Source organism: Streptomyces sp. NPDC045021, assembly GCF_056432645.1.
This window is the reverse complement of sequence record NZ_JBWKIQ010000003.1, coordinates 115,344-169,352: the sequence shown is the minus strand read 5'-3', so window position 1 is coordinate 169,352 and position 54,009 is coordinate 115,344. Positions and strand designations below refer to the sequence as shown.

At 70.9% G+C, this 54,009-nt stretch carries 59 protein-coding genes, 2 tRNA genes and 1 riboswitch (2 of these 62 running past the window's edge); of the genes, 24 read left to right on the top strand and 37 right to left on the bottom strand.

Going from position 1 to position 54,009, the window contains the following annotated elements:
* Both AC07DC_RS12130 and AC07DC_RS12125 read left to right on the top strand, forming a co-directional pair.
* Window positions 1–239, top strand: partial view of a S8 family peptidase gene (locus tag AC07DC_RS12130; protein WP_478914280.1) — the 3' end only. Its footprint begins 3,514 nt before the window's first position; 239 of the gene's 3,753 nt are visible here — the last part of the coding sequence; the start codon falls outside the window, past its left edge; the stop codon is at window positions 237–239.
* A 95-nt stretch (window positions 240–334) separates the two neighbouring features.
* Window positions 335–408: transfer RNA gene (locus AC07DC_RS12125), tRNA-Lys, on the top strand.
* 83 nt (window positions 409–491) lie between these two features.
* On the opposite strand, the gene AC07DC_RS12120 is transcribed toward AC07DC_RS12125, so the two are convergent.
* Window positions 492–1,331 carry a metallophosphoesterase family protein gene (locus AC07DC_RS12120; RefSeq protein WP_478914279.1) on the bottom strand — a complete coding sequence of 280 codons (840 nt, stop codon included), beginning with the start codon at window positions 1,329–1,331 and terminating at the stop codon, window positions 492–494.
* A gap of 114 nt (window positions 1,332–1,445) precedes the next feature.
* Between AC07DC_RS12120 and AC07DC_RS12115 the strand changes: the two genes are divergently transcribed.
* Genes AC07DC_RS12115 through AC07DC_RS12105 form a run of 3 tightly spaced genes read left to right on the top strand, consistent with a single transcriptional unit; the run spans window position 1,446 to window position 6,441 of the window.
* Window positions 1,446–4,334: a Na+/H+ antiporter subunit A gene (locus tag AC07DC_RS12115; RefSeq protein WP_478914619.1), complete on the top strand. Its 2,889-nt coding sequence runs from the start codon at window positions 1,446–1,448 to the stop codon at window positions 4,332–4,334.
* Entirely contained in the window at window positions 4,331–4,816 is a 486-nt protein-coding gene (locus AC07DC_RS12110; protein ID WP_478914278.1) for a Na(+)/H(+) antiporter subunit C, read from the top strand. The genes AC07DC_RS12115 and AC07DC_RS12110 overlap by 4 nt, the downstream gene beginning before the upstream one ends.
* A complete protein-coding gene (locus AC07DC_RS12105; RefSeq protein ID WP_478914277.1) occupies window positions 4,813–6,441 on the top strand; it encodes a Na+/H+ antiporter subunit D in 1,629 nt (542 codons plus the stop codon). Before AC07DC_RS12110 ends, AC07DC_RS12105 begins: the two co-directional genes overlap by 4 nt.
* A gap of 27 nt (window positions 6,442–6,468) precedes the next feature.
* Here the strand turns inward: AC07DC_RS12105 and AC07DC_RS12100 are convergent, their stop codons facing one another.
* Both AC07DC_RS12100 and AC07DC_RS12095 read right to left on the bottom strand, forming a co-directional pair.
* On the bottom strand, window positions 6,469–7,968 hold the full coding sequence (locus AC07DC_RS12100) for a M1 family metallopeptidase (RefSeq protein WP_478914276.1): 1,500 nt from the start codon (window positions 7,966–7,968) through the stop codon (window positions 6,469–6,471).
* Between the two features lie 157 nt (window positions 7,969–8,125).
* Entirely contained in the window at window positions 8,126–9,583 is a 1,458-nt protein-coding gene (locus AC07DC_RS12095) for a peptidoglycan D,D-transpeptidase FtsI family protein (protein ID WP_478914275.1), read from the bottom strand.
* A gap of 110 nt (window positions 9,584–9,693) precedes the next feature.
* Here AC07DC_RS12095 and AC07DC_RS12090 point away from each other — a divergent pair, with 110 nt between their 5' ends.
* The 5 genes from AC07DC_RS12090 to AC07DC_RS12070 all read left to right on the top strand — a co-directional run bounded on the left by AC07DC_RS12090 (window position 9,694) and on the right by AC07DC_RS12070 (window position 12,818).
* Entirely contained in the window at window positions 9,694–10,215 is a 522-nt protein-coding gene (locus AC07DC_RS12090) for a Na+/H+ antiporter subunit E (protein WP_478914274.1), read from the top strand.
* A gap of 63 nt (window positions 10,216–10,278) precedes the next feature.
* A complete protein-coding gene (locus AC07DC_RS12085) occupies window positions 10,279–10,548 on the top strand; it encodes an MrpF/PhaF family protein (protein WP_283514756.1) in 270 nt (89 codons plus the stop codon).
* Complete coding sequence (gene mnhG, locus AC07DC_RS12080; protein ID WP_478914273.1) at window positions 10,545–10,910, top strand: monovalent cation/H(+) antiporter subunit G; 366 nt, start codon at window positions 10,545–10,547, stop codon at window positions 10,908–10,910. Before AC07DC_RS12085 ends, mnhG begins: the two co-directional genes overlap by 4 nt.
* Before the next feature lie 58 nt (window positions 10,911–10,968).
* Window positions 10,969–12,057: a PP2C family protein-serine/threonine phosphatase gene (locus AC07DC_RS12075; RefSeq protein ID WP_478914272.1), complete on the top strand. Its 1,089-nt coding sequence runs from the start codon at window positions 10,969–10,971 to the stop codon at window positions 12,055–12,057.
* 200 nt (window positions 12,058–12,257) lie between these two features.
* Window positions 12,258–12,818 carry a hypothetical protein gene (locus AC07DC_RS12070; RefSeq protein WP_478914271.1) on the top strand — a complete coding sequence of 187 codons (561 nt, stop codon included), beginning with the start codon at window positions 12,258–12,260 and terminating at the stop codon, window positions 12,816–12,818.
* A gap of 69 nt (window positions 12,819–12,887) precedes the next feature.
* Here the strand turns inward: AC07DC_RS12070 and AC07DC_RS12065 are convergent, their stop codons facing one another.
* The 7 genes from AC07DC_RS12065 to AC07DC_RS12035 all read right to left on the bottom strand — a co-directional run bounded on the left by AC07DC_RS12065 (window position 12,888) and on the right by AC07DC_RS12035 (window position 19,110).
* On the bottom strand, window positions 12,888–13,538 hold the full coding sequence (locus AC07DC_RS12065) for a class F sortase (RefSeq protein ID WP_478914270.1): 651 nt from the start codon (window positions 13,536–13,538) through the stop codon (window positions 12,888–12,890).
* 6 nt (window positions 13,539–13,544) lie between these two features.
* Window positions 13,545–14,123, bottom strand: coding sequence for a hypothetical protein (locus tag AC07DC_RS12060; protein ID WP_478914269.1), 579 nt, complete (start codon window positions 14,121–14,123; stop codon window positions 13,545–13,547).
* Window positions 14,124–14,259: 136 nt separating this feature from the next.
* The gene (locus AC07DC_RS12055; protein ID WP_138358361.1) at window positions 14,260–15,039 is read right to left on the bottom strand and encodes an HAD-IIA family hydrolase; all 780 of its coding nucleotides are present in this window, start codon (window positions 15,037–15,039) and stop codon (window positions 14,260–14,262) included.
* Window positions 15,040–15,202: 163 nt separating this feature from the next.
* Window positions 15,203–15,967, bottom strand: a complete 765-nt coding sequence (locus tag AC07DC_RS12050) for a phosphonatase-like hydrolase (protein ID WP_478914268.1) — start codon at window positions 15,965–15,967, stop codon at window positions 15,203–15,205.
* Window positions 15,968–15,975: 8 nt separating this feature from the next.
* On the bottom strand, window positions 15,976–17,094 hold the full coding sequence (locus AC07DC_RS12045) for a TIGR03364 family FAD-dependent oxidoreductase (protein WP_478914267.1): 1,119 nt from the start codon (window positions 17,092–17,094) through the stop codon (window positions 15,976–15,978).
* Window positions 17,095–17,232: 138 nt separating this feature from the next.
* Window positions 17,233–17,979, bottom strand: a complete 747-nt coding sequence (locus AC07DC_RS12040; RefSeq protein WP_478914266.1) for a GntR family transcriptional regulator — start codon at window positions 17,977–17,979, stop codon at window positions 17,233–17,235.
* A 39-nt stretch (window positions 17,980–18,018) separates the two neighbouring features.
* Window positions 18,019–19,110, bottom strand: a complete 1,092-nt coding sequence (locus AC07DC_RS12035; protein WP_478914265.1) for an ROK family transcriptional regulator — start codon at window positions 19,108–19,110, stop codon at window positions 18,019–18,021.
* A gap of 56 nt (window positions 19,111–19,166) precedes the next feature.
* Here AC07DC_RS12035 and AC07DC_RS12030 point away from each other — a divergent pair, with 56 nt between their 5' ends.
* Together AC07DC_RS12030 and AC07DC_RS12025 are read left to right on the top strand one after the other, a co-directional pair.
* Window positions 19,167–20,237 (top strand): Gfo/Idh/MocA family oxidoreductase, encoded by a 1,071-nt coding sequence (locus tag AC07DC_RS12030; protein ID WP_478914264.1) that lies wholly within the window; start codon window positions 19,167–19,169, stop codon window positions 20,235–20,237.
* Complete coding sequence (locus AC07DC_RS12025) at window positions 20,234–20,704, top strand: heme-degrading domain-containing protein (protein ID WP_478914263.1); 471 nt, start codon at window positions 20,234–20,236, stop codon at window positions 20,702–20,704. Before AC07DC_RS12030 ends, AC07DC_RS12025 begins: the two co-directional genes overlap by 4 nt.
* Window positions 20,705–21,088: 384 nt before the next feature.
* Here AC07DC_RS12025 and AC07DC_RS12020 read toward each other — a convergent pair whose 3' ends face one another.
* From AC07DC_RS12020 to AC07DC_RS12000, 5 genes are all read right to left on the bottom strand, one after another.
* The gene (locus tag AC07DC_RS12020; RefSeq protein ID WP_478914262.1) at window positions 21,089–21,946 is read right to left on the bottom strand and encodes a fumarylacetoacetate hydrolase family protein; all 858 of its coding nucleotides are present in this window, start codon (window positions 21,944–21,946) and stop codon (window positions 21,089–21,091) included.
* Window positions 21,947–22,029: 83 nt separating this feature from the next.
* Window positions 22,030–22,770: a YidC/Oxa1 family membrane protein insertase gene (locus AC07DC_RS12015; protein ID WP_478914261.1), complete on the bottom strand. Its 741-nt coding sequence runs from the start codon at window positions 22,768–22,770 to the stop codon at window positions 22,030–22,032.
* 99 nt (window positions 22,771–22,869) lie between these two features.
* Window positions 22,870–23,178, bottom strand: a complete 309-nt coding sequence (locus AC07DC_RS12010; protein ID WP_478914260.1) for a DUF6412 domain-containing protein — start codon at window positions 23,176–23,178, stop codon at window positions 22,870–22,872.
* Between the two features lie 115 nt (window positions 23,179–23,293).
* Window positions 23,294–24,112 carry a class E sortase gene (locus AC07DC_RS12005; protein WP_478914259.1) on the bottom strand — a complete coding sequence of 273 codons (819 nt, stop codon included), beginning with the start codon at window positions 24,110–24,112 and terminating at the stop codon, window positions 23,294–23,296.
* A 96-nt stretch (window positions 24,113–24,208) separates the two neighbouring features.
* On the bottom strand, window positions 24,209–25,528 hold the full coding sequence (locus AC07DC_RS12000) for a DUF445 domain-containing protein (protein WP_478914258.1): 1,320 nt from the start codon (window positions 25,526–25,528) through the stop codon (window positions 24,209–24,211).
* A 155-nt stretch (window positions 25,529–25,683) separates the two neighbouring features.
* On the opposite strand from AC07DC_RS12000, the gene AC07DC_RS11995 reads away from it, so the two are divergent.
* Complete coding sequence (locus AC07DC_RS11995) at window positions 25,684–26,835, top strand: aminotransferase class V-fold PLP-dependent enzyme (RefSeq protein WP_478914257.1); 1,152 nt, start codon at window positions 25,684–25,686, stop codon at window positions 26,833–26,835.
* Here AC07DC_RS11995 and AC07DC_RS11990 read toward each other — a convergent pair.
* The 3 genes from AC07DC_RS11990 to AC07DC_RS11980 all read right to left on the bottom strand — a co-directional run bounded on the left by AC07DC_RS11990 (window position 26,824) and on the right by AC07DC_RS11980 (window position 29,574).
* Window positions 26,824–27,861 (bottom strand): ABC transporter ATP-binding protein, encoded by a 1,038-nt coding sequence (locus AC07DC_RS11990; protein ID WP_478914256.1) that lies wholly within the window; start codon window positions 27,859–27,861, stop codon window positions 26,824–26,826. The two genes, AC07DC_RS11995 and AC07DC_RS11990, sit on opposite strands and share 12 nt — an antisense overlap.
* Window positions 27,862–27,872: 11 nt before the next feature.
* Window positions 27,873–28,706 carry an ABC transporter permease gene (locus AC07DC_RS11985; protein WP_478914618.1) on the bottom strand — a complete coding sequence of 278 codons (834 nt, stop codon included), beginning with the start codon at window positions 28,704–28,706 and terminating at the stop codon, window positions 27,873–27,875.
* Window positions 28,707–28,773: 67 nt separating this feature from the next.
* Window positions 28,774–29,574, bottom strand: coding sequence for an ABC transporter permease (locus AC07DC_RS11980; RefSeq protein ID WP_478914617.1), 801 nt, complete (start codon window positions 29,572–29,574; stop codon window positions 28,774–28,776).
* A 286-nt stretch (window positions 29,575–29,860) separates the two neighbouring features.
* Between AC07DC_RS11980 and AC07DC_RS11975 the strand changes: the two genes are divergently transcribed.
* Complete coding sequence (locus tag AC07DC_RS11975) at window positions 29,861–32,128, top strand: transglycosylase domain-containing protein (protein WP_478914255.1); 2,268 nt, start codon at window positions 29,861–29,863, stop codon at window positions 32,126–32,128.
* Window positions 32,129–32,180: 52 nt separating this feature from the next.
* Here AC07DC_RS11975 and AC07DC_RS11970 read toward each other — a convergent pair whose 3' ends face one another.
* From AC07DC_RS11970 to AC07DC_RS11960, 3 genes are all read right to left on the bottom strand, one after another.
* On the bottom strand, window positions 32,181–32,501 hold the full coding sequence (locus AC07DC_RS11970) for a DMT family transporter (protein ID WP_138356615.1): 321 nt from the start codon (window positions 32,499–32,501) through the stop codon (window positions 32,181–32,183).
* 23 nt (window positions 32,502–32,524) lie between these two features.
* Window positions 32,525–32,591: riboswitch (guanidine-III (ykkC-III) riboswitch) on the bottom strand.
* Complete coding sequence (locus AC07DC_RS11965; RefSeq protein WP_250980180.1) at window positions 32,591–32,893, bottom strand: GroES family chaperonin; 303 nt, start codon at window positions 32,891–32,893, stop codon at window positions 32,591–32,593. Its footprint overlaps the riboswitch before it by 1 nt.
* Window positions 32,894–32,942: 49 nt before the next feature.
* Entirely contained in the window at window positions 32,943–33,266 is a 324-nt protein-coding gene (locus AC07DC_RS11960; protein ID WP_478914254.1) for a DUF3618 domain-containing protein, read from the bottom strand.
* A 131-nt stretch (window positions 33,267–33,397) separates the two neighbouring features.
* On the opposite strand from AC07DC_RS11960, the gene bcp reads away from it, so the two are divergent.
* The 4 genes from bcp to AC07DC_RS11940 all read left to right on the top strand — a co-directional run bounded on the left by bcp (window position 33,398) and on the right by AC07DC_RS11940 (window position 35,506).
* A complete protein-coding gene (bcp, locus tag AC07DC_RS11955; RefSeq protein ID WP_269269972.1) occupies window positions 33,398–33,865 on the top strand; it encodes a thioredoxin-dependent thiol peroxidase in 468 nt (155 codons plus the stop codon).
* Window positions 33,866–34,075: 210 nt separating this feature from the next.
* On the top strand, window positions 34,076–34,363 hold the full coding sequence (locus AC07DC_RS11950; RefSeq protein ID WP_478914253.1) for a hypothetical protein: 288 nt from the start codon (window positions 34,076–34,078) through the stop codon (window positions 34,361–34,363).
* Entirely contained in the window at window positions 34,364–35,368 is a 1,005-nt protein-coding gene (locus AC07DC_RS11945) for an HNH endonuclease signature motif containing protein (RefSeq protein WP_478914252.1), read from the top strand.
* 53 nt (window positions 35,369–35,421) lie between these two features.
* Window positions 35,422–35,506, top strand: a tRNA-Leu gene (locus tag AC07DC_RS11940).
* Window positions 35,507–35,566: 60 nt separating this feature from the next.
* Here the strand turns inward: AC07DC_RS11940 and rdgB are convergent.
* The 4 genes from rdgB to AC07DC_RS11920 form a co-directional block, all read right to left on the bottom strand.
* Complete coding sequence (gene rdgB / locus AC07DC_RS11935) at window positions 35,567–36,169, bottom strand: RdgB/HAM1 family non-canonical purine NTP pyrophosphatase (RefSeq protein ID WP_478914251.1); 603 nt, start codon at window positions 36,167–36,169, stop codon at window positions 35,567–35,569.
* A 71-nt stretch (window positions 36,170–36,240) separates the two neighbouring features.
* Window positions 36,241–36,630, bottom strand: coding sequence for a hypothetical protein (locus AC07DC_RS11930; RefSeq protein WP_164295463.1), 390 nt, complete (start codon window positions 36,628–36,630; stop codon window positions 36,241–36,243).
* A gap of 109 nt (window positions 36,631–36,739) precedes the next feature.
* Window positions 36,740–37,462, bottom strand: coding sequence for a ribonuclease PH (rph, locus tag AC07DC_RS11925; RefSeq protein WP_138356608.1), 723 nt, complete (start codon window positions 37,460–37,462; stop codon window positions 36,740–36,742).
* An 87-nt stretch (window positions 37,463–37,549) separates the two neighbouring features.
* Window positions 37,550–37,789, bottom strand: coding sequence for a PTS sugar transporter subunit IIB (locus AC07DC_RS11920; protein ID WP_478914250.1), 240 nt, complete (start codon window positions 37,787–37,789; stop codon window positions 37,550–37,552).
* 251 nt (window positions 37,790–38,040) lie between these two features.
* On the opposite strand from AC07DC_RS11920, the gene AC07DC_RS11915 reads away from it, so the two are divergent.
* A complete protein-coding gene (locus AC07DC_RS11915; protein WP_478914249.1) occupies window positions 38,041–39,342 on the top strand; it encodes a PTS transporter subunit EIIC in 1,302 nt (433 codons plus the stop codon).
* 218 nt (window positions 39,343–39,560) lie between these two features.
* Window positions 39,561–40,811: a PTS transporter subunit EIIC gene (locus AC07DC_RS11910; protein ID WP_478914248.1), complete on the top strand. Its 1,251-nt coding sequence runs from the start codon at window positions 39,561–39,563 to the stop codon at window positions 40,809–40,811.
* 132 nt (window positions 40,812–40,943) lie between these two features.
* On the opposite strand, the gene AC07DC_RS11905 is transcribed toward AC07DC_RS11910, so the two are convergent.
* Window positions 40,944–41,696, bottom strand: a complete 753-nt coding sequence (locus tag AC07DC_RS11905) for an MBL fold metallo-hydrolase (protein WP_478914247.1) — start codon at window positions 41,694–41,696, stop codon at window positions 40,944–40,946.
* Window positions 41,697–41,921: 225 nt separating this feature from the next.
* Between AC07DC_RS11905 and AC07DC_RS11900 the strand changes: the two genes are divergently transcribed.
* The gene (locus tag AC07DC_RS11900; RefSeq protein ID WP_478914246.1) at window positions 41,922–42,383 is read left to right on the top strand and encodes a type II toxin-antitoxin system PemK/MazF family toxin; all 462 of its coding nucleotides are present in this window, start codon (window positions 41,922–41,924) and stop codon (window positions 42,381–42,383) included.
* 49 nt (window positions 42,384–42,432) lie between these two features.
* Here the strand turns inward: AC07DC_RS11900 and AC07DC_RS11895 are convergent, their stop codons facing one another.
* From AC07DC_RS11895 to clpS, 7 genes are all read right to left on the bottom strand, one after another.
* Entirely contained in the window at window positions 42,433–43,383 is a 951-nt protein-coding gene (locus AC07DC_RS11895; protein ID WP_478914245.1) for a PLP-dependent cysteine synthase family protein, read from the bottom strand.
* Complete coding sequence (locus tag AC07DC_RS11890; RefSeq protein ID WP_478914244.1) at window positions 43,383–43,679, bottom strand: MoaD/ThiS family protein; 297 nt, start codon at window positions 43,677–43,679, stop codon at window positions 43,383–43,385. Before AC07DC_RS11890 ends, AC07DC_RS11895 begins: the two co-directional genes overlap by 1 nt.
* A gap of 108 nt (window positions 43,680–43,787) precedes the next feature.
* On the bottom strand, window positions 43,788–43,892 hold the full coding sequence (locus AC07DC_RS11885) for a putative leader peptide (RefSeq protein WP_478914243.1): 105 nt from the start codon (window positions 43,890–43,892) through the stop codon (window positions 43,788–43,790).
* A gap of 58 nt (window positions 43,893–43,950) precedes the next feature.
* The gene (locus AC07DC_RS11880; RefSeq protein ID WP_478914242.1) at window positions 43,951–44,361 is read right to left on the bottom strand and encodes a M67 family metallopeptidase; all 411 of its coding nucleotides are present in this window, start codon (window positions 44,359–44,361) and stop codon (window positions 43,951–43,953) included.
* A gap of 133 nt (window positions 44,362–44,494) precedes the next feature.
* Window positions 44,495–45,964 carry an amino acid permease gene (locus AC07DC_RS11875; RefSeq protein ID WP_478914241.1) on the bottom strand — a complete coding sequence of 490 codons (1,470 nt, stop codon included), beginning with the start codon at window positions 45,962–45,964 and terminating at the stop codon, window positions 44,495–44,497.
* Between the two features lie 264 nt (window positions 45,965–46,228).
* Window positions 46,229–46,768, bottom strand: a complete 540-nt coding sequence (locus AC07DC_RS11870; protein WP_478914240.1) for a DUF2017 domain-containing protein — start codon at window positions 46,766–46,768, stop codon at window positions 46,229–46,231.
* On the bottom strand, window positions 46,768–47,082 hold the full coding sequence (clpS, locus tag AC07DC_RS11865) for an ATP-dependent Clp protease adapter ClpS (RefSeq protein WP_478914616.1): 315 nt from the start codon (window positions 47,080–47,082) through the stop codon (window positions 46,768–46,770). Before clpS ends, AC07DC_RS11870 begins: the two co-directional genes overlap by 1 nt.
* Before the next feature lie 90 nt (window positions 47,083–47,172).
* Between clpS and AC07DC_RS11860 the strand changes: the two genes are divergently transcribed.
* A complete protein-coding gene (locus AC07DC_RS11860) occupies window positions 47,173–48,501 on the top strand; it encodes a nicotinate phosphoribosyltransferase (protein WP_478914239.1) in 1,329 nt (442 codons plus the stop codon).
* 129 nt (window positions 48,502–48,630) lie between these two features.
* Window positions 48,631–49,221, top strand: coding sequence for an isochorismatase family protein (locus AC07DC_RS11855; protein WP_478914238.1), 591 nt, complete (start codon window positions 48,631–48,633; stop codon window positions 49,219–49,221).
* 9 nt (window positions 49,222–49,230) lie between these two features.
* Here the strand turns inward: AC07DC_RS11855 and AC07DC_RS11850 are convergent, their stop codons facing one another.
* Both AC07DC_RS11850 and AC07DC_RS11845 read right to left on the bottom strand, forming a co-directional pair.
* Window positions 49,231–49,539 carry a hypothetical protein gene (locus tag AC07DC_RS11850; protein ID WP_277438409.1) on the bottom strand — a complete coding sequence of 103 codons (309 nt, stop codon included), beginning with the start codon at window positions 49,537–49,539 and terminating at the stop codon, window positions 49,231–49,233.
* Between the two features lie 68 nt (window positions 49,540–49,607).
* Window positions 49,608–51,980 (bottom strand): immune inhibitor A domain-containing protein, encoded by a 2,373-nt coding sequence (locus AC07DC_RS11845; RefSeq protein ID WP_478914237.1) that lies wholly within the window; start codon window positions 51,978–51,980, stop codon window positions 49,608–49,610.
* A gap of 406 nt (window positions 51,981–52,386) precedes the next feature.
* On the opposite strand from AC07DC_RS11845, the gene AC07DC_RS11840 reads away from it, so the two are divergent.
* Window positions 52,387–52,611: a hypothetical protein gene (locus tag AC07DC_RS11840; protein WP_478914236.1), complete on the top strand. Its 225-nt coding sequence runs from the start codon at window positions 52,387–52,389 to the stop codon at window positions 52,609–52,611.
* A gap of 98 nt (window positions 52,612–52,709) precedes the next feature.
* On the opposite strand, the gene AC07DC_RS11835 is transcribed toward AC07DC_RS11840, so the two are convergent.
* Together AC07DC_RS11835 and AC07DC_RS11830 are read right to left on the bottom strand one after the other, a co-directional pair.
* Window positions 52,710–53,399, bottom strand: coding sequence for an RDD family protein (locus tag AC07DC_RS11835; protein ID WP_478914235.1), 690 nt, complete (start codon window positions 53,397–53,399; stop codon window positions 52,710–52,712).
* 85 nt (window positions 53,400–53,484) lie between these two features.
* Window positions 53,485–54,009: the end of an RDD family protein gene (locus AC07DC_RS11830; protein ID WP_478914234.1), read on the bottom strand. 804 nt of this gene lie beyond the right edge of the window; only the last 525 of its 1,329 coding nucleotides appear in the window; the start codon falls outside the window, past its right edge — the gene reads right to left on this strand; it ends in the stop codon at window positions 53,485–53,487.

Genomic DNA, 54,009 nt, shown 5'->3' with positions numbered 1-54,009 from the left:
CCACGCAGGAGTGGCTGGCCGGTGTGACGAAGGCCACCAAGGCGACGCTGTCGGTCTCCTACGACGACGGCAGGACCTACGCACCGGTCACCCTGGTCCGCACCGGCGACGGCAAGTGGACGTCGTTCGTCAGGACGCCGCAGAAGCCCGGTGGCTCGGTCTCGCTCAAGGCCACCGCGCAGGACGGCAAGGGCGGCACCGTCAGCCAGGAGATCATCCGGGCCTTCGGACTGCGCTGATCCCGGCGTGATCGTTCCGAGCCGATCATGACGCGGGGCCGGAGAGGAGGGTGGTCATCAGCACCCCCTCCGGCCCCGTATGATTGACCCCGCAAGCGCCGCTAGCTCAGTTGGTTAGAGCAGCTGACTCTTAATCAGCGGGTCCGGGGTTCGAGTCCCTGGCGGCGCACAGACGGTCGAAGGCCCCTCGCGAAAGCGGGGGGCCTTCGCCGTTCCCGGGCGCGCGGGCCCAGGCCTCGGTGCGGCGGGGCCTCAGCGCACCGGCTCGGGCAGGATCTGGCGGGGGACGGTTCTGGGGTGGCCGGGACGGCTCCATTCGCGGGGGTAGCCGACCGAGACCTCCTCGAAGCGCACCCCGTCGTACCAGGCGGTCCGGGGAATGTGCAGATGGCCGTAGACCACCGCGCTCACCTTGAACCGCCTGTGCCAGTCCGCCGTCTGCTCGGTGCCGCACCACTGGGCGAACTCCGGGTAGTGCAGGATCCGGGTCGGCTGGCGCACCAGCGGGAAGTGGTTGACCAGGACCAGCGGCAGCGCCGGGTCGCAGTCCCGCAGCCGCCGCTCGGACTCCCTCACGCGGGCCCGGCACCACGCGTCGCGGCTCGGATACGGATCGGGATGCAGCAGGAACTCGTCACTGCACACGATCCCGGACTTGTACGCCTGCGCGAGCGACTCCTCCTTGGTCGAGGCGGTCTCGGTGCGGAAGGTGTAGTCGTAGAGGACGAACAGCGGAACGACGACGGCCGGGCCGCCCGCGCCCTCCCAGACCGGGAACGGGTCCTCCGGGGTGAGCACGCCCAGCGACCGGCACATCTCGACCAGATGCCGGTAGCGGGCCTCGCCGCGTAACTGGACCGGGTCCTCGGCCGGGGTCCACAGGTCATGGTTGCCCGGCGCCCACACCACCCGGGCGTATCGGCTGCTCAGCAGGGTCAGCGCCCGCTCGATGCCGTCCGTCAGCTCGCCGACGTCGCCCGCGACGATCAGCCAGTCGGTGTCCGACTCGGGGCGCAGGCCCTCGACGATCTTCCGGTTCTCCGCGAACGCCACGTGCAGGTCGCTGATCCCCCAGAGCTTCCCATCCGGCATATGCAGACGGTAGGCGGATCCGGGCGCGGGCGATACCCCGCCCAACGGGTGATCCTGGCCTACGCCTGGCGCGCCGGTCCGCTGCACCGCCCGGGCGGCGGAAGTGTTCGCCGCGTGCTCGCCCTGATCGCCGCCCACTTCGTCCTCGCCGCCTGCGCCACCCCGTTGGTGCGGTGGCTCGGCCGGTGGGCCTTCCTCGTTCTCGCGGTGGCACCGGCCGCCACGACGGTGTGGGCGTTCACCCAGTGGGCGTCCGTGGCCGACGGCGCGGTGCGCACCGAGCAGTGGCGGTGGGCGCCCGCCCTCGATCTGAGCATCGCGCTGCGACTCGACGCGCTCGGGCTGCTGCTGACGGTGCTGGCCGGCGGCGTCGGCGCCCTCGTACTCGTCTACTGCACCGGCTACTTCGGCGACGACGAGCCGGGGCTGGCGAACTTCGCGGGCACCCTGACCGCGTTCGCCGGGGCGATGCTGGGGCTCGTCCTCGCCGACGACCTCATCCTGCTGTACGTCTTCTGGGAACTGACCACCGTCTTCTCCTTCCTGCTCATCGGCCATCTGTCGGTGAAGCAGGCCAACCGGCGCTCCGCACTGCAGGCGCTGCTCGTCACCACGGTCGGCGGCCTCGCCATGCTCGTCGGGCTGCTGATCCTCGGTCATGCGGCCGGCACCTACCGGATCTCCGCCCTCGTCGCCCACCCGCCTCCGGCGGGCGGTACGGCGGTGCCGGTCGCTCTGGTGCTGGTGCTCGCCGGGGCGCTGTCGAAGTCCGCGATCTGGCCGTTCAGCCTGTGGCTGCCCGGCGCGATGGCCGCACCGACGCCCGTCAGCGCCTATCTGCACGCGGCGGCCATGGTCAAGGGCGGCATCTACCTCGTCGCCCGGCTCTCCCCCGCCTTCGCCGCCGTCGCGCCCTGGCGGGGCGTGACGCTGACGCTCGGCGTCGCCACGATGCTGCTCGGCGGGTGGCGGGCGCTGCGCGAGACCGACCTCAAACGGATCCTCGCCTACGGGACGGTGAGCCAACTCGGCTTCCTCACCGCACTGGTCGGTGCCGGAACCCGGTACACCGCGCTGGCCGGCGCCACCATGCTGCTGACGCACGCGCTGTTCAAGGCGCCGCTGTTCCTCGTGGTCGGCATCGTCGACCACGCCACCGGGAGCCGCGACATCCGCCGGCTCGGCGGCCTGGCGCGCGCGATGCCGCTGGTCTGCGCCGCCGCCTGCCTCGCCGGCGCCTCCATGGCGGGCCTTCCGCCCTTCCTCGGTTTCGCCGCCAAGGAGGCCTCGTTCGCCGCGCTCTGGGCCGGCGGCACCGCCGACCGCCTCACCCTGTACGCCACCGTCGCCGGCTCGGCCCTGACCACGGCGTACACGCTGCGCTTCCTGTACGGCGCCTTCGGCCGGCCCACGTCGCCCGACCTGGCGCCCGCGACCGCTCGCGGCGGTCGGACCAAGGTGGCCCTGCTGGCTCCCACGGCACTGCTGGCGGCGGCGGGCCTGGTGCTGGGCCCGGGGGTGGCCTGGCTGGAGCCGCTGATGGCCCGCTACGCGTCGGCCTTCCCGTCCCACGGAACCCCGTACCACCTGGCCCTGTGGCACGGCGCCGGCCTCCCGCTCACCCTCTCGGAGATCGCGTGGGCAGCCGGTGTGGCCCTGTTCGTCGTACGGGACCGGCTGGTCCGCTGGGGCAGGCGGCTGGCGCTGCCGAGCGCCGAGACGGCGTTCGCCCAGATCCTGTGGCACACCGACCGGTTCGCGCTGCAGCTCACCGGGAGCATCCAGCGCGGCTCGCTGCCGGTCTACCTCGGCACGGCGCTGCTGGTCTTCTCGGGCGCCGAGGCGGCGGCGCTGCTCGTCGACCGCCCGTGGGCCTGGGGCGGCTCCCCGCACCTGTGGGACGACGCGGCCCAGATCGCGGTGGCGGCGGCCGTGGCGGCGGCGGGCGTGCTGTGCCTGCCGACCCGGCAGCGGATGAAGGCCGTGGTGCTGGCCGGCACGACGGGGTACGGCACCGGCGTGCTGTTCGTGCTCCAGGGGGCGCCGGACCTCGCGCTGACGCAGTTCACCGTGGAGACGACCAGCATCGTGGTGTTCGTCCTGGTGCTGCGCCGCCTCCCGCACCGCTTCCCGCCGACGGCGACGGCGTGGCGCCGCGCCCTGCACGCCGCGCTGGGCGTCGCCGCGGGGACGCTGGCTGCGGGCCTGACGTATCTGGCGGTGGCGGCCCGCCGGCATCCGTCCGCGGGCGCCGACATGGTGGCCGAGACCGCGCACGACGGGCTGAAGAACGTGGTCGCGACGGTCCTCGTCGACCTGCGGGCCTGGGACACGATGGGCGAGTCGGCGGTGCTGGCGGTCGCGGCCGTCGGCGTGACGAGCCTGGTCTACCTGCGCCGCCGGGCCGGCTCGCTGCCGCGCGTCCAGGACGACGGCAGCGCGGCGGGCATGTGGGCGTCGCAGGTGCGTGCCGGGCCGCGCGCGGCCCCGGAGCGGACCTGGCTGGCGGCCGGCGACACGCTCGCCCCCGACCGGCGCTCGGTGGTCTTCGAGGTGGTGGCGCGGCTGGTCTTCCACCCCATCCTCGTGCTCTCCCTGTACCTGCTGTTCTGCGCGGAGAACCTGCCGGGCGGCGGCTTCACGGCCGGGCTGGTCGCGGGGCTGGCACTCGTCGTGCGGTATCTGGCCGGCGGGCCCTACGAGTTGGCCGAGGCGGCTCCCGTCGATGCCGGGTTCCTGCTCGGTACGGGCCTGATGGTCTCCGTCGGAACGGGCCTCGGCGGGCTGGCGATCGGCTCGGACGTGCTGGACAGCGCGGTCTTCCACACCCACCTGCCGCTCTTCGGCGATGTGCACGTCCCCAGCTCCGTGCTCTTCGACTTCGGCGTGTACCTCCTGGTCCTCGGGGTCGTCCTCGATGTGCTGCGGAGCCTCGGCGCGAAGATCGACCAGCAGATCGAGCGCGAAGCCGAGCGTGCGAAAGCCGGGAAGAGGAATCCATGAACGCCACCGTCGCCCTGATCGCCGCCGGCGGGGTGCTCTTCGCCTGCGGGACGGTACTGCTGCTCGCCCGCCCGCTCACCCGCATCCTGCTCGGCGCCGTACTGCTCGGCAACGGGGTGAACCTGCTGGTCCTGGCCACCTCGGGCCGTGCCGGCAAGGCGCCGCTGCTGTCCCCCGGCACCGATCCGGGAGCCGTCTCCGACCCGTTCCCGCAGGCGATGGCGCTCACCGCGATCGTGATCACCCTCGCGCTGACCGCGTTCCTGCTGGCGATGGCCTACCGCAGCTGGCAACTGACCGGCAGCGACGACGTACAGGACGACGTCGAGGACATCCGGGTCGCGCTGCGGGCCGAACACGAGGGAACGCGGGCCGAGTTGAGAACGGCGATCCGCGCGGACCGGGCCCGGCAGGCGCGCGCCGAGGACTCCGAGGACCTCGACGACGAGCTGTGGGACAACGTGCTGGGGGCCGACCGGTGAACGCGACCGCGCTGCTGCCGCTGCCCGTCGTCCTGCCGCTCTTCGCCGCGGGCCTGAAACTCGCCGTCGGGCTGCGGCTCCCCCGGATCCAGCGCTTCATCAGCGCCGCCGTCCTCACGGTCGTGCTGGCCTCCTCCGTCGCCCTGCTGGTGGCGGCCGACCGGGACGGCCCGCAGGTGATGCACGCCGGCGGCTGGCCGGTCCCGATCGGCATCGCGCTGGTCGCCGACCGGCTGTCGGCGCTGATGCTGGTCGTCTCGTCCGCCGTGACGCTGTGCGTGCTGGTGTACTCCATCGGCCAGGGCATGGCCGACCGCGACGAGGCGACCCCACTGTCGGTCTTCCACCCCGCGTACCTGATCCTCGTCGCCGGAGTCTCCGACACCTTCCTGTCCGGCGACCTGTTCAACCTCTACGTCGGCTTCGAGATCATGCTGACCGCGAGCTACGTGCTGCTGACGCTCGGCGGCACGGCGGCACGGATCCGCGCAGGGGCCACCTACATCGTGGTGTCGCTGCTGTCGTCGGTGCTCTTCCTGGTGGCGATCGGCATGGTCTACGCGGCCACCGGCACCATGAACCTCGCGCAGCTCTCCGTGCGGCTGGCCGATCTGCCCGCCGGGATCCGGCTGGTGCTGCAACTCGCCCTGCTCACCGTCTTCGGCATCAAGGCGGCCGTCTTCCCGCTCGCGGCCTGGCTCCCCGACTCCTACCCGACCGCGCCCGCGCCCGTCACCGCCGTCTTCGCGGGGCTGCTCACCAAGGTCGGCGTGTACTCGATGCTGCGCACCCAGACGCTGCTCTTCCCGGGCACCCGGCTCGCCGAGCCGCTGATGCTGATCGCCCTGCTGTCGATGGTGGTCGGGATCCTGGGCGCGGTCGCCCAGACCGACCTCAAGCGGCTGCTCTCCTTCACCCTCGTCAGCCACATCGGGTACATGGTCTTCGGTATCGCGCTGGCCTCGCGCGGCGGCGTCGCGGGCGCGGTCTTCTACGTCGCCCACCACATCACCGTGCAGACCACCCTCTTCCTCGTCACCGGCCTGGTCGAACGGCGCGGCGGCACCACCGATCTGCAGCGGCTCGGCGGCCTCGCCAGGATCTCCCCGCTGCTGGCCGCCATCTTCTTCGTCCCCGCGATGAACCTCGCCGGGATCCCGCCGCTGTCCGGCTTCCTCGGCAAGCTCGGGCTGCTGCGCGCGGGCATCGCCGACGGCGGCGCCTGGGCGTACGTGCTGGTCGGCGGCGGCGTCCTGACCAGCCTGCTGACGCTCTACGCGCTCATCAGGGTCTGGAACCTGGCCTTCTGGCGGGCCGCCCCGCCCGACCTGTGCGCCGACGGCACCGTGCTGGAGACGGACGAGGGCGACGACACAAGCGGCTCCGACGACTCCGACGAGGACACCCTGATGCCCGCCGGGCGCCCCGAGTCCGCGTCCCTCAGCGGCCGTTCGATCACCACCACCGCCGCGCTGCCCCGCACGATGCTCGCCGCCACCATGGCCCTGGTCGCCCTCGGGCTGGCCTACACCGTGCTGGCCGGACCGCTGACGGGGCTCGCCGACCGGGCGGCCGGCGAGCTCCTGTCACGAACGCCCTACGTACAGGCGGTTCTGGCGCACTGACGCATTCGCGGAGTCATCGGCGCGCACTCATCGGTCGTGAACGGTGTGCGTCGCCGCGATCTGCTTCCAGGACTTCGGCTCCGCCTGCGGTGCGGCCGGGGCCGCGCGCAGCGCGCCGGTACTCGGGGCTGCCGCCGGGGCCGCGGGCCTGGCGGCGGTGAACAGCCAGGTCTCGAAGAGCGGGCCGAGCTTCTTGCCGGAGATCTTCTCGGCGAGCTTCTGGAACTCGGCGATGGAGCCGTTGCCGTACTGGTGCTGGGCGGGCCAGGCCTTGAGCAGGGCGAAGAACGCCTTGTCGCCGATCTTGTTGCGCAGCGCCTGGATGGCGAGGGCACCACGGTCGTAGACGGCGGCGTCGAACTGGCTCTCCGCGCCGGGGTCGCCGGGCTTGACGGTCCAGAACGGGTCGTCGGCCGGGTGCTGGCTGTAGACCCAGTCGGCGAGTTCCTGCGCGGTGCCCTCGCCCTGGTGCTCGGACCACAGCCACTGGGCGTAGCTGGCGAAGCCCTCGTTGAGCCAGATGTCGGACCAGCGCGACAGGGAGACGCTGTCGCCCCACCACTGGTGCGCCAGCTCGTGGACGACGACCGAGGGGTTCGCCCCGGCGGCGAACTGCGCGGGGCTGTAGAAGACCCGGCCCTGCGTCTCCACGGCGTAGTGGGTGGGCACGTTGGGGGCGTAGCCGCCGGCGGCGCTGAACGGGTACGGGCCGAAGTAGCCGGTCTCCCAGTCGATGATCTCGCCGGTGCGCTCGATGCTCGCGCGGGCGGCGCCGTCGTTGTCGCCCAGGTCCTTGCTGTAGGCGTTGATGACGGGCAGGCCGTTGTCGGTGGTGCTCCGCGTGATGTCGAACTTCCCGACCGCGAGGGTGGCCAGATACGTGGCCTGCGGCTTGTTCTGCCGCCAGTTGTAGCGCGTCCAGCCGAGCTTCGAGCTCTGCGAGACCAGCACGCCGTTGCTGATCGCCGCGGAGCCGTCCGGGACGAGCACCGAGACGTCGTAGGTGGCCTTGTCCAGCGGGTGGTCGTTGCTGGGGAACCACCACCAGGCGGATTCCGGCTCGTTGGCGGCGACGCCTCCGTCGGGTGTGCGCTGCCAGGAGGTGAAGCCGTACCGCTTCACCTTGCCCGGGACGCCGGAGTAGCGGACCACGATGGTGGCCTGCTGGTTCTTGGCGAGCGGGGTGACCGGGGTGATCTCCAGCTCCTGCTCGCCGCTGGTGGCGAACTTGGCGAGCCTGCCGTTGACCCGGACCTCGCTGACATCCAGCGCGAAGTCGAGGTTGAAGCGGGTCAGTCCCTGGGTGGCGGTGGCCAGCAGGGTCGCGGTGCCCTCCAGCTCGTCGGTGGCGGGCTGGTACTTCAGCCGCAGGTCGTAGTGGGAGACGTCGTACCCCCCGTTCCCGTACGTCGGGTAGTACGGGTCGCCGATACCGGGCGCGCCCGGTCCGGCGTCGGCGGCGGATGCCGGGATCGCCAGCAGCAGGCCGGCGGCGCTCACGGCGGAAACGATCGCTCTCTTACGCACAGGGGTCCTCCAGCGCGGGGTGAGTTCGGACACCCCGACCCTAGGAAGCGACTGTGTGTCCCAGCTACCCCTTCACCCACTGCTGTCTCAAGACCTTCACCGTGCGCAACACAACGTCTCAAAACACCGTCCGGCGGCGGCCCGCCGTGATGACGCGTCAACCTGTCTTCAACGCCGCCTTCATCATCGCCCGCGCGATCGGCGCCGCCAGTCCGTTCCCGCTGACCTCCGAGCGGGCCGCGTCCGACTGCTCGACGACCACGGCGACGGCGATCTGGTGGCCCTTGCCGTCGTCGGCGTAGGAGACGAACCAGGCGTACGGCGTCCCGCTGTTGTTCTCGCCGTGCTGGGCGGTGCCGGTCTTGCCGCCGACCTCGACGCCGCTGATCTTCGCGTTGCTGCCGGTGCCGTTGTCGACGACATTGACCATCGCCTTGCGCAGCTTCTGCGCGGTGTCCGCGCTGACCGCGCGCGTGCTCTCGCCGTCCGGGTAGGACTGCAGCACCGAGCCGTTGCCGTCCGTGACCTGCGAGACCATGTGCGGGCTCGCCAGCTCGCCGCCGTTGGCGATGGCCGCGACGACCATCGCCATCTGCAGCGGGGTCGCGGTGTCGTCGAACTGCCCGATGCCGGACAGGGCGGTCTGCGCCTTGTCCATCCCCTTCGGGTAGGAGCTCTTGGCCGCGCGCACCGGAATGTCCAGGCGGTCGCTGTTGAAGCCGAACTTCTCCGCGGCGGCGCGCACCTTGTCCTGGCCGAGGTCGACGGCCATCTTGCCGAAGACGTTGTTGCAGCTGTACTGGAGCGCGGTGTTGATGCTCGCGTTCTCGCAGGGCGCGGACGCCGACTCGTTGGCCAGCACCTTCGAGGTGCCGGGCAGCGGGTACGGGTTCGGGCTGGCGGTCTTCTCGTCGATCGACGAGTACAGCCCGTTCTCCAGCGCCGCCGCGGCGACGACGAGCTTGAACGTCGATCCCGGCGGGTACGCGGCGCGCAGCGCGCGGTTGAGCATGGGCTGGTCCTTGTCGGCCTGCAGGGCGCTCCACGCCGAGCCGTCGGCCTTCGAACCGCCCGAGATCTTCGACGGGTCGTAGCTGGGGGTGCTGACCATGCCGAGGATCCGGCCGGTCGACGGGTCGATGGCGACCGCCGCGCCCTTCTTGTCGCCGAGCCCCTTGAAGGCGGCCCGCTGCACCGCGGGGTCGATGGTGGTGATGACATCGCCGGGTTCGGTGGCCTTGCCGGTGAACGTGTCGGGCAGGCTCTTCAGTCGCGGGTCGGTGCCGCCCAGGATGCCGCGGTAGATGCCTTCGAGCTGGGTGGCTCCGTAGACCTGCGAGCTGTAGCCGGTGACCGCCGAGTACAGCCCGCCGTCGGCGTACGTGCGCTTGTAGCGCAGGTCGCCGCCGCTGGTGGTCGTGGAACCGGTCACCGGTTTGCCGCCCACGACGATGTCGCCGAGGGGGTTCGCGTACTGCGCGATGATGTTCCGCCGGTTGTGCTTGTCGTCCGCGAGCGCCCGGCCGTCCACCGCCTGCACCCACGTCACCCGCACCATGACCGCGAGGACGAGCAGGAGGCTGAAGACCGACGCACGCCTGATTGTCTTGTTCATCCCTTGCAAGAACGTTCCAGGGGGATTCGTTGGTTCCGGCGGGTGAGCACAGGTTCCTCACAGGTCGCGGCTCCCGGGCGGAACCGTCCCGCTCTGTGAGGATCGCGACCGTGCGCACCCTGCGAGGAATCGAGTGGCCGCTGGTCGGCTGGCTCGTCGTCGTCTGGGTACTGCTGTGGGGCAGCCTCACCGCCGCGAACGTCGTCACCGGCCTGGTCGTGGCGCTCGCACTGTGCCTGGTCTTCCCGCTGCCGCCGCTCGGCCTGGGAGTGCGGATTCACCCGGTCGGCCTAGTGCGGTTCGCCGCGCTCTTCCTCGTCGATCTGACCCTCTCGGGCTTGCGCACCGCGTGGCAGACGCTGACTCCCGCCCCGCTGCCCTGCGCGGTGCTCGCCGTCCGGCTGCGCTGCTCGGGCGACCTGATGCTGACCGCCACCGCCATCGCCGTCTCGGCGGTGCCGGGCAGCGCCGTACTGGAGGTGCAGCGGTCCACGGCGACGCTGTTCGTGCACGTCATGGGCTCGGACATCGAAGAGGCCAGGGACGGGGTACGCCGGCTGGAGGTGCTGGTGGTGCGCGCTTTCGGCACCCGCGAGGAGATCGCCTCGCTCGACGAGGGAGCCACGTCGTGACATCGGGCACAGCGTGCGGCCGGGCAGCCATGAGGTCGGACCGAGCGTGAAACGGGGCAGCGCATGAAATGGGTCACCGCGGCCGTCCTCGGCCTGCTGATCGCGGCCGGGGTGATGGTCTTCGTGCGACTGGTGCGCGGGCCGTCGATGCTCGACCGGGCGGTGGCGGTGGACGCCCTGCTGGCCGTCGTGGTCGCGGGCCTCGGCGCGCAGGCGGCGGCCGACCGCACCCCGTACTCGCTCCCGGTGCTGCTGGTGCTGGCCTTCCTCGGCTTCACCGGCTCGGTCGCGATCGCCCGCTTCATCGCTCTGCGCGACGAGGACCCGTCATGACTGTCCTGGACTGGGGTTCCCTGGGCGACTGGGCCGCCGAGGTCTGCCTGCTGCTCGGTGCCGCGCTCTGCTTCGTGGCCGGTGTCGGGCTGCTGCGGCTGCCCGACACCCTCACCCGCATGCACGCGGCGACCAAACCGCAGGTTCTGGGCCTGCTGCTGGTGCTGCTGGGGTTGGCACTGCGGCTGCGGTCCTGGGTGGACCTGGGAACCCTGCTGCTGATCGGGGCCTTCCAGCTGATGACCGTGCCGGTGGCGGCGCACATGGTGGGGCGGGCGGCATATCGCACCGGCCAGGTGCGCACCGATGAACTGGTCCTCGACGAACTGGACGATCATCTGACTCGACCGGACCCCGGTTGAGTCCACCCGGTAGGTTCGATATGTGACAAATGCTCGGATCGTCGGAGCACTGCGGTCCATGGAATCCGCTGTCCTGGCCCGCCAGGGCATGGCGCTGCCCCTGCTGGCCATCGTGGTCGTCTCGGCGGCGGACCTGGCGGCCGGCCGGGACCACTACATCGGGCCCGGAATGGTGGTGGCCCCGGCGCTGGCCGCCATCACGACGACCTGGCGACGCACCCTGCTCATCGCCGTCCTCGGCCTCGCCTCGCAGGCGGCGCTCGCGCCGTACAACGGGGTCGTCGAGGTCCGCGACTGGGTGCTGCTCAGCGGCCAGATCGCCACGTATGTCGTGGTCAGCCTGTTCAGCGCCTACATCGCCTGGCGGCGGGAGACCGGGCTGCGGGCCTTCACCGCCATCACCTCGGTCGCCGAGGCCGCCCAGCGCGCCCTGCTGCGGCCCCCCGGGGCCCGGGTCGGTGACGTCCGGCTCGCCGTCCGCTACGTCTCGGCGGCGGACGCGGCCCAGATCGGCGGCGACCTGTACTCCGTCCTGGACACCCCGCACGGCGTGCGCGCACTCATCGGCGACGTCCGCGGCAAGGGCCTGGAGGCCGTCCAGACCTCCGCGGTCGTGCTCGGCGCGTTCCGCGAGGCCGCGTACGACGAGGGCGGGCTGACCTGCGTCGCCCAGCGCGTCGAGGCGAGCGTGCAGCGCCATGTCGTCTCCGGCGAGTTCGCCACCGCGCTCTTCGCCGAGTTCGACGGCCCCGGCTCCGTCGAGCTCCTGCACTACGGCCATGTGGCACCGCTGCTCATCACCCCCGACGGAACGGTGACGACCCTGGACCCGCCGGACCCCTGGGTGCCGCTGGGCCTGGGCCAGCTGGTGAAGGGGACGGCCGTGCCGTGGCGGTCGCAACTCGGCGGCGAGGACGTGCTCGTACTGTGCACGGACGGCGTGATCGAGGCCCGCAGCCCGGTGGACGGCTCCTTCTACCCGCTCGCCGACCGGGTCGGATCGCTGGTGGCGGGCCTGGCCCAGAACCTGGAGGCGGCCGTCGAGCGCGTCTACGCCGACCTCCTGCGCCACGCGGGCGGCTCCCTCGGCGACGACGTCGTGCTCCTCCTGCTCGCCCCGGCGCGGCCACCGACCCTGCCGGTCTGACAGGCCGCCGGTGCGACCCGCCAAGGATGGCTGGAAGCATCGCACTGAGTACCCAGTCCATGACGTGTCGTCAAGCCGCCCTAGCGGCAAGGCGTTCGCCTGTTCTAGGGTTACCACGTGGCCCTGGACCCCGGCCCCGCTCCAGGCGGAGTCCATCTGGACTCAAGTGCCTCCAACTCTGCAGGACGTGGACCGGCTTCATGGCGAAGCTTGCGGCGATCTCGCGACTCCCCCTCTCCGACCCCCGGCGATCGACCCTCGATGTCTCCTGGACGTTCTCGCTGCACCGCACCCCAGGAAGCGACGAGCTGGCCGCAAGAATGACGTGCGCCGCGCTCGACACCCTGGGGCCGTACGGGCAGGCCGGCGCGCAGCTGGCCACCGCGATCGCGCTGGCCTGCGGTTATGTCGTCGATCACGGGTTCGCGCACCGGTACCGCGTGACGCTGGGCGTGGACGGGATGCGGTGCACGGTCTCGGTGACCGATTACGGCTACGACAAACCGCTCGCCGCCCCGCCCGACCCACCACATTCGTACGCCGCGACCGCCCTGTGCCAGCAGCTCGCCCACTGCCCGGAGCACGGCGCGCAGATCGACGGTGTTCAGGTGCACCACGCCACCGACGGAGCGGTGCTGATCCGCTTCCGCGCGCTGCTTCCCGCCCCCGCGGCCGAGGCCGTCGACGACTCCGCCACAGAGCTCCCCCAGCCTCCCCCGGCCGCGCCGGACCACTCCCGCAGTCCAGGCGCCCGAGGGTGAGGTGCGTCCGGTCGGCGGCTCCGGGGGGAGCGGGTCGCCGACCGGGCGCCACAATCCGTGCGGGGGTGGTCAGTCCTGATGTGAGCCGGTCAGCGCCGCGAAGACGACCACGTTCGCCGAGTAGGCGCGCTTCTCGGCGTCGAACGTGCCTCCGCAGGTGATCAGTCGCAGTTCCGGTCGGGTGCCGGCGCCGTAGACCCGGTCCGCGGAGAAGTGGTCCTTGTCGACGACCTCGACCGCCTCGACGGTGAACTCCGCGACGGAGCCGTCCGCCCGTTCGATCTCCACCTCGGTGCCCGGTGTCACCGTGCTCAGACCGTAGAAGACCGCAGGCTTGGTCTCGGTGTCGACATGGCCGACGATCAGTGCCGCGCCGGCCGCGCCCGGCGCCGGGCCGCCGCGGAACCAGCCGGCAACGTCCGGGGTGCTGTACGGCGGCGGGTCCACGGCGCCGTTCGCCAGGCCCCGCTCGACGATCCCGGCGTGCAGCCCGATCGACGCGATGTCCAACCGCAGCGGCTTGGAGTCCCGCAGCGGGAGGTGTGGGGCGTAGACCTGCGGCGGCCGGTCACCGGAGCCGGCCGCCGTCTGCGCGCCGGGGCCGGCCAGAGCCTCCCCGTCGCCGGGGTGGCCCATCAGCCAGGCGGCGAAGAGCACCAGCCCCATCGCCATCGCGACCCAGGTGCGGCCGCTGACGGAATCGCGTTCCTCGTCCGGCACCGCGGTCTAGCCGTGGCGGCGACGGCGGTACACCGCCACCGCCGCGAGCGCTGCCGCTCCCGCGCCGCCGACCGCCATCACGGAGTTCGTGCCGGGGCCGGCCTCGGCCGGGCCCGCGGCCAGCTGCGCGGTTCCACCGCCGCCCGCCGGAACGGGGGCCGTCGGCCAGTCGGGCTCGGGCCTGACGGGCTTGACGGGGGTGACAGGGCTGACGTTGTTGATGATGACCACGGTGCCCTGCGCGGCATGGGTGTTGCCGTCGCACTCGACCGAGACGGCGTAGGTGCCCGCCACCGCGTCGGACCGGATGGACGCGTCACTGACCAGTCCGTCCTGGCCGTCGACCGACGGCGCCAGCGTCACCGCGCTCACGAAGACCTCGGCACTGGCCTTGGCCTTCGCCGACCGACAGGCGCTCTTCACATGCAGTGTGATGACCGCGCCCGCCCAGGTCTTGCCGGGGGTGACGGTCACCGTCCCCGAGGCCGACGCCGAACTCTCGTTGTCGGCGAACGCCGGGACAGCGCCACTGAGCAGGAACAGTGCGGCCGCACCGGCAGCTGCCGGTCGTCGAATATCTAGCATCGGATGAACCTCCGCTCGGCCGGGTACGGCCAGTGGTACCCGGTGCCTCGAACATCCATCCAGGAGGGTTCCGCCGCACCCCGGACGGCGTTTGGTTACGCCATCAGGGGGTGTCGGTCACAGAGAGTCCGTACGCTCAGATCTCGTCGACGAGGTCCGCGATCGAGTTCACGACCCGCGAGGGCCGGAACGGGTACTTGTCGATGTCGGCCTTCGAGGTCAGGCCGGTCAGCACCAGGAAGGTCTCCATGCCGGACTCCAGTCCGGCGAGCACATCGGTGTCCATCCGGTCGCCGATCATCGCGCTGGTCTCGGAGTGCACGCCGATCGCGTTCAGCCCGGCGCGCATCATCAGCGGGTTCGGCTTGCCGACGAAGTACGGGTCCTTGCCGGTGGCCTTGGTGATCAGCGCGGCCACCGAGCCGGTCGCGGGCAGCGGGCCCTCGGCCGACGGTCCGGTCTCGTCGGGGTTGGTGCAGATGAAGCGCGCGCCGCCGTTGATGAGCCGGATCGCCTTGGTGAGCGCCTCGAAGCTGTAGGTGCGGGTCTCGCCCAGCACCACGTAGTCGGGCTCGACGTCGGTGAGGATGTAGCCGACGTCGTGCAGCGCGGTGGTCAGACCGGCCTCGCCGATCGCGTACGCCGTACCGCCGGGGCGCTGGTCGTCGAGGAACTTCGCGGTGGCCAGAGCCGAGGTCCAGATGTTCTCGACCGGCACGTCGAGACCCATCCGCGACAGCCGGGCGTGCAGGTCACGCGCGGTGTAGATGGAGTTGTTGGTCAGCACCAGGAACGGCTTGCCGGACTCCCGAAGCCGCTTGATGAAGGCATCGGCGCCGGGGATCGGCGTGCCCTCGTGGATCAGCACCCCGTCCATGTCGGTGAGCCAGGATTCGATCGGCTTGCGTGTCGACACGGGCGTGTTCTCCTGTCCTGGTGTACGGCTGCGCGCTCAGCCTAGCCGGGGCGCACGGTGTACGCCCCGGCCGTCTCATCGGCTGATCAGCTCGCCGCTCCGGCCGCCGATCAGCTGCCGGTCGCCTTCTTCCAGGCGTCGACGTAGGACGTCAGGTCGGTGTTCACCGCGGTCCAGCGAGCGCGGCGAACCCGGCGGCCGCGCCGAACCCGGCGACCCCGTCGAACCCGGCGATCGTCTGCGGGAGTTCCGCGACGGAGGCCAGGACGTGGGTGGCCCCGGCCTCGCGCAGCGCGGCCTCGTCGTGCGCGCCGGTCAGCACGCCGGCGACCACGGCGGCCCCGGAGCGGCGACCGCAGAGCATGTCGTACGAGGTGTCGCCGGCCACGGCGATCTCCCGTACGTCGTCGGCCGCCCCGGTGCGCAGCAGCGCGGCGAGCACCATGTCGGGGAACGGGCGCCCGCGCCCGGCGTCGGCCGGGCACAGGGTGAGGTCGGCGATGTCCTGCCAGCCGAGCGCGTCCAGGATCGCGTCCTGGGTGACGCGCGAGAAGCCGGTGGTCAGCACGACCGTACGGCCCTCCTCCCGCAGCTTCCCGATCGTCTCGGCGGCGCCGGGCAGCGGCGCGCACCGGCCGCCGTCGACCAGTTCCGCGTAGGCGCTCTCGAACGCCGCGTTGCCGCGCTGCGCGATCTCCTCGTCGCCGAAGAGCGCGCGGAAGACGGTGATCTTCGACTCGCCCATCGTCGCGCGGACGTAGTCGAGCTTCTTCGCGTGGTCGTCGCTGCCGGGCTCCACCCCGAGCCGTTCGGCGGCGCGGGAGAACGCCTGCTCCACGAGGCCGCCGTCGGCGACCGTGGTCCCGGCCATGTCCAGCACGACCAGTTTGATGCTGCCGTCCGTCATGGTGTCCGTCCTGTCGGTCATCGCTTCCCTCACCAGCCCAACTCGTCGGCGGTCGTCTCACCGATCGCCGGGGAACAGGTCATGCCGCGCCCGCCGGGCCCGGTGACCAGCCACACTCCGTCCAGTACTTCCTGCCGGTGCACCACCCGCGCGGTGTCCACGCACTGCGCGTACACCCCGGCCCAGCGGCGCCGGATGCGCGGCAGCGGCCGGCCGAGCAGCTGCCCGGCCCGCTCCAGCAGGTGGTCGTACGGGTCCTCGACGACGTCGAAGTTGAACGCCGCGTCGTACTCGTGGGTGTCGCCGATGGTCAGTCCGCCGTCGAGGCGCTGGACCATCAGCAGCTGCATCTTGTGCGCGGCCGCCACCGGCGGCTGCGGCTGTCCGGCGCGCAGCGCGTCGAGCGCGGCGCCCTCGTAGGCCGGGTAGTAGCGGAAGCTGTCGGCGTCGGCGACGGAGGTGGTCAGCGGCTCGCCCAGCGGGTCGGTCTGCGCCATCTGCAACCGCACGCGGCGCACCGGCAGTTCGGGGGCGAGCTCGCGCACCAGCCCGGAGAGCCAGGCACCGGTGGCCAGGACGACGCTGTCGCCCCGGTGCACCTGGCCGTGGTCGTCGCGGACCGTGCCGGGCCCGACCTCGCGGACCTCGCGGCCGGGAAGGAACGTGTACCGGCCGGTCGCCGCCAGGTGCTCGCGCAGCGCGGGCAGCGCGACCCGGGACTCGACGGCGCCGTCCCGCTCGCACAGCAGCGCCCCGGCGAAGTCGCCGCGCAGCGCCGGGTTGTGGTCCCTGGCGCCGGCGGCGTCCAGCCACGTGAAGCCGCGCTCGGCGGCGTCGGGGCGGGCGATGACCTCGTCCGCCACGGCCTTCTCCGCCGCGGTGCGGACCACCGTGAGCGAGCCGTTGGCGCGGAAGCCGACGCCCGGCACCCGGGCGCCGATGTCCTGCCACAGCTCGCGGGCCCGCAGCGCGGTCTCCAGCTCCTCGCCGGCCGACCGGCCACCGACCCACACCAGGCCGAAGTTGCGTACGGAGGCGCCGCGGGCTTCCCGCTCACGCTCCAGGTGGACGACCTCATGGCCGCGGTGGACGGCCTGCCAGGCGTGCATCGTGCCGAGCGCACCGGCGCCGACGATCAGGACTCTCATGGGGCCCAAAGGTGCTCGGGCCTTCGGAAGCGTACGTATCTCATGCATGAACCGATGGTGAACAGGCCGGCAACGCTTGGACTAGACCCGTTACCGTTTCGTGATCGAAATCCTCCGCACGACCTCCCTCGGGTCCGGCTACTCCTTCGACATCTGCGTGGTGAAACTGAACCGGTCGCCGCGGTAGAGCGAGCGCACCCGCTCGATCGGCACGCCCCCGCCGTCCCGGCTCGTACGGTGCAGCAGCAGCATCGGCAGCGCGGGCGGCGTACCGATCAGCAGCGCCTCGCGCGGCGTCGCGAGCACCGTCTCGATCCGCTCGTCCGCCGAGACGAGCTCCAACCCCACCGTGTCGCGCAGATAGCCGTAGAAGGACGAATCGGGGGCGAAGTCCCGTTCCAGGTGCGGCAGTCGGGCCACCGACAGATAGGTGCTCTCCAGGCCGACCCGTTCGTCGTCGGCGAGCAGCACCCGCTCCATGTGCCAGACCTCGTCACCGGCCGAGATCCGCAACTCGCGCGCCAGCACCGCGTCGGCCGCCAGCCGCTCCAGCGTGATCAGATGGCGGCTCGGGACCCGGCCCTGCCGCCGCACGCCCTCGGTGTAGCTCGCCAGCGACAGCGGCTGCTCCAGCTTCGGTCCCGCCACCACCGTGCCCCGGCCCCTGCGCCGCACCCGGCCCTGGATCAGCAGCTCGCGCAGCGCCTGCCGCACGGTCTCCCGCGCCACCTCGAACGTGGCCGCCAACTCCCGCTCGGTCGGCAGCAGTCCGCCCTCGCCGAGCTCGTCGAGCACGGCCTCCAGCCGGGTCTTCACGGCGTAGTACTTGGGCACCCGGCCGTGCTCGGGAATGCCGGACCGGATCGGGGCATGTGGGTCTGTCACGGAACCGATCCTCGCAGAACAGCGGCGGTCCACCGGCCGTCAGCCGAGTGCGGCGCCGAACACCGACGCCAGCACGAGCAGCGCCGCGCCGTCTGCCACCACCCGCGTGCCGCCGGCGGCGACCGACACCGGCACCGTGCGCCCCGCGGAACGGGCCGTGCGCTCGGTCAGCACGGCCGCGACCTCCTTGCGGAACAGCGCCTCGTCGGCCAGTACGGTGCGCCCGCCGAGCACCACCCGGTCGATGTCGAGCAGCGAGACGAGGTTGGCCGCGCCGACGCCCAGCAGGTACGCGGCGCCCGCCGTGTCCCCGCGGTCGACCGCCGCCAGGCACATCGCCTCGATGCAGCCGCGGTTGCCGCATCCGCACACCGGACCGTCCAACTGCACCACCTGGTGCCCGAATTCGCCCGCGCCGGTGCGCTCACCGCGGAAGACGGCGCCGTCCAGCACCAGCCCGGCGCCCAGCCCGGTCCCCAGATGCAGATACGCGAACGAGCCGCCGCCGGAGTCCTGCCCGAGGACCGCGAGCGCCGCGGCGTTGGTGTCCTTGTCGACGACGACCCGCAGCCCGAGCCGCCGTTCCAACGCGTCGCGCAGCGGGAAACCGTCCCAGTCCGGGAAGCCGGTGACGCGGTGCAGGACGCCCGAGGCGTGGTCGAGCGGCCCGGGGGCCGCGACGCCGACGCCGAGTATTCCGGGGCCCGCGTCCAGCGCCCGCACCTCGCGCGCCACCGCCTCCAGCACCTCCCCCGCCGGACGTCCGAGGTCGAGCCGGGACGTACGGGCCTCCATCCGCTCGCCCGCCAGGTCGGCGAGGACGACGGTCAGCTCGTCGCGGTCCAGGTGCACCCCGGCGGCGTACCGCGCCCGGCGCACCAGCCGCAGCTCGGTCCGCGGCTTGCCACCCGTCGACGCCTGCCGCCCCGACTCCTCGGCCAGCCCCTCGGCCCGCAGCCGCGCGGTGATCTTGCTGACCGCCTGCGGGGTGAGCCCGGTGCGCTCGGCGAGCTCCAGCCGGCTGATGCCGCCGGTCCCGTGCCGGGTGGCGGCGCGCAGCAGATCGAGCACCAGAGCGGCGTTGTGGTGCCGCAGCGCGGGCAGATTCGCCCCTGAGATTCCCCTGTTCACCCCTCCATTGTCCTCAGTGCTTGCACTTTGGCAACACTGTTGCGAAAGTGGAGGGCATGAGTAGTCCCGCCACCCCCCTCCGCGTCGGACTGGTCGGCTACGGCCTGGCCGGCTCCGTCTTCCACGCCCCGCTCATCGCCGCCACCGACGGCCTGGTCCTCGACACGGTCGTCACGTCGAACCCCGAGCGCCGCGAGCAGGCCCGCGCCGAGTTCCCCGAGCTCCGGTTCGCCTCCTCCCCCGACGAGCTGTGGACCGGCGACCCCGTAGACCTCGTGGTGCTCGCCTCCCCCAACCGCACCCACGTGCCGCTCGCGACCGCCGCCCTCAAGGCCGGCGTGCCCGTCGTCGTCGACAAGCCGCTCGCCGGCACCGCCGCCGAGGCCTACGAGCTGGCCGCCCTCGCCAAGGACCGCGGCCTGCTGCTCTCCGTCTTCCAGAACCGCCGCTGGGACAACGACTTCCGCACCCTGCGCCACCTCCTGGACAGCGGCGAACTCGGCACCGTGCAGCGCTTCGAGTCCCGCTTCGAGCGGTGGCGGCCGCAGCCCAAAGGCGGCTGGCGTGAGTCCGGCGACCCGGCCGAGATCGGCGGGCTCCTCTACGACCTCGGCAGCCACCTCGTCGACCAGGCCCTGACGCTCTTCGGCCCGGCGGTCCGCGTCTACGCCGAGTCCGACGTGCGCCGCCCCGGCGCCGAGGTCGACGACGACACCTTCATCGCGATCACCCACGCCGGCGGCGTCCGCTCCCATCTGTGGGCCGGCGCCACCACCGCGCAGCTCGGCCCCCGCTTCCGCGCGCTGGGCAGCGCTGCCGGCTACGTCAAGTACGGTCTCGACCCGCAGGAAGCCGCCCTCCGCGACGGCCTGCGCCCCGGCCCCGCCGGTTGGGGCGTCGAGCCGGAGTCCGCCTGGGGCACCCTCGGCGCCGGCGACTCCGTACGCCCCGTCCCGACCCTGCCGGGCGACTACCCCGCCTACTACGCGGCGGTCGCCGCCGCCCTCCGCGACGGTTCGGCCCCGCCGGTCACCGCTCTGGAGGCCGCCGCCGCCCTCGAAGTCCTCGAAGCGGCCCGGCTCTCGGCCCGCGAGGGCCGCACCCTGGAACTGGAGGCCCGCGCATGACCACCCCCACCGACCTCGTCGCCGAGCTCGAAGCGCAGGAACGCGACCTCGTCCTCCCCGGCTTCACCAACGACGACGCCTGGCGGCTCGGCTCGCTCCTCGTCGACCTGGCCCGCGAACGCCGGGCGCCCGTCACGATCGACATCCGCCGCGGCAGCCAGCAACTCTTCCACTACGCGCTGGACGGCACCTCCCCGGACAACGACGCCTGGCTCGCCCGCAAGTCCCGCGTCGCGGAACGCTACGGCGCGTCCTCGTACCTCGTCGGCGCGCGCTTCCGCGCCAAGGGCACCACCTTCGAGGAGTCCTCCCGCCTCGACCCCGACCGCTACGCCGCCCACGGCGGAGCGGTGCCGCTCCGCGTGGCGGGGGTCGGAATCGTCGGCACGGTGGCGGTCTCGGGGTTGCCGCAGTCGGAGGATCACGCGCTCGTGGTGGAGGCGTTGTCGCGCATGGTGCGCGGGTAACGGGCGGTCTGCGGTGGGTCGGGGGCCGGGCCCTCCGGGGCGGGGCTTCGAAATCGACTATTTACGGGCCTGGCGGCCCACAAATAGCTCGGCAGCATTTCGAAACCCCACCCCTGCGGACCCGTCCCCCTCACGTCACAGCCCCTCCGCTGGTGCTGGCGCCGACACACGTGCATCCCGTACCCCGTCCCCTCCCCCCTCCGTCCGCGGGTGCCGACGCACGTGCATCCGTGACGGGTAGGGGCGGGTGGGTGGGGAAAAGCCCGCCCCTAGGCGCAACGGCGGGGCGGGCGTCGACGTCACCGCACCCCCGCCGGAGGCGGCGCGGCCCGCCGCAGGCGCAACGGCGGGGCGGGCGCCCACGTACCCCCGCCCCGGCAGGGGCTACGCGTCCGCCAGGACCTGCCGCTGCCGACCGAGCCCGTCGATCTCCAGCTCGACCACATCCCCCGCCCTCAAATACGGCTTGGGATCCGGCTGGCCCATCGCCACCCCCGCCGGCGTCCCCGTATTGATCACGTCCCCCGGATACAGCGCCATGAACTGGCTCAGGTACCGGACCACCTCCGCCACCGGGAAGATCTGGTCCGCGGTGGAGCCGACCTGCTTCGGCTCGCCGTTGACCCACAGCCGCAGCCCCAGGGCCTGCGGGTCCGGGATCTCGTCGGCGGTGACGAACCACGGTCCGATCGGGTTGAACGTCTCGCAGTTCTTGCCCTTGTCCCACTGCCCGCCGCGCTCGATCTGGAACTCGCGCTCCGAGACGTCGTGGGAGAGCGCGTAACCCGCGACCGCGGCCAGCGCCTCCTCCTCGGACGCCGCGTACCGCAGCTCGCGCCCGATGACGATCGCGAGCTCGACCTCCCAGTCCGTCTTGACGCTGCCGCGCGGCACCAGAACGGTGTCGTCGGGCCCGACGACCGTGTCCGGCGCCTTCATGAAGACGATCGGCTCTGCCGGAATCGGCGCACCGGTCTCCGCGGCGTGGTCGTGGTAGTTGAGGCCGATGCAGACGATCTTGCCGATCCGGGCGAGCGGCGGCCCGACGCGCAGTGCGGCGCCGTCCAGCCGGGGCAGGGATCCGTCCGCCGCGGCCGCGGCTATCCGTGCGAGCGCGGCATCGTCGGCGAGGAGGGCGCCGTCGATGTCGGGAACGACGCCGGACAGGTCGCGCAGGATTCCGTCGCCGTCCAGCAGGGCCGGAGCTTCCGTTCCGGCAGGTCCGACACGCAGCAGTTTCACAGACGTACTCCTGTGGGCGAGGGTGGTCATCGGATGTCTTGGCAGATCCTCCAATCACTTACGGCCGTCACGCAAGCCCCCGTTCACGAAGTGGACTTCGCGGCATTCAGTGCCACATGTGGGGCACGCTGCAGCCAGGCGCGCTCCGCGGCGCTCCAGGCGGTGGTGGTGGCCAGATACAGCCCGGCCGCCAGCGGAACGAAGGCGGCGGTCACCAGCGTGCCGAAGGAGAACAACGGAAGGATCTTCGCCATCGCGGCGGCACCGGGAGCGGCACCGGGTGCCGCGGCAGACGTCGGCGACGCGCCCTCCGCCGCTGCCTTCCGCGCCCGCAGATACGTCCAGCCCGCGACAGCCGCGATCACCGCGAAGAGCCCGAGGAAGACAGCCCCGTGCGGGCCGGCCGGCCCGCCGTCGGCGAGCGCGTCCGTCCACCGGCCGCCGAGCGGGGCGCCGAAGAGGGTGTGGTCGAGGAGCTCGCCGCCCGAGGAGGAGAAGACCCGGTACATGATGAAGAAGACCGGCATCTGGACGAGCATCGGGACGAACCCGCCGAAGGGCGAGGCGCCCTCCTTCGCGTAGAGGTCGGCGAGTGCCTTCCGGAGCCGCTCCGGGTCCTTCTTGTGCTTGCGGTTCAGCTCGGCCACCCGCGGCGCGAGGGCGGCCCGCACCTTCTCACCGCGTACCGCGGCGCGGGCCAGGGGATGCAGGGCGAGGCGTACGGCGACGGTGATCGCGACGATGGCGGCCGCGGTCGCCATCGCGCCCAGGAGCGGGCTGAGCAGCGAGGCGATGGACATGACGAAATGGGCGAACACAGACATGGGGTGAGCCCTCCGCGGGGTCTCGTCGAGCCGGAAGAAGTCGGCGTGACGAGCCGCGCGGGCACAGCGGGAAACCGGTGGGTACCGGTGTGGGAGCGCCTACGCGGCCGTCGGGACGAGACGGCCGGGCGCTCGGGCGCGTGGACGCCCCGAGGCATCGGGATCGCACTGCGCCAGGAAGGCCGTACGGCGCTCCCGGTCCCGGATCACGGTCCGGATCCGGCCGGGCACCACGGGTCCGGCCCAGGCGGCGGTGACGACGAAGGCACGGCACAGCAGCGCGGCGGCGACCGTGGTCGCGGCGGCGGTGGCGCTGGACACCAGACCGGTCTGGGTCAGCAGCACTCCGGACAGGGCGAGGAAGAGCGCGCCCACGAAGAGGCGGAACGCGGCGGCGTCGCGTCGCACGTGCTCGCCTCCCTCAAGTGGTCCGGATGACCGAATTACCGATAGTAGACCCAGCGCTCGGGAACCGGCGGCGGTCCCGGGGAGCGCTTCTTCCCACCGCGGCCGGCCCGCCGGCCTAGCGCGGCTGGGCCGACTTCAGCTCTCCCCACACCACCAGCCGGTACTTGGAGGTGTATTCGGGCGTGCAGGTCGTGAGCGTGATGTACGCGCCGGCGCCGGTCATCCGGGCGGCCGGGTGCACGGTGCTGAACGGGATTGGGCCGATCACGGATCCGTCGGAGGGGTTCGTCTGCGGCACCGTCCTCTCCACGACGTAGACGAAGCGTCCGGTGGCCGTCTCGACGGTGACCGTGTCGCCGGGCCGCAGCCGGTTGATGTAGCGGAACGGTTCCCCGTGGGTGTTGCGGTGCCCGGCGACGGCGAAGTTCCCGGTCTGGCCGGGCTGGGCGGTCTGCGGGTAGTGGCCGACGTAGCCGTGGTTGAGGATGGCGGTCTTGCTGATGCCCTGGGCGATCGGGGCGGTCACGCCGATCGCGGGGATCCGGATCACGGCGTAGGCCAGATCGGCCCGTTCCGGTGCCGTCGCCTGCTGGGGGGAGGGCCCAGAGGGCGCCGTGTCATCGGATGTATCTATCGTCGGCGTATCGCCGGGAGTTTGCGTCGGAGCCACCACCGGAGTCTGCGCGGAGGTCGCGTCCCACTGCTGTTCCAGCGCGGCGACCTCGCGCCGCGCGGACTCGTGCGCCCGCAGATTGGTCCACCACAACTGGTGCGCCACCAGCAGCAGCACGACGACCCCGAACGTCACGGCGAGTTCGGCACCGCCCCACAGCGCCCGCCCCAGCGGGGTCCGCCGCGCGCCGCCGCGCCGCAGCTGCCGCCCCCGCCCCTGGACGACCACTCGGACCGGCCTTGATTTCTGACGCACCGTCATACCGCCGACGATACGGCCGTTCCCGGCCCGTCCGACAGGCCCGGGGACACCTCGGTCCGCGGGCCATCGGCGCAGGGCTTGTCCGGCAGAGGAGGCCTAGCCCGTGAAGAGCCGGGACGCCGCATAGATGGCGAGCCCCGCCAGCGCTCCGACCACCGTGCCGTTGATCCGGATGAACTGCAGGTCACGGCCCACATGCGCCTCGATCTTGCGGGACGTCTGGTCGGCGTCCCAGCCCGCCACCGTCTCGGTGATGAGGGAGGTGATCTCGTCCCGGTAGGTGGTCACCACATACGTGGCGGCGTCCTCCAGCCAGCCGTCCACCTTCGCCTGCAGGCCGGCGTCGGTGGACATCCTGGCGCCCAGCGACAGCAGCGACGCGCGGGTCCGCAGCCGCAGCTCGCTGCGCTCGTCCTCGGCGGCGGCCACGACCATGCCGCGCACCGCCGTCCAGGCCGACTCGATCAGGTCCTGCACCTCACCGCGCGCCAGCAGGTCCTTCTTCAGCCGCTCGACGCGCTCGCGGGTGTCGGGGTCGGACTGCAGCTCGACGGCGAAGTCCCCGAGGAACCGGTCCACCGCCCCGCGCGCCGGGTGGTCCGGCATGTCGCGCATCTCGGCGGTGAAACGCACCAGCTCCTTGTAGACCCGCTCGCCGACCTTGCGGTCCACGAACCGGGGCGTCCACCCCGGCGCGCCGCCCTGCACCGCGTCCATCACCGAGTCGCCGTGCTCCACCAGCCAGTCGTGCGCCCGCACGCAGACCAGGTCGACCACCCGCCGGTGGCCGCCGTCCGCGACGACCCGCTCCAGCATCCTGCCGACGCCCGGCGCCACCTCCTGGCCCTCCGCGCGCCGGGTGATCGCCTCGCCGACCACCGCCTGGACGTCGGAGTCCCGCAGCACCTTCAGCACTCCGCGCAGCGCCGCCGCGGCCTGCTCCGTCACCTTGTCGGCGTGGTCCGGGTCGGCGAGCCAGGTGCCGAGCCGCGAGCCGATGCCGACGGCCCGCAGCCGGGTCCTGACGACATCCGCCGACAGGAAGTTCTCACCGACGAAGTCGCCCAGGCTGTGCCCGAGGGCGTCCTTCTTCGTCGGAATGATCGCGGTGTGCGGGATCGGCAGTCCCAGCGGGCGGCGGAACAGCGCCGTGACGGCGAACCAGTCCGCCATCGCGCCGACCATGCCCGCCTCCGCGGCGGCCGCGACGTACCCGGCCCAGGGACCGGCGCCGGCGGAGTCCGCCCACTTCGCCAGGGCGTAGACGACCGTCGCGGCGAGCAGCAGGCCGGTCGCGATCACCTTCATCCGGCGGACCCCGCGGCGCCTCCCCTCGTCGGCGGCCTCCGCCGCGCTCAGCGCCGTACCCGGACCGCCCCGTGGATCGTCGTCGGGACCGCCGCCTGGACCGCTCATAACCGCCGCTTCCATCCGCTCCACCCGCGTATTGTCACCGCCACTGCCAACCTGGGAACGAACAACAGGTTCCCCGCGTCCCGGAAAGTCACGCCAGGAACGGCGGACGGCCGCGGACGCCGCCCGGGGACCCCGCACCGAAGGAGCGAGCCGCCATGACAGCGCAGGACAGGACCGGAGGGCTGCCCGGCTACGCCGGGCACTTCGAGGAGCCCGAGGGTTACCTGGACTTCGCCCGCTACGGACCGCCGTCGCGGGACGTACTGGAGGCCACCGCGCAGGCCATGGCCGACTCCGCCCGCGCCACCCACAGCACGGTAGACGACCTGATGCGCGCCGAGCCCCGGGCGCGGGAGGCCGCCGCCCGGCTGGCCGGCACCGACCCCGGCCACATCGTGCTGCTGCCGAACACGTCCACCGGCCTGTTCCACGCCGCCTTCGGCCTCACCGGGGGCACCGTTCTCGTTCCGTCCGGGGAGTTCCCCTCCAACCAGTACCCGTGGCGGCGCACCGCGGAACTCGGCAGGGCCGTACCGCGCTGGATGGAGCCCGACCAGCGGGGTCTGATCACCCCCGACACCGTCCGCGACGCCCTGGCCGGCGCGGGTGGACCCGGGGGTGATGACGTGGTGGCCGTGGCGCTGAGCGCCGTGGACTTCCGTACCGGCCACCGCGCCGACCTGGCCGCGATCCGCGAGGTGATCGGCGACCGGCTGCTCGTCGTGGACGCCATCCAGGGCTTCGGCGTCGCCGACCTGCCCTGGCAGGTCGCGGACGTGGTCGTCACCGGCGGCCAGAAATGGCTGCGGGCCGGCTGGGGCACCGGCTTCGCCGCCCTGTCCGACCGGGCGCTGGAGCGGCTGGAGCCCACCCTCACCGGCTGGACCGGCGTCGAGGACCCGGGGCTCTACGACGGACGCGAGCATCCGGCCGCGGCGGGCGCCCAGCGCTGGAGCGTCACCAACCTGAGCCCCGTCACCGCGGCCGCCTTCGCCGCCGCCCTGGAACTGGTCGAACGGGTCGGCGTGCCGGCCATCGAGGACCACATCACCACCCGGGTGGCGCAACTCATCGACACCGTTCTCGTCTGCGGCGGCGAGGTGCTCTCCCCGGTCGCCCCCGAGCAGCGTGCCGGCATCGTCTCCTTCCGCCTCCCGGGCACCGACCCGAGGCTCGTCGCCAAGGCGCTGCACGGGTACGAGGTCACCCCGACGGTCCGCGCGGACTCCCTGCGCCTGTCGGCGCACGCCTCGACCCCGCTGGCCGCCGTCGACCGCGTCCACGCGGCCCTCAGCTCACTGCGCTGAACGTTCCGCAACCGGGACCGCCGCCGGGACCACCGCCGGCACCGCCGCCGACTCCGGCGCGGACGAGTACATCCGCGAGATGACGTCCTCGATCGCCGGCTCCCGCACCGACAGGTCCACCAGCGGATAGCGCGCCGCCACCTCGGCGACCAGCGGCGCCGCGCTGGCCGCCGCGGGGAACGCCAGCCACTGCCGCGGCCCCTCGACCTTCACGCACCGGGCGCCCGCCACCACCACCGCCGGCAGCTCCCGTTCGAAGTCGACGACGAGCGTGCGCTCGCTCTCCCCCACCGCGTGCAGCCCGCTCAGCCCGCCGTCGTACATCAACCGCCCGTGGTCGATGACCATCACCCGCTCGCAGAGCTGCTCGATGTCGGTCAGATCGTGCGTGGTCAGCAGCACCGTCGTGCCCTGCTCGACATTGACCGTCCGCAGGAACTCCCGCACCTTCGCCTTGCTGACCACGTCCAGCCCGATGGTCGGCTCGTCCAGGTACAGCACCTCCGGATCGTGCAGCAGCGCCGCCGCGATGTCGCCGCGCATCCGCTGCCCCAGCGACAGCTGCCGTACCGGCACGTCCAGCAGCGGACCGAGGTCGAGGAGGTCGACGCAGCGCGCGAGGTTCTTCGCGTACCGCCCGTCCTCGATCCGGTACAGGCGCCGCACCAGCTGGTAGGAGTCCTTCAGCGGCAGGTCCCACCACAGGGTTGTGCGCTGCCCGAAGACCACCCCGATCCGCCGCGCCAGCTTCGTCCGGTCCCGCGACGGGTCGATCCCCGCGACCCGCACCCGCCCCCCGCTGGGCATCAGGATCCCGGTCAGCATCTTGATCGTGGTGGACTTCCCGGCCCCGTTCGGCCCGATGTAACCGACCATCTCGCCGCGCGGCACCGAGAACGAGATCCCGTCGACCGCCCGCACCTGGTGCCGCTCGCGGCGCCACCGCCCGGCCTTGCGGCGCACGTCGAAGACCTTCTCCACCGCGTCGAGTTCGATGTGCGCGTCGTTGCCGTCCACTGTCCCCACTTTCCGCCCCCTCAGCTTCCCGTGCTCCGGTACGACCGCAGGCCCGTCCGCCACGCCAGCCCGGCCACCGCGCAGCACGCCACCGCCACCAGCGGCGACGCGAAGTCCAGCCACCCCGGCAGCGCCAGCGGATCGTCCCGGCCCAGGATGCGCAGCGCGGGCAGCCAGTTGACGAAGGCCAGCGGCACGACGAACGTGACGCCGCGCACCAGATCCTTGGCGAAGATCGACGGCGGGTACTGCAGCAGCGTGTTCCCCCCGTACGTGAAGGAGTTCTGCACCTCGGAGGCGTCGCCCGCCCAGAACTGGAAGGCCGCCCCGGCCACGAACACCGCCCCGAAGATCGCGCCTCCGCTGAGCAGCATCATCGGCATCATCAGCACCTTCACCACGGTCCAGTCGATGTCGAGCCGGCTCAGCGACCAGCCCAGCACCAGCAGGCCCTGGGTGATACGCCCCAGCCGCCGCAGCGCGAACCGGTCGGCGGCCACCTGCGCGAGCACCGGCACCGGGCGCAGCAGCAGCGTGTCCAGCGTGCCGTCCCGTACCCGGCGCCCGAGCCGGTCCATGCTGCCCATCGTCAGGTCGGCCAGCCCGAAGGCGGTACTGGTCGTCCCGTACAGGAACGCGACCTCCGGCAGCGTGAACCCGCCCAACGTCGTGACGTGGGAGAACATCAGCAGGATGGTGGCGAAGTCGAGGCCGGTCGTCGCGAAGTTCCCGAACGCGGTCATCAGGAACGACGCCCGGTACGCCATCGTCGACCGCACCCACATCGCGACGATCAGCCCGTACGCCCGCAGCCCGTCGACCACCCTGCGTCCGGCCGCCCCGCCGTCGGCCACCCCGCTGTCGGCCGCGACGCTCCCGACCGCCCCGCCGTCGGCCACCACGCGCTCGACCGCTCCGCCCTCAACCACCCTGCACCACCACCTTCCTGGTCGCCACCGACTGCAGCGCCCGCCCGGCCGCCAGCAGCGCCAGCGCCCAGCCGGCCTGGAAGGCGAGCACCCCCAGCAGGCCGCTGCCGGTGTGCCGGCCCAGGAAGACATCCGCCGGGATCTGCTGCAGCGCCGCCCACGGCAGGGCCCGCGCCAACTCCCCCAGCCAGCCCGGGAACAGCGTCAACGGCAACAGCGCGCCCGAGAAGAACATGCTGGCCAGCCCGGCGATCTGGCTCACCCCGGCGCCGTCGAGCAGCCAGAACGCGCTGAGGACGACGAGATAGCGCAGCGCGAAACTGACCACGACCCCCAGCGCCACCGACAGCACGGACAACAGCCACGTCAGCGGGCTCATCGGCAACGTCAGGTCGAAGGCGAGCGAGCCGATCAGCAGCGGGACGACACCCCGGCCCAGCAGATGGAACCCCGCCCGGCCCAGATCGGTGGCGAGCCACCACAACTGCAGATCGGCGGGCCGGTACAGGTCGATCGCCACATCCCCGGTACGGATCCGCTCGATCAACTCGTCCTGGAAACCGCCACCCATCATCGCCGTGGTCATCAGCAGCGCCTGGCCGACCCACACATACGTCAACGCCTGCGACTGGTCGTAGCCGCCCAGCCCCGGACGTGCGTCCCACAGGGCGATATACGTGTAGGCGAGGATGAAACCGAACACCGTATTGGTGAAAACGCCGGCGACCGTGGCCACCCGGTACGTCGCGAACCGCCGGAACCCGCTCAGCGCGACCGCCGCGTACAGCCGGATGCCCCCCACACCCCACGTCCCCTCGGTCAGGGCCCGGTCCCGCACCCTCCGCTCGCGCCAAAGCGACCGAGCTTAATCGCCCATCGGGAGGACCTGCCAATGGTTTTCCACCCGTTCGAGTGCGCCGGATCGGCCATTCGGCCTGTCACAGCCCTGTCACGGGTGCGCGCCATTGATCGCACAAGCACGGATGATGCGACAGTGTTCAACGGGGCGTACGTAACGATTGACCCAAGATGTTCCGTCGCGGACCAACCCCGGCGGCGGCGGAGGAGTCCTGACAGACATGAGCGACGAGCCGGAGCAGCAGAAAAGCAGTAACGCTTCGCCAGGCTGGGAGCCCCGACCGCCGGTCCTCAACCGCAGAGGACGGCCCAAGCGCACCGGCCTCGGCCGGCTCATCCCGACCTGGCGCGTGGTGACCAGCACGGTCATCATCGTCCTGCTCGTCCTCATCGGCGGGTTCTTCATCGGCTACGCCCTCGTGCCGATCCCGAACCCCAACGCCGCGGCCACCGCACAGAGCAATGTCTACTTCTACGCCGACGGAAAGACCGAACTGGCCCGCGACGGCGAGATCAACCGCGAGAACGTCACCCTCGCACAGATCGCCAAAACCGCCCAGTACGCGGCGCTCTCCGCCGAAGACCGCGGCTTTTACCACGAGTCCGCGGTCAGCCCGAAAGCCATGATCCGCGCCGCCTGGAACACCGTCACCGGCAAGGGCAAGCAGTCCGGCTCCACGATCACCCAGCAGTACGTGAAGAACTACTACCTCAACCAGGAGCAGACCGCACTCCGCAAGGTCAAGGAATTCTTCATCGCGATCAAACTCGACCGCAACGAGACCAAGGACGAAATCCTCGAGGGGTACCTGAACACCAGCTACTTCGGCCGGAACTCCTACGGCATCCAGGCCGCCGCCCAGGCCTACTTCAGCAAGGACGCCGACAAACTCACCACCGCAGAAGGCGCCTACCTCGCCACCCTCCTCAACGCCCCCAGCGAGTACGACGTCATCGCCCACCCGCAGAACCTCCCCAAGGCCCAGGCCCGCTGGAACTACGTCCTCGACGGCATGGTCAAAGAAGGCTGGCTCAACCCCGCGGAACGCGCCGTCATCAAATTCCCCACCCCCGGCAAACCCAAGCCCGCCGCCAGCAAGACCGGCCAGCGCGGCTACCTCATCGAGGCCGTCAACGACTACCTCGCCGACAACAACATCATCGACGCGGAAACCCTGCGCGCCGGCGGCTACCGGATCGTCACCACGATCCAGAAGGACAAGGAGGACGCCTTCGTCGCCGCCACCAAGAAGAAGGTCTACGACCAGCTCGGCACCACCAAGGCCGACAGCTATGTCCGCGCCGGCGGCGCCTCCATCGACCCCGCCACCGGCAAGGTCGTCGCCATGTACGGCGGCATCGACTACACCAAGCAGTACGTCAACAACGCCACCCGGACCGACTACGCGGTCGGCTCGACGTTCAAGCCCTTCATCTTCGCCTCCGCCGTCCAGAACAACTCCCAGACGCAGGACGGCCGCCCGATCACCCCGCGCACCATCTACGACGGCGACAACCGCCGCCCGGTGATCGGCCCCAACGGCCCCGTCGGCTACGCGCCACCCAACGAGGACCAGCGGGACTACGGCGACATCACCGTCACCAAGGCCATGGACAACTCGGTCAACGCGGTCTACGCACAGATGGCCCAGGACGTCGGGCCCAGCAACGTCGTCAACACCGTGCACGCGCTGGGTCTCCCCGACACCAAATCGCTCCAGACCTTCCCCTCCATGGCACTCGGCACCATGGAAGCCAGCCCCCTCGCCATGGCCCAGGGCTACGCGACCCTCGCCAACCACGGCAAGTACATCCCCTACACCCTCGTCGAGAAGATCACCAAGGACGGCGGCGACCTCGGCCTCCCCCGGCGCGACAGCAGGCAGGCCGTTCCCCGCGAGGCGGCCGACACCACCACCTCCATCCTGCAGAGCGTCGTCGACGGCGGCACCGCCTCCGTCGCCCAGGAGTCCGGCCGGACCTCCGCCGCCAAGACCGGCACCATCGACGAGGACAAGGCCGCCTGGTTCGCCGGCTACACCCCCAACCTCGTCACCGTCGTCGCCGTGATGGGCCAGGACCCCGACACCGGAGAGCACAAGTCCCTCAACGGCGCACTCGGAGTACCCCGGGTCAACGGCGGCGGCGCGCCCGGCGAAGTCTGGGCCTCCTACACCGCGGCCGCCCTCAGCGGCACCGAGGACATCGACTTCGACCTCGAACTGCAGGACGGCGCCACCGCCCCGACCGAGGCCCCGACCACACCGTCCACGTCGCCGACACCGTCCACGACCCCGCCCCAGACACCGTCCCAGACCCCCTCGCAGACGCCGTCCCGGACTCCGTCGGAGACCCCGACCGAGACACCGACGGAAACCCCCACCGAAACCCCGACCGAGACCACCGGGCCCCCGACGCTGCTCCCCAGCGGCGGAGCGGTCGGAGGCGGCGGGAACGGCGGCGGGAACGGCGGCCCCGACGGGGGCTAGGCCATGCTGGAGCTCAGGTCCGGCGGCCTCCAGGGCCCGATCCGGCGGCCCCCTAGTGGCCCGAGGTGGCCTTCAGGCCCACGACGGCCACCAGCAGCAGACAGATGAAGAAGATCCGGGCGGCGGTCGCCGGCTCACCCAGCACCACCATGCCCAGGACCGCCGCACCGGCCGCACCGATACCCACCCACACGCCGTACGCCGTACCGATCGGCAGCGTCTTCGCGGCCTGCGCCAGCAGCACCATGCTCACCACGATCCCCGCACCCGTGAACACGCTCGGCCACAGCCGGGTGAACCCCTCGGTGTACTTCATACCGATCGACCAGGCGACCTCGACCAGACCCGCGACGCACAAAAGGACCCATGCCACGACGGCACCTCTTGCTTCCAGGGGGTGCGTCGTCTTTGCATGGGTCCCGGTACGGCGCGTCTCGTCGGGCTCCATCCGACCATAGCAAACTACAAGTAAAGGCCCGTGGAGTCCTCCGACCCCTGCAGCCGCTCCGACGCGACCGCGTGCAGATCCCGCTCGCGCATCAGCACGTACGCGACACCCCGCACCTCGACCTCGGCCCGGTCCTCCGGGTCGTACAGCACCCGGTCCCCGACCTCCACGGTCCGCACGTTCTGGCCCACCGCGACCACCGCGGCCCACGCCAGCCGCCGGCCCACCGCGGCCGTCGCGGGAATGAGGATGCCGCCACCCGAGCGGCGCTCCCCCTCGGAACCTTCGGCCCTGACCAGCACCCGGTCATGCAGCATCCGGATGGGCAGCTTGTCGTGCTCATTCTTGGAACTCACGGCGACGACGTTACCGGCGACGACGACGGACCGAGAGCCCGGCCACCACAGCGACCAGCGCCACCGCGGCCACCGCCACCGGCACCACCCGGTCCACCCGCAGCACACCGTCCTCGGTCACGAAGTGCCCCCGCGCGTCACTCACCGCGCGATTCGCCGCCACATAGGCCTGGCCCACCGTGCGATCCACCGCGGAGAAGGCCTTCGCCTTCATGTCGCGCGCGACCGTGCTCGGGTGAACCCGCACCGCGATCTCGTCCAGCGTCGCGGCCAGATCCTGCCGCCTACGGGAGATCTCCGCCTCAATCTGGGCGGGAGTCCTGCCTTCCGACACCGCACTGCCTCCAACGCCTAGACCGGTACCGTGACGGACAGTCTGTCAGCCCGACGCGGACCGCGCCCCGTCGGCACCCCGTTTGCGTACCCGGGAGTACCCCGCGTGTACCGCGTAAGGAGCCACCACCCATGACCGAACGCCTCCAGCCGGGCGACACCGCCCCCGCCTTCACCCTCCCGGACGCCGACGGCAAGCCCGTCTCCCTCGCCGACCACGCGGGCCGCAAAGTCATCGTCTACTTCTACCCGGCCGCCCTCACCCCCGGCTGCACCAAGCAAGCCTGCGACTTCACCGACAACCTCGACCTGCTCGCCGCGGCCGGCTACGACGTCATCGGCGTCTCCCCCGACAAGCCGGAGAAGCTCGCGAAGTTCCGCGAAAAGGAATCCCTGAAGGTCACCCTGGTGGGCGATCCCGACAAGAAGGTCCTGGAGGCATACGCCGCCTTCGGCGAGAAGAAGCTCTACGGCAAGACCGTCACGGGCGTCATCCGCTCCACCGTGATCGTCGGCGCCGACGGCAAGGTCGAACACGCCTTCTACAACGTCAAGGCCACCGGCCACGTCGCCAAGCTCATCAAGGACCTCAAGGTCTGACCCCGCCCTCCCCGGAAAGGCCCCCACCAGGTGGGGGCCTTTCCATTTCCCCGAACGGCGCAACCGTCACCCGCCTGCCTCGTTAGTACGTACGAGGCTGCAACACGCGGCCGCACCCAGGGCTCTGCAGCCACCACCGGTGAGCGAGGGATTCCCCGGTCGCGGCTGCACGGAATCCCCCTCCCACCCCGGATCCGAAGGGGGATCCCCATGCCCGTCAGATACACCCGCGAACTCCTCGCCGAGGCCGCCCGCAAAACGACCAACCTCGACGAGGCCGTCCGCCGCCTCGGAATCAATCCGGTCGGCGGCAACCAGGCTCACATCGGCCGTCGCATCACTGCGTTGGGCCTCGACGCATTCCGCTCCACGCAGGTGCGCCGGGGACGCACGGCGGTCGGAGCGGGCGGCCCGGTCCTGCGCCCTCCGTTGGGTGACGGAAGGCGCGATTCGTCCGTCGCTGTACGCCCCGGCCGCCCGCACGGGGAGGTGGTCTAGATGGCGGCCTCCGCAGACAGCCCGTACGAAGTCGAGCGTCTCACCGAGGCAGCAGCGCACGCGGTGTCCTGGAGCGACATGATGCGGCGGCTCGGCTTTGAGATCACCGGGGGGCGCCGCAGGTCGGTGCAGAAGGCGGCAGCCGAACTCGAGATCGACACCAGCCACTTCAAGCAGCGCAGCCCCTGGCGGAAGTACCCCGATGAGGCCATCGCTGAAGCCGTCGCCTCGTCGAACACGTTGCGCGAGGTCGTCCAGAAATTAGGTGCACCACCGGCCACGGGGACGCTTTCCCATATCCGCCGCCGGATCGCCGCGGCAGGGATCAATACCGATCACTTCCCCGCCCTGAACCGTCCGCAACGGGATCTGCCGTTCACCGACGAGGAGTTCAGGACCGCGGCCGCTTCGACGACCAGCATCCGCGGTGTGGCCCGGTACCTCGGTATCCCCGACGACAGCGGCTCACGAGCGATGCTCCGGCGCATGCTCGGAGAGCTGGGCATCGATATCGCCCACTTCCGCAACGGGCGGCTCGCCCTCCCCGAAAGCCACGTGCGAGAGGCGGTGGCCAGCGCCACCAGCTTCGCCGATGTCATGCGGTCGGTGGGGGTACCCGTGAGCGACACGAACCACCGCAGAGTGCGGCGATTGGTCACCAAACTCGGCCTGGATACAGGCCACTTCAAGCGCAGGACCTGGGGCACGGTGCGGGTGGCCGAACCGAAGCCCGTGGCCGCCGAGGTGCTTCGAACGCGCCCCGAGGGGTCACCGCGCGTGAACCGTCCGCGGCTCCATCGGGCGCTCGGTGAGATCGGGGTTCCGTACCGCTGCGTCTCCTGCGGCAACGAGGGTGAGTGGCTGGGCAAGCCCGTCACCCTGCAGATCGACCACATCAACGGCGACTGGCTCGACAACCGCCCGGAGAACCTCCGCTACCTCTGCCCCAATTGCCACGCGATCACCGACACCTGGTGCCGCGGGGGCAAACACAGGGCCGGCTAGGGCCTGAAAGCACGTGAACCCAGCAGGAGCAGCCGGTAGCATGACCAAAACATGCGGCCGTGATGGAACTGGCAGTCATGCTGGGTTTAGGTCCCAGTGAGGTCATACCTCGTGTGGGTTCGAATCCCACCGGCCGCACTTAGCTTTGATTCGAAGGCCCGATCCGAACAGTGCTCGGATCGGGCCTTCGTCGATTCATCAGCCCAGAAGCTCGGCCACCAACGGCGCCAGCGCCCGGAAAGCCTCCCCCCGGTGGCTGATTGCGTTCTTCTCCGACGGAGTCAGTTCCGCGCAGGTGCGGGTGTCGCCCAACGGCTGGAGGATCGGGTCGTAGCCGAAGCCGCCGGTGCCCGCAGGGGTGTGGCGGAGGGTGCCGGGGAGGCGGCCTTCCACGACGCGTTCGGTGCCGTCGGGGAGCGCCAGCGCTGCCGCGCAGGCGAAGTGGGCGGTGCGGTGGGCGTCGTCGATGTCGGAGAGCTGGGCGAGCAGGAGGGCGAGGTTGGCGGCGTCGTCGCCGTGCGTGCCGGCCCAGCGGGCGGAGAAGATGCCGGGGGCGCCGCCGAGGACGTCGACGCAGAGGCCGGAGTCGTCGGCGACGGCGGGCAGGCCGGTGGCCTGGGCCAGGGCGTGGGCTTTGAGGAGGGCGTTCTCGGCGAAGGTGACGCCGGTTTCCTTGACGTCGGGGATTTCGGGGTAGGCGTCCGCGCCGACGAGGTCCACGGCGAGACCTGTGTCGGCGAGGATGGCGCGGAGTTCGGTGACTTTGTGGGCGTTTCGGGTCGCGAGGACGAGGCGCTGCATGGCTCGATTATCCCGTGGCCGGGCGCGTGGCCGGGCGTCCGGCTCGGACCCCCCCGGTGCCGCCCCGGCTGTCAGCCGGGAGTGCAGACCTTGGTGAGTTCGCCGGCCGCGTCCGCGACCGGCGTCACGTCCGGGGTGGTGCCGTTGTTGGCGGCTGTGCGGGCGTTCTTGACCGCGGTGTTGAGGTCGTTGACGGCTTTGCTGACGTCGGCGTTGCCGGTCTTGTTGCCGACGTCCTTGAGGTCGCGGGAGATCTGGTCGAGGGCGTTGACGGCGTCCTGCGGGCTGTTGCCGGCGTTGCTGACGGCGTTCTGCAGGTTCTGGACGTCACCGGCGACCGCGGCGGCCACGTGGGCGCAGTCGAGTGCTTTGTCGATGGCGCTGCAGCCGGCGGCGGCCGGGAGCGTCAGGGCGGCGGCCGCGGCGAGGGCGGCGACGGTGATGCGGCGGCGCGTGGCCATGGGTGGTTTCCTCCCGGTGGATCTCCGTGTGAGACCTGTATCGGTAGACACGCGCCGCGCGTCGCCTCAGTTGCCTGGTTGCGCGAAAGTGACAGGTTCCGGCCTGGTGCTAGCCGAGTACGGCGAGTTGGGCCGCCGTCAGTTCCGCGCAGCCGCCGACGGCGAGGTCGAGGAGGGCGTTGAGTTCGGTGCGGTCGAAGGGGGCGCCTTCCGCGGTGCCCTGGACTTCGATGAAGCGGCCGTCGCCGGTGCAGACGACGTTCATGTCGGTTTCGGCCTTGACGTCTTCCTCGTAGGCGAGGTCGAGGAGGGGTACGCCGTCGACGATGCCGACGCTGACGGCGGCGACGGTGCCGGTGAGGGGTTTGGCGGTGGCGCGGATGAGCTTCTTCTGCTGCATCCAGGTGACGGCGTCGGCGAGGGCGACGTAGGCGCCGGTGATGGCGGCGGTGCGGGTGCCGCCGTCGGCCTGGAGGACGTCGCAGTCGAGGACGATGGTGTTCTCACCGAGGGCCTTGTAGTCGATGACGGCGCGCAGCGAGCGGCCGATGAGGCGGGAGATCTCGTGGGTGCGGCCGCCGATCTTGCCGCGGACGGATTCGCGGTCGCCGCGGGTGTTGGTGGCGCGCGGGAGCATGGAGTATTCGGCGGTGACCCAGCCTTCGCCGCTGCCCTTGCGCCAGCGGGGTACGCCTTGGGTGGCGCTGGCGGTGCAGAGGACTTTGGTGTCGCCGAAGGAGACGAGGACCGAGCCCTCGGCGTGCTTGCTCCATCCGCGTTGGATGGTGACGGGGCGGAGCTGTTCGGGGGTGCGGCCATCGAATCGAGACATGGTTCGACCCTAACGGCAAACGGCGGGGGCCCGTTCCGGTGTCGGAACGGGCCCCTGCTGGTGTGGTGGGTGTGCTGAGGGGTGAGCTCAGTTGTCCATCATGTCTTCGATGTCGGCGGCGATGGGGTCGGCGTCAGTGCCGATGACGACCTGGATCGCGGCGCCCATCTTGACGACGCCGTGGGCGCCGGCCTTCTTGAGGGCGGCCTCGTCGACGAGGCCGGGGTCCTTCACCTCGGTGCGGAGGCGGGTGATGCAGCCCTCGACCTCTTCGATGTTGTCGAGTCCGCCGAGTCCGGCGACGATCTGCTCAGCCTTGGTGGCCATTGCTCACTCCTGAGTGTCTCGGCCCGGCGGCCCGGCCCGGTTTCAAACGGTAACGCACGTTTGGCCCATCTTCGCGGGCAGGGTTCCGGTTTGTGACGAATGATAACGATCACTGGTGCCGTGCCCTCGGGGGCGTAGTGCCACCCACGTCGTAAATGGTCTACACCACTTTTGGCCAGGCGACAAAACAGAGGCGACAAACCAGAGGCGACACGACAGCCGCCCGACCGGCAGCCACCAGGAGGCCACCGATGAGTTCGGAGAACGCCGCCGTCGGGCAGCAACCTCAGAAGAAGTGGACCGGCGTCCTCTTCCAGGGGCTGCAGAAGATGGGCCGCAGCCTGCAGTTGCCGATCGCGGTGCTTCCCGCAGCGGGCATCCTGAACCGGCTCGGTCAGCCGGATGTCTTCGGTGCGGACGGGCTGGGCTGGGACAAGGTCGCCAAGGTCTTCAACGGCGCCGGCGGCGCGCTGCTGGACGGCTCGCTGGGCCTGCCGATGCTGTTCGCCGTGGGTGTGGCGATCGGCATGGCCAAGAAGGCGGACGGCTCGACCGCGCTGGCGGCGGTCGTGGGCTTCCTCGTCTACTACAACGTCCTGCGCCAGTTCCCGGTGGGCTGTGCCGGCAACGCCGCGTTCACCACCGGGGTCTGTCTGGAGGGCACGACGGTCACCGCGGCCGCCTTCCAGAACCCGGGCGTCTTCGGCGGCATCGTGATCGGCCTGTCGACGGCCTGGTTCTGGCAGCGCTATCACCGGACCAAGCTGGTGGACTGGCTCGGCTTCTTCAACGGCCGCCGGCTGGTGCCGATCATCATGTCGTTCGTGGCGATCGTCTTCGCGGTGATCTGCCTGTGGATCTGGCCGCCGATCGGCGACGCGCTCACCAGCTTCAGCCAGTGGCTGGTGGACCTGGGCTCCGGTGGTTCCGGCATCTTCGGTGTCGCGAACCGCGCGCTGCTCGTCATCGGCCTGCACCAGTTCCTGAACGTGTTCGTGTTCTTCCAGTTCGGCAACTTCACCAAGCCGGACGGTGTGGTCGTGCACGGTGACATCCCCCGCTTCCTGGCGGGTGACCCGACGGCCGGCCAGTTCACCTCGGGTTTCTTCCCGATCATGATGTTCGCCCTGCCGGCCGCCGCGCTGGCGATGGCGCACTGCGCCAAGCCGCACCGCCGCAAGGAGATCACCGGCATGATGGTGTCGGTCGGCCTGACGTCGCTGGTCACCGGTATCACCGAGCCGATCGAGTACTCGTTCCTCTTCATCGCCCCGGTGCTGTACGCCATCCATGCGCTGCTGACCGGTCTCTCGCTGGCCGTCACCTGGGGCCTGGGTGTGCATGACGGCTTCAGCTTCTCGGCGGGTCTGATCGACTACGTCATCAACTGGGGGCTGGCCACCAAGCCCTGGATGATCATTCCGATCGGGCTCTGTTTCGCGGTCGTGTACTACGCCCTCTTCCGTTTCGTGATCACCAGATTCAACCTCGCGACGCCCGGCCGCGAGCCGGAGGAAGTGGAGGAGCAGTTGGTGGAGGAGAACATCAAGTAGCGCGGCAGCCGCCCGGAGAAATACGGGCATAAAGGCCCACCCCGAACGGCCCCCGAGTCCTTGGACTCGGGGGCCGTTCGGCATGTGGTTCAGACCACCGGAACCAGGGATTCCTTATCTCGCCCCGACGTGTTAAAACTGGTCTACACCACTGAGTGGTATAGACCATAGCGGCGGGCCGTCCCCCTTGAAGTGCCCGCCTCACCAGGAGGAATCTGATGAGTACGGCCACCGCTACGGCGGCCCCCGCGAAGAAGCGGGGCTCCGGTCTCTTTTCCGGCCTGCAGAAGGTCGGTCGCAGCCTCCAGCTGCCGATCGCCGTTCTGCCGGCCGCGGGCATCCTGCTCCGCCTCGGCCAGGACGATGTCTTCGGTGACAAGGGCCTCGGCTGGCACAAGGTCGCGGCGGTCTTCGCGACCGCCGGCGGCGCGGTCTTCGACAACCTGCCGATGCTGTTCTGTATCGGTGTGGCGATCGGCTTCGCCAAGAAGGCCGACGGCTCGACCGCGCTCGCCGCGCTGGTCGGCTTCCTGGTCTACAGCAACGTCCTGAAGGCGTTCCCGGTCACCGAGGCCGTCATCAAGGCGGGCAAGGACGACCCGGCGGTCTACAACAACCCCGGCGTCCTCGGCGGCATCATCATGGGTCTGCTCGCCGCGGTCCTGTGGCAGCGCTACCACCGCAAGCAGCTGGTCGACTGGCTCGGCTTCTTCAACGGCCGCCGCCTGGTCCCGATCATCATGGCCTTCGTCGGCACGCTCGTCGGTGTCATATTCGGCCTCGGCTGGGAGCCGGTCGGCAAGGTCATCAGCAACTTCGGTGAGTGGATGACCGGCCTGGGCGCCGTGGGTGCCGGCCTGTTCGGCCTCATCAACCGCGCGCTGATCCCGGTGGGCATGCACCAGTTCGTGAACTCGGTCTCCTGGTTCCAGCTCGGTGACTTCAAGAACTCCGCCGGTGAGGTCGTGCACGGCGACCTGACCCGCTTCTTCGCCGGTGACCCCACCGCCGGACAGTTCATGTCGGGCTTCTTCCCGATCATGATGTTCGGCCTCCCGGCCGCCGCCATCGCCATCGCGCACTGTGCCCGCCCCGAGCGCCGCAAGGCCGTCATGGGCATGATGATCTCGCTCGCGCTGACCTCGTTCGTCACCGGCATCACCGAGCCGATCGAGTTCTCGTTCATGTTCATCGCCCCGGTGCTCTACGCGATCCACGCGGTGCTGACCGCCGTCTCGATGGCCGTCACCTGGGCGCTGGGCGTGCACGCCGGCTTCACCTTCTCGGCCGGCTTCATCGACTACGCGCTGAACTGGAACCTCTCCACCAAGCCGTGGCTGATCATCCCGATCGGGCTCTGCTTCGCGGTGATCTACTACGTGGTCTTCCGCTTCGCGATCACCAAGTTCAACCTCACCACCCCGGGCCGCGAGCCCGAGGAGGAGATCGAGGACCTCACCAAGGCGTGAGCCAGGTGAACCCCGCTCGCTGAGAACCGCTCCTTGAGAACAGCGCGATGCCCCCGGAACCGTACGGTTCCGGGGGCATCGCGCTGTTCGGATCCACCGGGGGGCTCGCGCAGCAGATCGGTGCCGGCGGGCTCAGATCTCGTACACCGCGCCCGAGGTGGCGAGTTCCACCGGGCCGTCGTAGACCGCGCGGGCGTCGGAGAGGTTGCGGGCGGGGTCGGTCCACGGCGGGATGTGGGTGAGGACGAGGCGCCCGGCGCCGGCCCGGTCGGCGTGCTCGCCGGCCTGGCGGCCGTTGAGGTGCAGCTCGGGGATGTCTTCCTTGCCGTGGGTGAAGGAGGCTTCGCAGAGGAAGAGGTCGGTGCCGTCGGCGAGGCCGAGCAGTGCGTCGCAGGGGCCGGTGTCGCCGGAGTACGTCAGGGTCCTGCCGTCGTGTTCGATGCGGAAGCCGAACGCCTCGACGGGGTGGCTGACCCGGTCGGTGGTGACGGTGAAGGGGCCGAGCGCGAAGCTGCCGGGCTCCAGGGTGCGGAAGTCGAAGACCTCGCTCATGCACTTCTCGTCGGGCATGTCGCCGTAGGCGGTGGACAGCCGGCGCTCGGTGCCTTCGGGTCCGTAGACGGGGATGGCGTCGGCGGGGCCGCCGTCGTGCCGGTAGTAACGAGCCACGAAGTAGCCGCACATGTCGATGCAGTGATCGGCGTGCAGATGGCTGAGCAGGACGGCGTCCAGGTCGTAGAGGCCGCAGTGGCGCTGCAGTTCGCCCAGGGCCCCGTTGCCCATGTCGAGCAGCAGCCGGAAGCCGTCGGCCTCGACGAGGTAGCTCGAGCAGGCCGATTCCGCGGACGGGAACGACCCCGAGCAGCCGACGACGGTGAGCTTCATGCCGTGAAACCTCCGTGGGCGCGCCACAGATCGCCCCCATACCGGTTGGAGTGGGGGGTTAGGCGGGTGCGGTCCGCCATATGTTGACGAGCGTAAGGCGCGGGGCGGGCCGACGCGCCTCCTCAGTGCTCCGTTGTGGGCGGAATCACCAGTACGAGGGGCGGCCGGTACGGTCGGTTCCGATTGAGGATCTTCTTCGACAGATTTTCGACTGGGGGAGCCCATATGGACATGACCTGGTGGTTGGTGGCGGCCGCGGCCCTGGTCGTACTGGTTGTTGTGGCGGCGTGGACGCGGTCGGCGGGGCGGCGGCCGGGTGGTCCGCGGCGGCCGCCGCGCGCGGCGGATCGTCCCGGGCCCCGGCGTGGCGGGAAGCGGGCGCCGGCGCCGGGCGAGATCTGGTGGGCGAACGTGCCGTTCGAGGACGGGTCGGGGGCGAAGGACCGGCCGTGTCTGGTGCTGTCCGTGAAGGGCGGCACGGTGCGCGTCGCGAAGATCACCAGCAAGTACCACGAGGAGCTGCCGGGGGTGATCGCCCTGCCGCCGGGATCCGTGGGCGACGCGCAGGGCCGTACGAGTTATCTGGAGACCGACGAGCTGCGGGAGGTGCGCTCCGCGGCGTTCCGCCGCCGGGCGGGTGTGCTGGACACCTCGCTGTGGCAGCAGGTGCGGCGGATGGTGCGCTGACCGCGACCGGCCGCCCCCGGGTGGGCCGGCCGGCGGCGCGCGGGGGCGGTCAGGCCCAGAGTTGGCCGTGCAGCTGCTCGACCGCGGCTTCGGTGGTGGGGGCGGTGTAGATGCCGGTGGAGAGGTACTTCCAGCCGCCGTCGGCGACGACGAAGACGATGTCGGCGCGCTCCCCCGCCTTGTGCGCCTTGGCGGCGACGCCGAGCGCGGCGTGCAGGGCCGCTCCCGTGGAGACGCCGGCGAAGATGCCCTCCTGCTGGAGGAGCTCGCGGGTGCGGCGGACGGCGTCCTCGGAGCCGACGGAGAAGCGGGTGGTGAGGACCGACTCGTCGTAGAGCTCGGGGACGAAGCCCTCGTCGAGGTTGCGCAGGCCGTAGACGATGTCGTCGTAGCGGGGCTCGGCGGCGACGATGGAGACCCCGGGGACCTTCTCGCGCAGGTAGCGGCCGACGCCCATGAGGGTGCCGGTGGTGCCCAGGCCCGCGACGAAGTGCGTGATGGTGGGGAGGTCCGTGAGGATCTCCGGGCCGGTGGTCGCGTAGTGGGCGCCGGCGTTGGCGGGGTTGCCGTACTGGTAGAGCATCACCCAGTCGGGGTGTTCCGCGGAGATCTCCTTGGCCATGCGGACGGCGGTGTTGGAGCCGCCGGCGGCCGGCGAGGAGATGATCTCGGCGCCCCACATCGCGAGCAGCTCGCGCCGCTCGGAGGAGGTGTTCTCGGGCATGACGCAGACGATGCGATACCCCTTGAGGCGCGCGGCCATGGCCAGCGAGATGCCGGTGTTGCCCGAGGTGGGCTCCAGGATGGTGCAGCCGGGGGTGAGCCGGCCGTCCGCCTCGGCCTGCTCGATCATGTGGAGCGCGGGGCGGTCCTTGATCGAGCCGGTGGGGTTGCGGTCCTCCAGTTTGGCCCAGACGCTGACGGCGTCGGACGGGGACAGGCGCGGGAGGCGGACGAGCGGGGTGTTGCCGACCGCCGCCAGCGGGCTGTCGTAGCGCATCAGACAGTGCTCGTTTCGGCGGCGGAGCCGCCGGCGACGGCCGGGAGGATCGTGACGCTGTCACCGTCGGTGACCTTGGTGCTGATGCCGTCGAGGAAGCGGACGTCCTCGTCGTTGAGGTAGACGTTGACGAAGCGGCGCAGGCCGCCGTCGACGACGATGCGCTCACGGATTCCGGTGTGCCGGCTCTCGAGGTCCGAGAAGAGTTCGTCGAGCGTGCTGCCCGCACCGTCGACGGCCTTGGCGCCGTCGGTGTAGGTGCGGAGGATGGTCGGAATGCGGACCTCGATGGCCATGGGTGGGCTCCGTTTACATGCGGGCGTCGGGCGGGAGGGGCGTGCGGGCGTGCCAGGTGTGCTGTGCTGGATGCTGTGCCCGGCGCCGGTGGCGGGGGACAGCAGTGCTCAGGCGCGCGGACAGGCTGCGCTGGCGACGCGGCAGAGGTCGACGTGCAGCCGCGCCACGAGCAGCATGCCCGGCGGGTTGTTGTTCACGTCGTGGGGAACCATGGGCTCATCGTATCGATTCCCCGGGGACCTCCGAGACGCTCGTCCCACGATCCGGACATCAGCCACCGGAGGCCACTACCCGCACGTCTTCTTCGGTCACGACGCCGTCCACGATGCGGAACGAGCGGAACTGGAACTCCTCCGCGGTCGAGACGAGGACGTAGTGCGCGCCGGGCTCGTTGGCGTAGCTGATGTCGGTGCGGGACGGGTACGCCTCGGTGGCGGTGTGCGAGTGGTAGACGATCACCGGCTCCTCGTCGCGGTCGTCCAGGTCGCGGTAGAGCTTGAGCAGGTCGGTGGAGTCGAACTCGTAGAACGTGGGTGAGCGGGCCGCGTTCAGCATGGGGATGAAGCGCTCGGGGCGGCCGGAGCCCTCCGGTCCCGCGACGATGCCGCACGCCTCGTCGGGGTGGTCGGCGCGGGCGTGCGCGACGATCGCGTCGTGGATCTCCTGCGGGATGGTCAGCATGCCGAAAAAGTAACAGGGCGCGGAGCGCTCGCCACAAGGGTGGTGGCGGGAGACGGGTGGGGCATACGAAGGCCCGCCCCAGGGGTGCGGGGGCGGGCATTCGCGGCAGGTGGTGGCTTCGGCGCGCGGTGACTCAGCGCGCGGCGTCGGCCAGTGCGGGTTCCGGGGCGACGTGCGGCTTGGGGGCGAACGCCTCCGGGTTCTTCCGCTTGAGCCAGGCGTACCCGATGCCGAGGATCGCGAACCACACCGGAGCGCTGTAGAGCGAAATCCGTGCGTCGTCGTCGATGCCGACCATGACCATCACGCCGGCCAGGAAGATCAGGGCGATCCAGCTGGTGTACGGGGCGCCCGGCGCCTTGAACCAGGCTTCGGCGGCGCGGCCGGCCTTGACCGCCGCGCGGTAGCGCAGATGGGAGATGAGGATCATCGCCCAGGTCCAGACGCCGGCGACGGTCGCGAAGGCCGTGATGTAGGTGAACGCGCCGTCCGGGTCGACGTAGTTGATCCACACGCCGATGCCCATGAGGGCGACGGAGACGAGGATGCCGGTGGCCGGGGTCTGGCGGGAGTTGAGCTTGGCGAAGGCCCTGGGGCCCTGGCCGTTGACGGCGAGGTCGCGCAGCATGCGGCCGGTGGAGTACATCCCGGAGTTGCAGGACGACAGGGCCGCGGTGAGGACGACGAAGTTCACGATGGCCGCGCCGAAGGGGATGCCGATCTTGGCGAAGGCGGCCACGAACGGGCTGACGCCCGGCTGGAACTCGGTCCAGGAGACGACGCCGAGGATCACGACGAGCGCGCCGACGTAGAACACGCCGATCCGCCAGGGCAGCGTGTTGATGGCCTTGGGGAGCGTCTCGCGGGGGTTCTCGGCCTCGCCGGCGGTGACGCCGACGAGTTCGACGGCGAGGTAGGCGAACATCACGATCTGCAGCGTCATCAGGGACTTGCCGACGCCGTTGGGGAAGATCCCGCCGTCACCCCACAGGTGGCTGAGCGAGGCGGTGTCGCCGGCGGCGGAGAACCCCAGGGTCAGCACGCCGATACCGATGAGGATCATGCCGATGATCGCGGTGACCTTGATCATCGAGAACCAGAACTCGACCTCGCCGAAGACCTTCACCGAGATGAGGTTCACGCCGAAGAGCACCAGCAGGAAGACCAGGGCGGAGATCCACTGCGGGATGTCCTTCCACCAGTACGTGATGTACACCGAGGCGGCGGTGACCTCGGCCATGCCGGTCACCACCCACATCAGCCAGTACGTCCAGCCGGTGACGAATCCCCAGAACGGGCCCAGGAACTCGCGGGCGTAGTCGGCGAAGGAGCCGGAGACCGGGCGGTAGGTGAGCAGTTCGCCCAGCGCCCGCATGATGAAGAAGATGATGACGCCGGCGATGGCGTACATCATGATCAGGCTCGGTCCGGCCTGATGGATGGCCTTGCCGGCGCCCAGGAAGAGGCCGGTGCCGATGGCACCGCCGATGGCGATCATTTGGATCTGCCGGCTGCCGAGCCCTCGCTGGTAGCCCTCTTCGGTGACGGGCGCGGTGGCCGCGTCGGCTGCGGCGGCCCCGTGTCGGGTGTGTTCCGTCGGCATGGTGGTGGTGCGCCTTTCTCCATATCCCCCCGGACAGTGGAGTTGCGAGCCGGCGATCGGCCGGCTCGGCGCCTGGCGGAACAGGGATGGCGTCCCGGCCAGTGGTCGGAATTAGTACCACGGGCTGAGACGCCGTCGCGAAAGGAGAATGTGACGCAGGCCACCGGGAAAACGCCCCGAAGGTGAAGTGAAGCGGCATATCGGACGATCACGGTGACATGATCGTTATCCGGATTTGAGCGTCCGCTGAGCGAAGCCGGCGGGTCACAGCGTCTCGATCAGCGTCTCCTGCAGACCGCCGAGCCACAGGTAGGCCATCACCAGCGGCTTGAGCGGATCGTCGTCCGGCAGCCGGTAGAGCTCGGTGTCCTCGTCGGTGACCTCCAGCCGGGTGCCGATGGTCAGCCGCAGGTCGTTGAGGGCGCCGAGCCAGCGGCGCGCGTCGTCGGGCGCGAGCACCAGCTCGGGGGCGGCGGCGTCGAGGGAGCGGACGACGGCCAGCGCGTCCTCGCGCTTGCGGGTGCGCAGGTCGTTCTCGGTGAAGCGGCGGAACTCCGAGGACTGGGCGGTGTCCTCGTACGCGTCCGGGAAGAGCCGGGCCAGCGCGGGATCGGTCGGGGGCTTGGTCGGCCCGTCGGGCGGGAACAGCGCGGCCAGCGGGTCGTCGGAGACCGGCTCCTCCCCCGGGCCGGGGCCGATCATCTCCAGGAACTGCACGGTCAGGCTGCGCAGGATGGAGATCTCGACGGTGTCGAGGGAGATGACGGCGCCGCCGCCCGGGGCGGGTTCGAAGTAGCCGGCCATCAGCGGTCCTGCTGCAGGGTCGCCCACAGGCCGTAGCCGTGCATTGCCTGCACGTCGCGCTCCATCTCTTCGCGGGTGCCGCTGGAGACGGCGGCGCGGCCCTTGTGGTGGACGTCCTTCATGAGTTTGACGGCCTTGTCCTTGGAGTACCCGAAGTAGGCCTGAAAGACGTACGTCACGTAGCTCATCAGATTGACGGGGTCGTTGTGCACCAAGGTCACCCAGGGGACATCAGGGTCGGGTACCGCGAACGGAGCCTCGGTGGACTCGGGCCGTTCGATCTCTACAGGGGCGACACTCATCACCTCCCCAATGCTGCCGCTCCGGCGGTGCTTCGCACAAATGGACGCGGAAGCGCAGAGAAATCGTCACTCTGACGAGTAGTCGGGGTACTATCCCGTTCCATGAGCGCTGCAGATCTGGGGCTGCCGGTGGCCGTACCGTCCACCGCACTGTTCACCGACCGGTACGAGTTGACGATGTTGCAGGCCGCGCTGCGCAGCGGGGCGGCGCACCGGCGCTCGGTGTTCGAGGTCTTCACCCGCCGGCTGCCGGAGGGGCGCCGGTACGGCGTCGTCTGCGGCACCGGGCGCGTGCTGGACGCGGTGGAGAACTTCCGCTTCGACGCCGATGTGCTGGACTTCCTCGCCCGCGAGAACGTGGTCGACGGGCCGACCCTGGAGTGGCTGGCCGGGTACCGCTTCACCGGCGACATCTGGGGTTACCCGGAGGGCGAGGTGTACTTCCCCGGCTCGCCGATCATGCGGGTGGAGGGCACTTTCGCCGAGGCGGTGATCCTGGAGACGGTGATCCTGTCGATCCTCAACCACGACTCCGCGATCGCGGCGGCCGCGTCCCGGATGGCGGTCGCGGCGGGCGGGCGGCCGCTGATGGAGATGGGCGCCCGGCGGTCGCACGAACTGGCGGCGGTCGCCGCCTCGCGCGCCGCGTACGTCGGCGGGTTCCTGTCCTCCTCCAACCTGGCGGCCGGCTTCCGCTACGGGCTGCCCACGATCGGCACGGCCGCGCACGCCTTCACCCTGTTGCACGACACCGAGCGGGACGCCTTCGTCGCGCAGGTCGAGTCGCTGGGCCGCGGCACCACGCTGCTGGTGGACACCTACGACCTGATGTCGGCGGTCCGTACCGCCGTCGAGGTCGCCGGGCCCGAGCTGGGCGCGGTCCGCATCGACTCCGGCGACCTGCTGCTGCTCGCGCACCGGGTGCGGCAGCAGCTGGACGACCTCGGCGCCAAGGACACCCGGATCGTGGTGACGTCCGATCTCGACGAGTACGCCATCGCCTCACTGGCGGCCGCACCGGTCGACGCGTACGGCGTCGGCACGTCGCTGGTGACCGGAAGCGGCCACCCCACCTGCTCCATGGTCTACAAGCTGGTCTCCAGGGCCACCTCGAACGAGCCGGACGCCCCGATGGTGGCCGTCGCCAAGAAGTCGATGGGCGCCAAGAGCAGCGTCGGCGGCCGCAAGTGGGCGGCCCGGCGGCTGGACGAGGACGGGGTCGCGGAGGCCGAGGTGGTCGGCACCGGGCCCGTTCCCGAGGCGCTGAAGGACCGGCAGCTGCTGGCGCGGCTGGTCCGCGGCGGGGAGATCGTCGGTCGCGAGCCGCTGGAGGCGGCCCGCACCCGCCACATCGAGGCGCGCGCGGGACTGCCGCTGTCGGCCTCGCAGCTCTCCCGCGGGGAGCCGGTGCTCCCGACGGAGCTGGTGTGACGTGGCGGGCGTGACAGGGCCGGGAGCGCGCTCCGTGCCGGGAGTGTCGCGGAACGGGGCCCGAGTCCCTACGCTCGACGCGTGCCGCCTGTCCCCGCACGGCGGCCAGCCGACCGAAGAGGACCGCGAATGCACCGCGCACTGATCGTCGTGGACGTCCAGAACGACTTCTGCGAGGGCGGCAGCCTCGCGGTGTCCGGCGGCGCGGACGTGGCCGCCGCGATCACCGATCTCGTCGGGCAGGCCACGGCCGTCTACCGCCATGTGGTGGCCACCCGTGACCACCACATCGACCCGGGTGACCACTTCTCCGACCGGCCCGACTTCGTGAGGTCCTGGCCCGTGCACTGCGTGGCGGGCACCGAGGGCGTCGGGTTCCACCCGAACTTCGCGCCGGTGGTCGCCTCCGGCGCCGTGGACGCGGTCTTCGACAAGGGCGCGTACTCGGCCGCCTACAGCGGCTTCGAGGGCCTGGACGAGAACGGCGCCGGGCTCGCCGAATGGCTGCGTGAGCGCGGTGTCACCGAGGTCGACGTGGTCGGTATCGCCACCGACCACTGCGTGCGCGCCACGGCCCTGGACGCGGCCCGGGAGGGCTTCGTCACGCATGTCCTGCTCGACCTGACGGCGGGGGTCTCCCCCGCGACCACGGAGAGCGCGCTGGCCGAGCTGCTCGCCGCGGGCGTCCGGCTGACGGGCAAGCCCGCCGTCGGGGCCTGAGCGGCCCGCTCAGCCCGCGCGGCGGTGGGTGGCCCGGAAGGGCTGCCAGAGCTCTTCCGAGCCGGACGCGGAGTGCCGCCAGACCAGGCCGTCCGGATGGTGCAGCACGGCCGTGATCTCGTCCGGGGTCGGCGGTTCGGTGTTGCCGCTGAGCCGGGCCGCCCGGAAGCCGAGGTTCCGGAGCCGGGTGAGCGCCCGCTGCCGGTTCTGGGCGTGCACGATGACGCGGACGCTGTCCTCCGCGCCGCCCGGGTGGGGCAGCTTGAGAGCGACGACGACGTTGCCATTGGGAAGCTTGGTGAATCCACCGACTGCCATGCCCACATAATCCGGTGATCGGCCCCCGCCCACCAGAGGGCGTGGGCCGAACACTGGGTTAACGCAGGTCAGCGACCTGCAGGGCTGACCGCGACGATCGTGTTCTGTCCGTTCGGGGAGTCGAACAGGATCGAAATGCGGGTATTGGTGTTCGGCACCTGGACACTGCCGTACGGGTTGGTGTCGTACCAGTACGTGCCGTGACGGTCGTCGAAGACCGGGACGCCCGGCTTGGACTTGATCGTCGTGGCGACGCCGTTCTTGTGCACGGTCGTGGCGTCGGTCGGGTACCAGCCGAAGGCCGAGTCCGCGGACTGGATCTTGTTGCGGAACAGCGCGCCGTCCGCCCAGGCGTCGGGCTTGGCGTGGGCGTCGATCGGCAGGATCTGGCCGTGGCCGGCGTGCTCGCCGACGTTGTTGTCCATCTGGGAGGTGTCCCAGAGCCAGATCAGCAGGCCGTTCTGGTACGCGTAGTGCTCGACCTTCTTCGGTGCGGCGGCGCCGAACCCGAAGTTGTAAGGACCGGTCTTCAGGACCTTGTCGTAGCTGACGTACTGGCGGTTCTCCGCGATGTAGTACTGCGGGTAGTCCTTGGTGAAGGACGCCTCGGCGCGGGAGAAGCCGTTCGCGGTCCAACCGTTGTCGTCACCCTCGGCGCCGTCGGTGAAGACAGCCGCGCCGTCGGCGGTGATGGTCAGGTTGTCGGCCGCGAAGCCCTTCTGCGCCACGCCGCCGTCGGTGCGGTAGCGGAAGCGCAGCTCGATCTGCCGGCCGGCGAACGCGTCAAGCGGGAAGTTCAGGTCCTTGTAGCCGCCGGAGGTGCCGGTGATGGCCGGGCGGCCGCTGCCGTTGCGCGTGATGGGCTGGCCGTCGACGGTGCCGTCGATCGGGGCCCAGTTGACGCCACCGTTGGTGGACACCTCGGTGTAGAGGTAGTCGTAGCCGTCCTCGGCGTCGTACCAGCCCTTGAAGGACAGGGCGGCGGACGTCTTGCCGGTGAGGTCGACGTGGCGGGTCAGGGTGTTGCGCAGGTCGTTGCCGGCGCCGCTCCACCACTGCTTGGTGCCCGCGAAGGGCGTGGTGATCGCGGTGGTGACGCTCTTCGACGGCAGCGTGACGACCAGGGCCTGCGGGTCCTTGGTGTTGTACTCGGCGACGCCGAGCTTGTGCGTCGAGAACTTGGCGGCCTTGGCCGAGTCGTACTTCAGCCAGCCGAGCTGCATCTTGTCCCAGGCGTCCATGTCACCGGGGAGCGACCCGATGTCCGTGGTGCCGTTGGAGAGCCAGGAGCCGGACGACATCAGGGACCAGAAGGCGGTGCCGTTCTCGCCGATGTACGTGGTGTCGTACAGGTCGGGCAGGCCGAGGTCGTGGCCGTACTCGTGGGCGTAGACGCCCAGGCCCCCGTTCTCCGGCTGCATCGTGTAGTCGCCGACCCAGATGCCGGTGTCGCCGATCGGGGTGCCGCCGAGCTGGTTGCCGGCCGGGCCGGAGAAGCCCTCGTCACCCTGGAACGCGTAACCGCGGTGGGCCCACAGCGCGTCGGTGCCCTGGGCGCCGCCGCCGGCGGACTCGTCCTCGCCCGCGTGCACGATCTGGAAGTGGTCGATATACCCGTCGGGCTCGTTGAAGTTGCCGTCGTGGTCGAAGTCGTAGCGGTCCCACTGGTCGTACTGGGCCAGGTCGGTCTTGATCTGCGCGGCGGTGCGGCCCTTGGCCTTCTGGTCGGCGGCCCACTGCGCGGTGCCGTCGCGGACCAGGTCCTCGACGGTGGCGCAGTTGGTGGCGCCGCACTTGTTGTTGCCGTAACGGGCCTCGTTGTAGTCGACCTTGACCCAGTCGGAGACCTCGCCGTTGACCGAGTAGCGGCCGGAGGACTGCTTCTCGTAGTACTTCGCCACCGACTCCTTCTTGGGGTCGTGGGAGAAGTAGAGGTCCTGGAAGGACTGCGCGTTGTAGTCCGCCTGCCAGGCAGTGCTGTTGTCGGTGGAACGGTCGGGCGCCGCTATCTGGTTGTGCAGCGGGCCGACGGTGCCGCCGTACTGCGGGTCGACCTTGTCGCCGAACTCGGCAAGGATCACGAAGATCTTGTCGGTCTTCTCGCGGCTCAACTCGACGTACTTGCCCGCGCTGAGCTTGGCGACCTTGGAGCGGCCACTGTCCTGGACCGTGAGGTCCCCGGCGATCACCTTCTGCAGGGCGTCCTGCCGGCGTACCGCCTGCTCGCGCCCGAGCGGGCCGATACGGTCGTCATCGACCTTGGCCTTGGTGCCGGCCGGCGCCTTGCCGGTCGGCGCCTGCATCGGATCGTGGCTCGCCTGCGCCCCGTTGCCCGCCGCGGGGGCGGCGGCGGCCATGGTCGCGGGCATCGCCATCGCACCGAGTGCGAGGAGCGCCACCGCGAGGGTGGCGGGTCTGATGTTGCTGCGAAGATTCTTCAAGATGTCTTGACCTCCCCTTGGGAGATGCCATTGCATCGAAGTGCCGGGAGAAAAGACAGGTCTTGACTTGCTCATGGCAGACCAGTACGTTCAGCGGCTTTGGAGGTCCGGATAACGGACATCAACCCAGGTGGACCGTCTGCCAGTTGAGACGGGTGGACCGGGTCGAGATTCCGTGCGCCCCCCTATGCTCCCCCACCGTGGGTTAGGTCACGCTTACCACCGGTTCCCATCGGGCATGTCGATCCGTAGAGTCAGTTGCCGGCGCCCACGCATGAAGCTCTTCACCGCCCCTTCCGACACTGCGACTTAATCGACGTATTCGAGGACGGATCACGCCATGCCGCGTCCTACCCCCGCGCAACTCGCATACGGTTCCGCAACCGTTGTCCTGTCCACTCTTGCGATGCTCCTGCTGTCCGAGGCTCATTCCGGCATCAGTGTCGTCATCATCGCGGCGGCCGGGCTGCTGCTCGGGGTGCTGGTCGCGGTGACGACCACGATCCCCTTGACCGCCCGCGCCAAGGCCCGCAGCCGAACGCCGATCCGGACCGTGCCCGCGCCCATGCCCCGCCCGCGGGTGCACAGTTCCGGGCAGTCCCGCGTCAGCGAGCACTCGCTGCGCCGTTGAGCGGTGGACGGCGGCCCCGGAGCGGTGAAGCTCCGGGGCCGCTGTCACGTGCGGACGGGGGGACCACCGGGACGGGTCGCGGCGGCCGGGGCGGACCGTCATGCGGAGACGACCACGGTTTTCGCCGCCTTGTCGTGCAGACCCTGCCGGTACGGCTTGTCGAGCAGCAGCAGGATCCCGATGAGCACGATCCACAGGCACGGGCAGCAGAACAGCGTCGGCAGCCAGAACACGCAGGCGCGGATCAGCGCGGCCGACGACGTGGGGACACCGCCGTTGTCCAGCATCGCGATCCGCAGACCCAGCCACTTCTTGCCCAGGGTCTGCCCCGTGGACCTGGTCATCCACCACTCGTAGCCGATGTAGAGGACCGCGCCCACGAGCGACGTCACGAGCGACGTGCCGTAGTCGATGTTGTCGGTGTCGGTCTGGATGCCACCGAACGCCCAGTCGAGCAGGGCGACCGGGATCGTGACGAGGATGAAGTCGATGATCCGCGCGAGCAGTCGCTTGCCGACGTCCCCGAGCGGCGGCATGCCGGCCAGCGGATCGGGCGCGCCACCACCGCCGTAGGGCTCGCCGCCGTACGGGGTGCCACCGGGCGGCGGCGGGGTGCCGCCGTACGGATTGCCGCTGTAGGGGTCGTTGCCGCCGCCGTCCTGCGGCGGCGGATACGGCGGAGGCTGCTGACCGTGCGGTGAGCCGCCGGGCGTACCGGGGCCGCTGTCCTGGGGGGGCTTGGCGAAGGGGTCGTCACCGGATCCCGGCGTCGGCTGATCGGTACTCATGAACCGAGTGAAACCCGCAGGAAGCGGACGCGCCTTCCGGCACGCTCCGTTCGGGGTACCCCGAACGGAGCGGCACCGCTGCCTGTTACTGCCGGGCGACGAACGTACGGGCCGCCTTGTCGTGCCAGCACTGCCGCCACGGGCGGTCGAACATGCACCACGCCAGACCCACGACGCCGACGACGAGCGCGTCGAGCACGGTGTGCGTCAGCCAGCGGCGCAGCGAGGCGCCGAAGCCGGGGGCGAGCTGCGACTCGATGTCGACCACCCGCAGCCCGAACAGCTTCTTGCCCAGCGTCCGGCCCCACTTGGCGGTGGGCAGCGCCTCGTACAGCAGCCCGGCGACGAGGCCCACGCCCAGCACGATGGCCAGCTGGACGCCGGTGGTGCCGTCGATCAGCCAGACGGTGACGGTCTCGCCGGTCAGCCGCGCCTCGTCCACCTTCTCCTTGAGGTGGTGGTACGCGGCCGTGCCGAGGGGTACGGCCGCGGCGCCGGTCGCCGCCAGGACGACGAGCGTGTCGAGCAGCCGGGCGGCGAAGCGCCGGCCGAGCCCGGCGGGCCGGCCCTGCTCCTGCACCATCGACGCGAACGGGTCGTTCACCGGCGG

What these genes read in the sequence shown, in the direction of transcription:
- AC07DC_RS12120 (WP_478914279.1), bottom strand. Translation starts at nt 1,331, where the DNA reads ATGCCGGATGGGAAGCTCTGGGGGATCAGCGACCTGCACGTGGCGTTC.
- AC07DC_RS12110 (WP_478914278.1), top strand. Translation starts at nt 4,331, where the DNA reads ATGAACGCCACCGTCGCCCTGATCGCCGCCGGCGGGGTGCTCTTCGCC.
- AC07DC_RS12095 (WP_478914275.1), bottom strand. Translation starts at nt 9,583, where the DNA reads ATGAACAAGACAATCAGGCGTGCGTCGGTCTTCAGCCTCCTGCTCGTC.
- AC07DC_RS12085 (WP_283514756.1), top strand. Translation starts at nt 10,279, where the DNA reads ATGAAATGGGTCACCGCGGCCGTCCTCGGCCTGCTGATCGCGGCCGGG.
- mnhG (WP_478914273.1), top strand. Translation starts at nt 10,545, where the DNA reads ATGACTGTCCTGGACTGGGGTTCCCTGGGCGACTGGGCCGCCGAGGTC.
- AC07DC_RS12075 (WP_478914272.1), top strand. Translation starts at nt 10,969, where the DNA reads ATGGAATCCGCTGTCCTGGCCCGCCAGGGCATGGCGCTGCCCCTGCTG.
- AC07DC_RS12070 (WP_478914271.1), top strand. Translation starts at nt 12,258, where the DNA reads ATGGCGAAGCTTGCGGCGATCTCGCGACTCCCCCTCTCCGACCCCCGG.
- AC07DC_RS12060 (WP_478914269.1), bottom strand. Translation starts at nt 14,123, where the DNA reads ATGCTAGATATTCGACGACCGGCAGCTGCCGGTGCGGCCGCACTGTTC.
- AC07DC_RS12050 (WP_478914268.1), bottom strand. Translation starts at nt 15,967, where the DNA reads ATGACCGACAGGACGGACACCATGACGGACGGCAGCATCAAACTGGTC.
- AC07DC_RS12045 (WP_478914267.1), bottom strand. Translation starts at nt 17,094, where the DNA reads ATGAGAGTCCTGATCGTCGGCGCCGGTGCGCTCGGCACGATGCACGCC.
- AC07DC_RS12030 (WP_478914264.1), top strand. Translation starts at nt 19,167, where the DNA reads ATGAGTAGTCCCGCCACCCCCCTCCGCGTCGGACTGGTCGGCTACGGC.
- AC07DC_RS12025 (WP_478914263.1), top strand. Translation starts at nt 20,234, where the DNA reads ATGACCACCCCCACCGACCTCGTCGCCGAGCTCGAAGCGCAGGAACGC.
- AC07DC_RS12015 (WP_478914261.1), bottom strand. Translation starts at nt 22,770, where the DNA reads ATGTCTGTGTTCGCCCATTTCGTCATGTCCATCGCCTCGCTGCTCAGC.
- AC07DC_RS12005 (WP_478914259.1), bottom strand. Translation starts at nt 24,112, where the DNA reads ATGACGGTGCGTCAGAAATCAAGGCCGGTCCGAGTGGTCGTCCAGGGG.
- AC07DC_RS12000 (WP_478914258.1), bottom strand. Translation starts at nt 25,528, where the DNA reads ATGAGCGGTCCAGGCGGCGGTCCCGACGACGATCCACGGGGCGGTCCG.
- AC07DC_RS11995 (WP_478914257.1), top strand. Translation starts at nt 25,684, where the DNA reads ATGACAGCGCAGGACAGGACCGGAGGGCTGCCCGGCTACGCCGGGCAC.
- AC07DC_RS11975 (WP_478914255.1), top strand. Translation starts at nt 29,861, where the DNA reads ATGAGCGACGAGCCGGAGCAGCAGAAAAGCAGTAACGCTTCGCCAGGC.
- AC07DC_RS11965 (WP_250980180.1), bottom strand. Translation starts at nt 32,893, where the DNA reads ATGCTGCATGACCGGGTGCTGGTCAGGGCCGAAGGTTCCGAGGGGGAG.
- bcp (WP_269269972.1), top strand. Translation starts at nt 33,398, where the DNA reads ATGACCGAACGCCTCCAGCCGGGCGACACCGCCCCCGCCTTCACCCTC.
- AC07DC_RS11950 (WP_478914253.1), top strand. Translation starts at nt 34,076, where the DNA reads ATGCCCGTCAGATACACCCGCGAACTCCTCGCCGAGGCCGCCCGCAAA.
- AC07DC_RS11945 (WP_478914252.1), top strand. Translation starts at nt 34,364, where the DNA reads ATGGCGGCCTCCGCAGACAGCCCGTACGAAGTCGAGCGTCTCACCGAG.
- rdgB (WP_478914251.1), bottom strand. Translation starts at nt 36,169, where the DNA reads ATGCAGCGCCTCGTCCTCGCGACCCGAAACGCCCACAAAGTCACCGAA.
- AC07DC_RS11930 (WP_164295463.1), bottom strand. Translation starts at nt 36,630, where the DNA reads ATGGCCACGCGCCGCCGCATCACCGTCGCCGCCCTCGCCGCGGCCGCC.
- rph (WP_138356608.1), bottom strand. Translation starts at nt 37,462, where the DNA reads ATGTCTCGATTCGATGGCCGCACCCCCGAACAGCTCCGCCCCGTCACC.
- AC07DC_RS11920 (WP_478914250.1), bottom strand. Translation starts at nt 37,789, where the DNA reads ATGGCCACCAAGGCTGAGCAGATCGTCGCCGGACTCGGCGGACTCGAC.
- AC07DC_RS11915 (WP_478914249.1), top strand. Translation starts at nt 38,041, where the DNA reads ATGAGTTCGGAGAACGCCGCCGTCGGGCAGCAACCTCAGAAGAAGTGG.
- AC07DC_RS11910 (WP_478914248.1), top strand. Translation starts at nt 39,561, where the DNA reads ATGAGTACGGCCACCGCTACGGCGGCCCCCGCGAAGAAGCGGGGCTCC.
- AC07DC_RS11905 (WP_478914247.1), bottom strand. Translation starts at nt 41,696, where the DNA reads ATGAAGCTCACCGTCGTCGGCTGCTCGGGGTCGTTCCCGTCCGCGGAA.
- AC07DC_RS11900 (WP_478914246.1), top strand. Translation starts at nt 41,922, where the DNA reads ATGGACATGACCTGGTGGTTGGTGGCGGCCGCGGCCCTGGTCGTACTG.
- AC07DC_RS11895 (WP_478914245.1), bottom strand. Translation starts at nt 43,383, where the DNA reads ATGCGCTACGACAGCCCGCTGGCGGCGGTCGGCAACACCCCGCTCGTC.
- AC07DC_RS11890 (WP_478914244.1), bottom strand. Translation starts at nt 43,679, where the DNA reads ATGGCCATCGAGGTCCGCATTCCGACCATCCTCCGCACCTACACCGAC.
- AC07DC_RS11885 (WP_478914243.1), bottom strand. Translation starts at nt 43,892, where the DNA reads ATGGTTCCCCACGACGTGAACAACAACCCGCCGGGCATGCTGCTCGTG.
- AC07DC_RS11880 (WP_478914242.1), bottom strand. Translation starts at nt 44,361, where the DNA reads ATGCTGACCATCCCGCAGGAGATCCACGACGCGATCGTCGCGCACGCC.
- AC07DC_RS11875 (WP_478914241.1), bottom strand. Translation starts at nt 45,964, where the DNA reads ATGCCGACGGAACACACCCGACACGGGGCCGCCGCAGCCGACGCGGCC.
- AC07DC_RS11870 (WP_478914240.1), bottom strand. Translation starts at nt 46,768, where the DNA reads ATGGCCGGCTACTTCGAACCCGCCCCGGGCGGCGGCGCCGTCATCTCC.
- AC07DC_RS11860 (WP_478914239.1), top strand. Translation starts at nt 47,173, where the DNA reads ATGAGCGCTGCAGATCTGGGGCTGCCGGTGGCCGTACCGTCCACCGCA.
- AC07DC_RS11855 (WP_478914238.1), top strand. Translation starts at nt 48,631, where the DNA reads ATGCACCGCGCACTGATCGTCGTGGACGTCCAGAACGACTTCTGCGAG.
- AC07DC_RS11850 (WP_277438409.1), bottom strand. Translation starts at nt 49,539, where the DNA reads ATGGCAGTCGGTGGATTCACCAAGCTTCCCAATGGCAACGTCGTCGTC.
- AC07DC_RS11840 (WP_478914236.1), top strand. Translation starts at nt 52,387, where the DNA reads ATGCTCCTGCTGTCCGAGGCTCATTCCGGCATCAGTGTCGTCATCATC.
- AC07DC_RS11835 (WP_478914235.1), bottom strand. Translation starts at nt 53,399, where the DNA reads ATGAGTACCGATCAGCCGACGCCGGGATCCGGTGACGACCCCTTCGCC.